This is a genomic window from Rhodococcus sp. H36-A4 (genome assembly GCF_027158005.1).
Lineage (GTDB): Bacteria > Actinomycetota > Actinomycetes > Mycobacteriales > Mycobacteriaceae > Rhodococcoides.
On sequence record NZ_JAPVLQ010000011.1, the window covers coordinates 1 to 57,509 of the forward strand.

56 protein-coding genes, 1 tRNA gene and 1 pseudogene (1 of these 58 running past the window's edge) are annotated in these 57,509 nt (G+C 61.7%); 25 read left to right on the forward strand and 33 right to left on the reverse strand.

Going from position 1 to position 57,509, the window contains the following annotated elements; all coding sequences use genetic code 11:
* Positions 1–72 precede the first annotated feature (72 nt).
* Complete coding sequence (locus O1W68_RS20385) at positions 73–1,509, reverse strand: amino acid permease (RefSeq protein ID WP_269306686.1); 1,437 nt, start codon at positions 1,507–1,509, stop codon at positions 73–75.
* 188 nt (positions 1,510–1,697) lie between these two features.
* On the opposite strand from O1W68_RS20385, the gene O1W68_RS20390 reads away from it, so the two are divergent.
* A complete protein-coding gene (locus tag O1W68_RS20390; RefSeq protein WP_269306688.1) occupies positions 1,698–2,813 on the forward strand; it encodes a C45 family autoproteolytic acyltransferase/hydolase in 1,116 nt (371 codons plus the stop codon).
* Positions 2,814–2,831: 18 nt separating this feature from the next.
* Here the strand turns inward: O1W68_RS20390 and O1W68_RS20395 are convergent, their stop codons facing one another.
* Entirely contained in the window at positions 2,832–3,782 is a 951-nt protein-coding gene (locus tag O1W68_RS20395) for a MurR/RpiR family transcriptional regulator (protein ID WP_269306689.1), read from the reverse strand.
* A gap of 239 nt (positions 3,783–4,021) precedes the next feature.
* Here O1W68_RS20395 and O1W68_RS20400 point away from each other — a divergent pair, with 239 nt between their 5' ends.
* The 3 genes from O1W68_RS20400 to O1W68_RS20410 are packed head-to-tail and all read left to right on the forward strand — an operon-like array spanning position 4,022 to position 7,747.
* Positions 4,022–4,795: an enoyl-CoA hydratase/isomerase family protein gene (locus tag O1W68_RS20400; protein ID WP_269306690.1), complete on the forward strand. Its 774-nt coding sequence runs from the start codon at positions 4,022–4,024 to the stop codon at positions 4,793–4,795.
* Between the two features lie 7 nt (positions 4,796–4,802).
* The gene (locus O1W68_RS20405; protein WP_269306691.1) at positions 4,803–6,950 is read left to right on the forward strand and encodes an acetate--CoA ligase family protein; all 2,148 of its coding nucleotides are present in this window, start codon (positions 4,803–4,805) and stop codon (positions 6,948–6,950) included.
* 11 nt (positions 6,951–6,961) lie between these two features.
* Complete coding sequence (locus tag O1W68_RS20410) at positions 6,962–7,747, forward strand: crotonase/enoyl-CoA hydratase family protein (RefSeq protein WP_442972425.1); 786 nt, start codon at positions 6,962–6,964, stop codon at positions 7,745–7,747.
* 248 nt (positions 7,748–7,995) lie between these two features.
* On the opposite strand, the gene O1W68_RS20415 is transcribed toward O1W68_RS20410, so the two are convergent.
* From O1W68_RS20415 to O1W68_RS20445, 7 genes are all read right to left on the reverse strand, one after another.
* On the reverse strand, positions 7,996–9,255 hold the full coding sequence (locus O1W68_RS20415; protein WP_269306694.1) for a TIGR01777 family oxidoreductase: 1,260 nt from the start codon (positions 9,253–9,255) through the stop codon (positions 7,996–7,998).
* Between the two features lie 239 nt (positions 9,256–9,494).
* Positions 9,495–9,851, reverse strand: coding sequence for an Ltp family lipoprotein (locus O1W68_RS20420; RefSeq protein WP_269306696.1), 357 nt, complete (start codon positions 9,849–9,851; stop codon positions 9,495–9,497).
* A gap of 589 nt (positions 9,852–10,440) precedes the next feature.
* Positions 10,441–10,860, reverse strand: coding sequence for a hypothetical protein (locus O1W68_RS20425; RefSeq protein WP_269306698.1), 420 nt, complete (start codon positions 10,858–10,860; stop codon positions 10,441–10,443).
* A 102-nt stretch (positions 10,861–10,962) separates the two neighbouring features.
* On the reverse strand, positions 10,963–13,146 hold the full coding sequence (locus O1W68_RS20430) for a heavy metal translocating P-type ATPase (RefSeq protein ID WP_269306700.1): 2,184 nt from the start codon (positions 13,144–13,146) through the stop codon (positions 10,963–10,965).
* The gene (locus O1W68_RS20435; protein WP_269306702.1) at positions 13,146–13,820 is read right to left on the reverse strand and encodes a DsbA family protein; all 675 of its coding nucleotides are present in this window, start codon (positions 13,818–13,820) and stop codon (positions 13,146–13,148) included. Before O1W68_RS20435 ends, O1W68_RS20430 begins: the two co-directional genes overlap by 1 nt.
* A 9-nt stretch (positions 13,821–13,829) precedes the next feature.
* Positions 13,830–14,159: an ArsR/SmtB family transcription factor gene (locus tag O1W68_RS20440; RefSeq protein WP_269306704.1), complete on the reverse strand. Its 330-nt coding sequence runs from the start codon at positions 14,157–14,159 to the stop codon at positions 13,830–13,832.
* Positions 14,160–14,465: 306 nt separating this feature from the next.
* On the reverse strand, positions 14,466–15,011 hold the full coding sequence (locus O1W68_RS20445) for a hypothetical protein (RefSeq protein ID WP_269306706.1): 546 nt from the start codon (positions 15,009–15,011) through the stop codon (positions 14,466–14,468).
* Positions 15,012–15,068: 57 nt separating this feature from the next.
* Between O1W68_RS20445 and O1W68_RS20450 the strand changes: the two genes are divergently transcribed.
* Entirely contained in the window at positions 15,069–15,209 is a 141-nt protein-coding gene (locus O1W68_RS20450; protein WP_269306707.1) for a hypothetical protein, read from the forward strand.
* Positions 15,210–15,268: 59 nt separating this feature from the next.
* On the opposite strand, the gene O1W68_RS20455 is transcribed toward O1W68_RS20450, so the two are convergent.
* Positions 15,269–15,718: a hypothetical protein gene (locus O1W68_RS20455; RefSeq protein WP_269306708.1), complete on the reverse strand. Its 450-nt coding sequence runs from the start codon at positions 15,716–15,718 to the stop codon at positions 15,269–15,271.
* Between the two features lie 287 nt (positions 15,719–16,005).
* On the opposite strand from O1W68_RS20455, the gene O1W68_RS20460 reads away from it, so the two are divergent.
* Entirely contained in the window at positions 16,006–16,509 is a 504-nt protein-coding gene (locus O1W68_RS20460) for a nucleoside deaminase (protein WP_269306710.1), read from the forward strand.
* A 46-nt stretch (positions 16,510–16,555) separates the two neighbouring features.
* Here the strand turns inward: O1W68_RS20460 and O1W68_RS20465 are convergent, their stop codons facing one another.
* Positions 16,556–18,145, reverse strand: coding sequence for a D-alanyl-D-alanine carboxypeptidase/D-alanyl-D-alanine-endopeptidase (locus tag O1W68_RS20465; protein WP_269306712.1), 1,590 nt, complete (start codon positions 18,143–18,145; stop codon positions 16,556–16,558).
* A 126-nt stretch (positions 18,146–18,271) separates the two neighbouring features.
* Between O1W68_RS20465 and O1W68_RS20470 the strand changes: the two genes are divergently transcribed.
* The 3 genes from O1W68_RS20470 to O1W68_RS20480 all read left to right on the forward strand — a co-directional run bounded on the left by O1W68_RS20470 (position 18,272) and on the right by O1W68_RS20480 (position 21,711).
* On the forward strand, positions 18,272–19,612 hold the full coding sequence (locus O1W68_RS20470; RefSeq protein WP_269306713.1) for a serine hydrolase domain-containing protein: 1,341 nt from the start codon (positions 18,272–18,274) through the stop codon (positions 19,610–19,612).
* A 55-nt stretch (positions 19,613–19,667) separates the two neighbouring features.
* On the forward strand, positions 19,668–20,309 hold the full coding sequence (locus O1W68_RS20475) for a PadR family transcriptional regulator (RefSeq protein WP_269306714.1): 642 nt from the start codon (positions 19,668–19,670) through the stop codon (positions 20,307–20,309).
* A 112-nt stretch (positions 20,310–20,421) separates the two neighbouring features.
* Entirely contained in the window at positions 20,422–21,711 is a 1,290-nt protein-coding gene (locus tag O1W68_RS20480; protein WP_442972424.1) for a lipase family protein, read from the forward strand.
* Positions 21,712–21,746: 35 nt separating this feature from the next.
* On the opposite strand, the gene O1W68_RS20485 is transcribed toward O1W68_RS20480, so the two are convergent.
* Positions 21,747–23,345: an amidohydrolase gene (locus O1W68_RS20485; RefSeq protein ID WP_269306715.1), complete on the reverse strand. Its 1,599-nt coding sequence runs from the start codon at positions 23,343–23,345 to the stop codon at positions 21,747–21,749.
* Positions 23,342–24,310: a DMT family transporter gene (locus O1W68_RS20490; protein ID WP_269306717.1), complete on the reverse strand. Its 969-nt coding sequence runs from the start codon at positions 24,308–24,310 to the stop codon at positions 23,342–23,344. Before O1W68_RS20490 ends, O1W68_RS20485 begins: the two co-directional genes overlap by 4 nt.
* A 54-nt stretch (positions 24,311–24,364) precedes the next feature.
* Between O1W68_RS20490 and O1W68_RS20495 the strand changes: the two genes are divergently transcribed.
* Positions 24,365–24,949 carry a TetR/AcrR family transcriptional regulator gene (locus O1W68_RS20495; RefSeq protein WP_269306719.1) on the forward strand — a complete coding sequence of 195 codons (585 nt, stop codon included), beginning with the start codon at positions 24,365–24,367 and terminating at the stop codon, positions 24,947–24,949.
* Between the two features lie 337 nt (positions 24,950–25,286).
* Positions 25,287–25,718 (forward strand): VOC family protein, encoded by a 432-nt coding sequence (locus tag O1W68_RS20500; protein ID WP_269306785.1) that lies wholly within the window; start codon positions 25,287–25,289, stop codon positions 25,716–25,718.
* A gap of 29 nt (positions 25,719–25,747) precedes the next feature.
* Here the strand turns inward: O1W68_RS20500 and O1W68_RS20505 are convergent, their stop codons facing one another.
* Positions 25,748–26,905: a hypothetical protein gene (locus O1W68_RS20505; RefSeq protein WP_269306721.1), complete on the reverse strand. Its 1,158-nt coding sequence runs from the start codon at positions 26,903–26,905 to the stop codon at positions 25,748–25,750.
* Positions 26,906–27,023: 118 nt separating this feature from the next.
* On the opposite strand from O1W68_RS20505, the gene O1W68_RS20510 reads away from it, so the two are divergent.
* The 5 genes from O1W68_RS20510 to O1W68_RS20530 all read left to right on the forward strand — a co-directional run bounded on the left by O1W68_RS20510 (position 27,024) and on the right by O1W68_RS20530 (position 30,669).
* Positions 27,024–27,680, forward strand: coding sequence for a class I SAM-dependent methyltransferase (locus O1W68_RS20510; RefSeq protein WP_269306723.1), 657 nt, complete (start codon positions 27,024–27,026; stop codon positions 27,678–27,680).
* 3 nt (positions 27,681–27,683) lie between these two features.
* On the forward strand, positions 27,684–28,169 hold the full coding sequence (locus O1W68_RS20515; RefSeq protein WP_269306725.1) for a hypothetical protein: 486 nt from the start codon (positions 27,684–27,686) through the stop codon (positions 28,167–28,169).
* A 217-nt stretch (positions 28,170–28,386) separates the two neighbouring features.
* Positions 28,387–28,578 (forward strand): type II toxin-antitoxin system RelE/ParE family toxin, encoded by a 192-nt coding sequence (locus O1W68_RS20520; RefSeq protein ID WP_269306786.1) that lies wholly within the window; start codon positions 28,387–28,389, stop codon positions 28,576–28,578.
* A 41-nt stretch (positions 28,579–28,619) separates the two neighbouring features.
* Positions 28,620–28,904: a HigA family addiction module antitoxin gene (locus tag O1W68_RS20525; protein ID WP_269306727.1), complete on the forward strand. Its 285-nt coding sequence runs from the start codon at positions 28,620–28,622 to the stop codon at positions 28,902–28,904.
* A 940-nt stretch (positions 28,905–29,844) separates the two neighbouring features.
* Positions 29,845–30,669 carry a potassium channel family protein gene (locus O1W68_RS20530; RefSeq protein ID WP_269306729.1) on the forward strand — a complete coding sequence of 275 codons (825 nt, stop codon included), beginning with the start codon at positions 29,845–29,847 and terminating at the stop codon, positions 30,667–30,669.
* Here the strand turns inward: O1W68_RS20530 and O1W68_RS20535 are convergent.
* Complete coding sequence (locus O1W68_RS20535) at positions 30,564–32,579, reverse strand: TerD family protein (protein ID WP_269306731.1); 2,016 nt, start codon at positions 32,577–32,579, stop codon at positions 30,564–30,566. The two genes, O1W68_RS20530 and O1W68_RS20535, sit on opposite strands and share 106 nt — an antisense overlap.
* A 273-nt stretch (positions 32,580–32,852) precedes the next feature.
* Between O1W68_RS20535 and O1W68_RS20540 the strand changes: the two genes are divergently transcribed.
* Entirely contained in the window at positions 32,853–33,251 is a 399-nt protein-coding gene (locus O1W68_RS20540; protein WP_269306733.1) for a hypothetical protein, read from the forward strand.
* 582 nt (positions 33,252–33,833) lie between these two features.
* Entirely contained in the window at positions 33,834–34,472 is a 639-nt protein-coding gene (locus tag O1W68_RS20545) for a hypothetical protein (protein WP_269306734.1), read from the forward strand.
* Positions 34,473–34,635: 163 nt separating this feature from the next.
* Here the strand turns inward: O1W68_RS20545 and O1W68_RS20550 are convergent, their stop codons facing one another.
* Together O1W68_RS20550 and O1W68_RS20555 are read right to left on the reverse strand one after the other, a co-directional pair.
* Positions 34,636–35,421 carry a class I SAM-dependent methyltransferase gene (locus O1W68_RS20550; protein WP_269306735.1) on the reverse strand — a complete coding sequence of 262 codons (786 nt, stop codon included), beginning with the start codon at positions 35,419–35,421 and terminating at the stop codon, positions 34,636–34,638.
* 643 nt (positions 35,422–36,064) lie between these two features.
* Positions 36,065–36,223, reverse strand: a pseudogene (locus O1W68_RS20555) (integrase); the annotation flags it as partial.
* Between the two features lie 636 nt (positions 36,224–36,859).
* On the opposite strand from O1W68_RS20555, the gene O1W68_RS20560 reads away from it, so the two are divergent.
* Positions 36,860–37,378 (forward strand): hypothetical protein, encoded by a 519-nt coding sequence (locus tag O1W68_RS20560; protein ID WP_269306737.1) that lies wholly within the window; start codon positions 36,860–36,862, stop codon positions 37,376–37,378.
* Positions 37,379–37,385: 7 nt separating this feature from the next.
* Here O1W68_RS20560 and O1W68_RS20565 read toward each other — a convergent pair whose 3' ends face one another.
* Both O1W68_RS20565 and O1W68_RS20570 read right to left on the reverse strand, forming a co-directional pair.
* Positions 37,386–37,619, reverse strand: coding sequence for a hypothetical protein (locus O1W68_RS20565; RefSeq protein WP_269306739.1), 234 nt, complete (start codon positions 37,617–37,619; stop codon positions 37,386–37,388).
* Positions 37,620–37,997: 378 nt separating this feature from the next.
* Positions 37,998–38,246, reverse strand: coding sequence for a hypothetical protein (locus tag O1W68_RS20570; protein ID WP_269306740.1), 249 nt, complete (start codon positions 38,244–38,246; stop codon positions 37,998–38,000).
* A 538-nt stretch (positions 38,247–38,784) separates the two neighbouring features.
* Here O1W68_RS20570 and O1W68_RS20580 point away from each other — a divergent pair.
* Positions 38,785–39,411, forward strand: coding sequence for a DNA/RNA non-specific endonuclease (locus O1W68_RS20580; protein ID WP_269306742.1), 627 nt, complete (start codon positions 38,785–38,787; stop codon positions 39,409–39,411).
* A 35-nt stretch (positions 39,412–39,446) separates the two neighbouring features.
* Here O1W68_RS20580 and O1W68_RS20585 read toward each other — a convergent pair whose 3' ends face one another.
* Together O1W68_RS20585 and O1W68_RS20590 are read right to left on the reverse strand one after the other, a co-directional pair.
* Positions 39,447–40,331, reverse strand: coding sequence for a zeta toxin family protein (locus O1W68_RS20585; protein ID WP_269306744.1), 885 nt, complete (start codon positions 40,329–40,331; stop codon positions 39,447–39,449).
* Complete coding sequence (locus tag O1W68_RS20590; RefSeq protein WP_269306746.1) at positions 40,321–40,770, reverse strand: hypothetical protein; 450 nt, start codon at positions 40,768–40,770, stop codon at positions 40,321–40,323. Before O1W68_RS20590 ends, O1W68_RS20585 begins: the two co-directional genes overlap by 11 nt.
* A 322-nt stretch (positions 40,771–41,092) precedes the next feature.
* On the opposite strand from O1W68_RS20590, the gene O1W68_RS20595 reads away from it, so the two are divergent.
* From O1W68_RS20595 to O1W68_RS20610, 4 genes are all read left to right on the forward strand, one after another.
* Positions 41,093–41,977 (forward strand): TolB family protein, encoded by an 885-nt coding sequence (locus tag O1W68_RS20595; protein WP_269306748.1) that lies wholly within the window; start codon positions 41,093–41,095, stop codon positions 41,975–41,977.
* Positions 41,978–42,700: 723 nt separating this feature from the next.
* On the forward strand, positions 42,701–43,882 hold the full coding sequence (locus O1W68_RS20600; protein ID WP_269306750.1) for a DUF6745 domain-containing protein: 1,182 nt from the start codon (positions 42,701–42,703) through the stop codon (positions 43,880–43,882).
* 26 nt (positions 43,883–43,908) lie between these two features.
* Positions 43,909–44,364, forward strand: a complete 456-nt coding sequence (locus tag O1W68_RS20605) for a hypothetical protein (protein ID WP_269306788.1) — start codon at positions 43,909–43,911, stop codon at positions 44,362–44,364.
* Positions 44,365–44,487: 123 nt separating this feature from the next.
* Positions 44,488–44,814 carry a transposase gene (locus O1W68_RS20610; RefSeq protein ID WP_269306752.1) on the forward strand — a complete coding sequence of 109 codons (327 nt, stop codon included), beginning with the start codon at positions 44,488–44,490 and terminating at the stop codon, positions 44,812–44,814.
* On the opposite strand, the gene O1W68_RS20615 is transcribed toward O1W68_RS20610, so the two are convergent.
* Positions 44,774–45,835 carry an IS110 family transposase gene (locus tag O1W68_RS20615; RefSeq protein ID WP_269306754.1) on the reverse strand — a complete coding sequence of 354 codons (1,062 nt, stop codon included), beginning with the start codon at positions 45,833–45,835 and terminating at the stop codon, positions 44,774–44,776. The genes O1W68_RS20610 and O1W68_RS20615 overlap by 41 nt on opposite strands.
* A 268-nt stretch (positions 45,836–46,103) precedes the next feature.
* On the opposite strand from O1W68_RS20615, the gene O1W68_RS20620 reads away from it, so the two are divergent.
* The gene (locus O1W68_RS20620) at positions 46,104–46,967 is read left to right on the forward strand and encodes an IS3 family transposase (RefSeq protein WP_269306757.1); all 864 of its coding nucleotides are present in this window, start codon (positions 46,104–46,106) and stop codon (positions 46,965–46,967) included.
* A 344-nt stretch (positions 46,968–47,311) separates the two neighbouring features.
* On the opposite strand, the gene O1W68_RS20625 is transcribed toward O1W68_RS20620, so the two are convergent.
* The 11 genes from O1W68_RS20625 to O1W68_RS20675 all read right to left on the reverse strand — a co-directional run.
* The gene (locus tag O1W68_RS20625; protein WP_269306759.1) at positions 47,312–47,947 is read right to left on the reverse strand and encodes a DUF1109 domain-containing protein; all 636 of its coding nucleotides are present in this window, start codon (positions 47,945–47,947) and stop codon (positions 47,312–47,314) included.
* A gap of 373 nt (positions 47,948–48,320) precedes the next feature.
* Positions 48,321–48,394: transfer RNA gene (locus tag O1W68_RS20630), tRNA-Pro, on the reverse strand.
* An 85-nt stretch (positions 48,395–48,479) separates the two neighbouring features.
* Positions 48,480–49,922, reverse strand: coding sequence for a ribosome biogenesis GTPase Der (gene der, locus O1W68_RS20635; RefSeq protein WP_269306760.1), 1,443 nt, complete (start codon positions 49,920–49,922; stop codon positions 48,480–48,482).
* Positions 49,919–50,602: a (d)CMP kinase gene (cmk, locus tag O1W68_RS20640; RefSeq protein WP_269306789.1), complete on the reverse strand. Its 684-nt coding sequence runs from the start codon at positions 50,600–50,602 to the stop codon at positions 49,919–49,921. The genes der and cmk overlap by 4 nt, the downstream gene beginning before the upstream one ends.
* Positions 50,602–51,864 carry a pseudouridine synthase gene (locus O1W68_RS20645; protein WP_269306762.1) on the reverse strand — a complete coding sequence of 421 codons (1,263 nt, stop codon included), beginning with the start codon at positions 51,862–51,864 and terminating at the stop codon, positions 50,602–50,604. The genes cmk and O1W68_RS20645 overlap by 1 nt, the downstream gene beginning before the upstream one ends.
* Positions 51,865–51,877: 13 nt before the next feature.
* Positions 51,878–52,570 (reverse strand): SMC-Scp complex subunit ScpB, encoded by a 693-nt coding sequence (gene scpB, locus O1W68_RS20650; RefSeq protein WP_269306764.1) that lies wholly within the window; start codon positions 52,568–52,570, stop codon positions 51,878–51,880.
* Positions 52,563–53,408 carry a segregation and condensation protein A gene (locus tag O1W68_RS20655; protein WP_442972426.1) on the reverse strand — a complete coding sequence of 282 codons (846 nt, stop codon included), beginning with the start codon at positions 53,406–53,408 and terminating at the stop codon, positions 52,563–52,565. Before O1W68_RS20655 ends, scpB begins: the two co-directional genes overlap by 8 nt.
* Positions 53,405–54,493, reverse strand: a complete 1,089-nt coding sequence (locus O1W68_RS20660) for a ParA family protein (RefSeq protein WP_269306766.1) — start codon at positions 54,491–54,493, stop codon at positions 53,405–53,407. The genes O1W68_RS20655 and O1W68_RS20660 overlap by 4 nt, the downstream gene beginning before the upstream one ends.
* A gap of 100 nt (positions 54,494–54,593) precedes the next feature.
* A complete protein-coding gene (xerD, locus tag O1W68_RS20665; protein WP_269306767.1) occupies positions 54,594–55,493 on the reverse strand; it encodes a site-specific tyrosine recombinase XerD in 900 nt (299 codons plus the stop codon).
* A gap of 20 nt (positions 55,494–55,513) precedes the next feature.
* Complete coding sequence (locus O1W68_RS20670; RefSeq protein WP_269306768.1) at positions 55,514–56,152, reverse strand: NUDIX domain-containing protein; 639 nt, start codon at positions 56,150–56,152, stop codon at positions 55,514–55,516.
* Positions 56,149–57,509, reverse strand: the 3' portion of a protein-coding gene (locus O1W68_RS20675) for a CTP synthase (RefSeq protein ID WP_269306770.1). 379 nt of this gene lie beyond the right edge of the window; only the last 1,361 of its 1,740 coding nucleotides appear in the window; its start codon lies beyond the right edge, outside the window; it ends in the stop codon at positions 56,149–56,151. Before O1W68_RS20675 ends, O1W68_RS20670 begins: the two co-directional genes overlap by 4 nt.

Sequence of the window (57,509 nt, forward strand, 5' to 3'; positions counted from 1 at the left end):
GCTTGCGCACGATGTCTTCCGCGGAGTTCCGCTTCCGTCCAGCCATGTTCTCCATAGTCCTATCCGCCCAGCTCATGGGCAACAAGACTCTAAAACATGATGGCCCCGTTCGCCGGGGACACGCCAGTAGCGCTGTCTGATAACGCCGATGGTGACAGCTATCGCGGTGACTACGGTTGTAAGCACCAGAGACTCTCGGCTCGAAGGATTGTTGGCCATGCCGCCGATGACGGCGATCAGCACGATAAGTACGAGAATGTCGAGCGCTGGGAACAGCCACATTTTGAACTTCAGCTGCGCACGCTCTTCTGCCGACATACGCATACGGCTGCGGATGTGGGTTGCGGTGATGCAGACGTAGACGACTACCGCTATTCCGCCGGCGGAGTTCAGCAAGAATTCGTATACCGAAGCGGTGGGCAGGAAGTAGTTGGCAACGACGGTCAGCAGGCCCACGCTCGACGCCGCGAATACCGCGTAGCCAGGCACGCCCGACTTTGTGGTTCGCGAGAGGATCTTCGGCGCCTCGCCGCGTGCGGCAAGTGAGAACAACATGCGGGACGACGCGTAGATGCCCGCGTTCAGGCAGGACAGCACGGCGATCAACACAATGATGTTCATCGCCGTCCCGGCGTAGGGGATGTTGAGGTTGCTCAGCACAGCCGAGTACGGGGACTCTGCGACCTGGGTGGAATTCCATGGCAGAAGAGTGACGATGATGATGATCGAGCCGACGTAGAAGAGAAGGATGCGCCAGACCACCGAGTTGATGCCGGTACGGACAGCCCGCACGGGATCCTCTGCCTCACCTGCGGCGATAGTGACGACCTCGGTGCCGAAGAACGAGAAGAACACCACGAGTGATGCTGTAAGGACCGCGGACCAGCCGCTCGGCGCGAAGCCCCCCTGTCCAGTGAGGTTAGACATGCCCGGCGCGTCGACGCCGGGGAACATGCCGAGAATCGCTGCGATTCCAAGCAGCAGGAATACGACGATGGCCGCAACCTTGATCATGGCGAACCAGAACTCGAAGGTGCCGAAGTTCTCCACCCGGGTGAAGTTGACGGCGATCAGCGCCGCCATGAACACGAATGCTGCCAACCACGTTGGTATCGAAGGGAACATCTGGTGCGTGATGGCTGCTCCGACGACGGCCTCGAACCCGATGGTGATGCACCACTGGTACGCGTAGAGCCAGCCGACGGACAATCCCGCCCACGAGCCGAGTTCGCGGCTCGCATAGCTGGAGAATGAGCCGCTCTCCGGCCTGTTCACGGACATCTCGCCGAGCATCCGCATGACGAGAACGATGACGATGCCCACCGCCGCGTAAGCCACGAGTGTTGCAGGGCCGGCGATCTGAATGGCGGAGCCGGAGCCGACAAAGAGTCCGGCGCCGATCACGCCTCCGATGGCGATCATCGTCATTTGCCGTTCGCGCAGTGCACCGCGCAACTTGTGGGTGCCCTCCGTGGATTGCACCGGGTACTTCACCGATCGTTTGGACATGTGCTCTTCTCCTGCGAGTCAACGTTGATTGTGCGCCAGTTCGGCATCATGTGGCGCGGACCACATCGTCCGCATGCAACTAGAGTTGCACAGTTGACTTCATTTGCATATACATCAAGCAAATCTTGTTGTAGGTTGATTTTTGTGTGGCGGATCACCGCCCGGCAACTGGCGTGAGGAGCAGCACCATGACATCGGTGAACATTCGCGAGCAGTCGGTGGCAGGTTTGCGCTGGCTTGTCGTCTCGGGCGAACGAGAGGCTGCATTCCGCGCTCTCGGCGAGCACACCCGCGAGAACATCGTCGCCGTCCAGAACTCGATGCCAGAGCGCGAAGACCTGCGCAGATTCACCACTACCGGCGGTGGTCGGCACACGCTGGCGGCCGTGGTCGAAGCCACCGCCCGCGAATATCCTGAGCAGCTCGCCGAGCTTCGCGCGCTGGCCGAGGGTGCCGGCGTCGACTATCAGTCGATCCTGTTGGCCAACCTACGCGGGGACGTCGGCGTGGACGACGGCACCGGCTGCACCGACATGGCGTGGCACCGGAAGTCCTCTTTCGTGGCCCACAACGAGGACGGCGCGCCGGCATTGCTCGGTCACTTCATGCTGCTCACACTGGAGATCGACGGGCAGCAGCCAGTCACCGCGCAGTGGTACCCAGGCTTCAGCCCAGCGAACGCGTTTGTCGCCAATGCTGCCGGCCTGATTTGGGGGATCAACCACATCCAGGTCGCGGGTCCGATCTACGCGCCCGGCCGGCATTTCATCGCGCGTGCTCTACAGCAGTGCACCTCTTTCGAAGGGGCCATCGACTACCTGCGCACACACCCGAGCGCGGGTGGGTTCGCATACACGATCGGCGAGTCCGGCACTGGGCGATCCGCGACAGTCGAGACCGTCGCCGGTCGAGTCGCCGTACGATCGGCCACCGAGGAATCACCGCTGCAGTGGCATACCAACCATGTCCGGTTCCTCCCCTGCCCGCCGGACATGCCGACCGCCTCGGGCGATGGCGCGGCCACCGGCAAACTCGGTCAATACAGCGAGTCCATGGCCCGCGGCAAGGTTCTCGAAGGACTGTCCACACCCGCGGCCGAACCCGACGCCGCTTGGTTCCAGACGATCCTCTCCTCGGAGCCTGTGCCGTGCGGCGTGCACAGGACTGCCGCCGGCAACGATCCACTGATGACGCTATGCACCACCGTCGCGGACCTCACGAGAGAGCGTTTGCATATCCGAGGCGCGGACGGCGCTACTGCCGAGATCGCCCTACCAGCATTCGCGCGCGGCGAGCTGAGCTGAGGACGGCCGTCAGTGCGACTAGCGCGGTTCCGGCGGCGACGCCTCGGCCGAGTAGACGCCGAAGTCCTGCAGCAACCTCTCTTCCAACAGCAGAGTGTCCCGCACCGAGTGGCCCTTGATTTGCGCGACGCCGTTGGCGAGGGCCTGGGAGAGCGAAGTGAACGCCGTCATCGAACGAAGTACGGACGTGCTCGACGCATCGAGGTAGAACACGTCGTCAGCCCATTTCGCCAACGGTGAACTCGGGTTGTCCGTCATCGCGATCACATGCGCCCCGCATTGGTGCGCCCACTCGGCCGCGCGGACTGTGGCAGTGCTGTAGCGATGGATGGAAACAGCCACGAAGCAATCGCCGGGCCGCACGCGCCGCATCTCGTCGGTCAACCCGCCGAGGCTGGCGGTGATGATTTCGACGTCCTCACGCAACAGTCGCAGCAGATATCCCAAAAGATAGGCAGGGCCGTGGGTCTTGCGCATGCCCATCACATGCACTCGGGCGGCGCCTGCCAGTTGCGCGACGGCCGAATCCCAGGTGGCGTCGTCGATCCGCGCGAACGTGCGCGAGATGTTCGACTGGTCCAACTCCACGGTGCGCTTGATCATCTCTGCTGCCGAGTCGCCCATCTGCTCGAGCCTGTCGAACCGTCGGAGCATTTGTGCTTGCTCCTGGAGCCGCTCGCGGCACAGTTTTGTCAGACCTGGATAGCCCTTGAGCCCCAGCCCGCTCGAGAAGCGTACGACGGTCGCCTCATTCACACCCACCGCCGAGGCGAGCTCGGAGACGGTCATGAAAGCAACGGTCTCCGGGTCTGCCATGACTCGTTCTGCAAGCAGCTTGTGCGAGGGCGAGAGCGTGTCGAACCGCGCACGAATCTGCGTCAGCAGCTCGGGAAAGGTCTCCGGCACAGCCACCTTTACCGCACCGGCCCCAATCCCGTCTACGGATCTTGCTGCGGGTTTGGCAGCCATGGTTTCTGTCCTCTCACCGGGTCCGCGCAGCCGCGCAGCCGTCGCCGACATTTGCATGCCGACGTTACCTGCAGTTCTGGTTGCGATCACTCTATGACCAATCGACACGACGCGACGCGAATTTGCAAGATCTCATTAATTTGCAACTTTACTTGCATAGACTGCGCAGATGGTGTTGCATGTATCACAACGTTGCCGAATACGGCGCCCCCAAGACGACCACAGGAAGAAGACACACCATGACAACGGTGCTGACCTCCCGCCACGGCAGCGTGCTCACACTGTCACTCAATCGCCCCGAGCGGCTCAACGCGGTGAGCGAGGAGCTTTACGGTGACACCATAGATGCCCTCCGCGATGCCGACGCCGACCCCGAAATCCGCTCCGTCGTACTTACTGGCGCAGGCCGGGCGTTCTGTGTCGGCGCGGATCTCAAGGCTCACAAGTCCGGAGGCCGCTCTACCGAGGCGCAGGCCCACTATCTAGACCTAGGGCAGCGCGTCTGCGAGCAGATCCAAAAGATGAGCACCCCGGTTATCGCCGCTGTCAACGGTTACGCACTGGGAGCCGGTGCGGAGATGGCCGTGAGTGCCGACTTTCTCGTCATCGCCGAAGACGCGAAGATGGGTTTTCCGGAGGTCAGCATCGGCACCTTCGTCGGCGGTGGCGTCACCAACCGCCTGCCCCGCCTCGTGGGATTACGTCGCGCCACCGAGATGCTCATCCTGGGCGAACGGTTCACCGGTGTGCAAGCCCTCGAGTGGGGTTTGGCCTACAAGTCGGTGCCCGCAGAGTCGTTGCTCGACGAGGCACATGTCCTCGCCGCCGCTCTCGCCGGCAAGGCGCCCCTGTCGTTGGCCCGCATGAAGGCCGCGCTGCTTCGCAACGACGACCTCGAAACCGTGCTTCGTACCGAGCCCCAGGAGCTGCTCGCCCTCATGAGCACCAGCGACTGGGCTGAGGGAGTCGCGTCGTTCGCCGAGAAGCGCGACCCAGTCTTTCAAGGAAAGTGATCTCGCCATGACTGCGTCAACCACCACCCGGACCCAGCTCGAGCGGACCTTCGACCCCCGCTCCATCGCGATCATCGGCGCGTCCACCAACGCGTCCAAGCGCGGCTACCAAGCTGTAAGAGCATTGCAGGAGGCTGGGTACGAATTCCCCGTGTTTCCGGTGAACCCCACGGCCTCGGAGATCCTGGGCCTAACTGTGACGCCCGCCATCGGCGAACTGCCCCACGGCATCGACGTCGCGCTGATCGCACTGCCCGGCAAGGCTGTGCCCGACGCTCTGCGCGACTGCGCCGCGGTGGGCATCGCCGGAGCCGTCGTGCTCGCCAACGGATTCAAGGAGATCGGCGAGCAAGGGGCTGAACTCGAGCGGCAACTGACAGAGGCCATCGCCGAGACCGGTATCCGAGTAATCGGTCCCAATACCTCTGGCATGTTCAACGTCACAACCGGAGCAAACCTCGTCGGCCTGGCCGGCGTCCCCAAGGGCCCGATCAGCATCGTCACACAGAGCGGTAACATGCTGCTCTCGCTGGTCAACGACAACAAGGTGCTGCGCGGGCCTGGCTTTCACACCTACATTGGCCTCGGCAACCAGGCCGATGTGCGCTATGACGAGTGTGTCACCGAACTCGTCCGCCATGAGCGCACCGGAGCCGTCGCGATTCACAGCGAGGGCCTGCAGGATGGGCGTGCATTCCTCGTCGCCGCTGCCGCCGCGACGGTCCACAAGCCCGTTGTGTTGCTGCGCGGTGGGCGCTCGGAGATCGGCCAGCGCACTGCGCTATCGCACACGGGCTCCATCGCCGGGTCCGACGCCGTCGCCACTGCTGTCCTCGGACAGGCCGGCGTGGAGTTGGTCGACCGATCCGACGAGTTGGCGGTGGTGGCCGGTGCACTCGCCACTACGCTCCCTATCTCCCACGGACGCAAGGTCGCGATCCTGTCCGACGGTGGCGGCCATGCAACCCTGGCCGCCGATGCGCTCACCAAGGCCGGCGTCGAACTTGCAGAGCTCTCCGAGCAAACGCAGTCCGTGCTACGCAGTCTGCTCGGTATACCCGCCGCAGTGCACAATCCGGTAGATGTCGCCGGCGCCACCGATGCCAACCCAGGGCTGTTCGCCGACTGCGTCGAGTCGCTGATGGACGACGCCAATGTGGGCTTGGTGCTGATCGTCGGCCTCTACGGCGGTTACCACCTGCGCTTCGACGAGCGCCTTCGTACTCAGGAGGATGCCACCGCGTTGACACTCCTGCATCTGTCCACCCAGAAGAGGGTGCCGCTGATGGTGCAGAGTTGCTACGCCGGCGATGCCGTCGACAACCACACCGCGCTGCGAGACGGGGGCGTGCCGGTCGTGTCATCGATCGACCACGCGGTCCGGATCGTGGCCGCGCTCGATCGTCGTGGTCACCGGGTGGAGACCGCGTCGGCCCGCTCCTCGTTGGCACTGCCCGCGCCTATCGTTATCGCCGGTGCCACCTCCGGGATCATGGATGAGCCAACAGCACGCCGCCTCGCTGAGGCCGCGGGTATCGACGTAGGCCGATGGAGTCTGGCGGCCGATCCCGATGAAGTGGAGACGGCCGTGCGCGAATACGACGCGCCGTGCGCCCTGAAGATCGTCTCCCCCCAGATAATCCACAAGTCCGATGTCGGCGGCGTGCGCCTGGGTGTCACTGCTCTGGACGCAGTTCAGCAGGCGCAGTCGATGATCGACACTGTCCTGACCAACGTGCCGAACGCCCAGATCACCGGCATCGTGGTCAGCCCCATGGCCAAGTCGGGGGTCGAACTCCTCGTAGGTGCCACTAGGGACCCCATCTTCGGGCCTGTAGTAGCCTTCGGCAGCGGCGGCGTCATGGTCGAGGCGCTCAAAGATGTCACGTTCCGCGCTGCGCCGTTCACCGAGCTGGAGGCAGCGGAGATGATCGACGAGACAATCGCGGCCCGCATGCTCGACGGCTACCGGCACCTGCCCGTCGTCGACCGCGCCGAGCTCGCCCGATTCCTGGTCAAAGTGGGCGACATCGTCGCGGCGCACCCGCAGATCAGCGAACTCGACCTCAACCCCGTAATAGCGAACGAAGACGGTATCACGCCCGTTGATGTTCGAATCGTTCTGTCCGACAACACGTCAGGAGCAAAGCTGTGAACAGCCCCCTAATGGTCGAGCGCAACGGCGACATCGTCACGTGGACCCTCAACAGCCCGGATACCCGCAACGCAATCTCCGACGAGGCCATGATCCTGGCGCTCGAAAATGCCATCGACGCTGTGAACGCCGACGAGAGCGTGCGGGTTGCGATCCTCACCGGAGCTGGGTCCGCGTTCTCCTCGGGCGGCAACGTCAAGCACATGCGCGACAAGGTCGGCATGTTCGGCGGCACCCCCGCCGAATTGCGCCAGGGCTACCGCCACGGCATCCAGCGCATCCCGCGCGCGTTCGCGAATTGCGAGGTCCCGGTGGTGGCCGCGGTCAACGGCCCCGCGATCGGTGCAGGCTGCGACCTTGCGGTGATGTGCGATCTGCGCATCGCGTCCACTGCCGCCCGCTTCGCGGAGAGCTTCGTCAAAGTGGGCATCATCCCCGGCGATGGCGGCGCATGGCTGTTACCCCGGGCGATCGGGATGGCCAGAGCCAGCGAGATGGCACTGACCGGCGACGCGATCGACGCCGCGAGAGCCCTGGACTGGGGCTTGGTTTCCCAGGTGGTGGAACCGGACGAACTCTTGGGCGCCGCTCACGCCCTGGCTGAACGAGTTGCTGCTAATCCGCCGCAGGTGGTCCGCATGACCAAGCGACTGCTGCGCGAAGGGCAGCACCAGAGCCTCGAGTCCCTACTGGAACTCTCCGCCGCAATGCAGGCGGTTGCGCACCACACCGCCGACCACCAGGAGGCCGTGGCAGCGATGCTCGAGAAGCGCGCCCCCGACTTCACCGGCCGGTAGGGCAAGTTCGCAGCTCCTTGAAGTCCTTCTGCAATTCGAAGAACTGAATGCGATCTCGCCTGGCCGTATGTGGGCCGAAAATGCACCCATTTGGCAGCGCGAAGCACGGTACCGAATGTCATTTCCGCTCGAATCAGATGCTCATGTCACCGTCGGGTTCGAGCTCTTCCTGCTGACGAATTGCCAGCAACCGGAACGGTGACCAACGCGAAGATTGCCACTCGACCACGCTGTGGGCGCCCAACCTGTCACCCGAGTGCGACGGGAAGAAGTCCCCGAGGAGTGTTCCGTGCGATCTCTTCGAGAGAGCACGCCAGTTCCGGATACTCGAAGCAAAACCCCGACTCCGTCAACACACCTGGATCCACCCAGCGGCTTTTCAACACCAGTTCCGCCTCTGTGCGGATCACGCGCGCACCGAACTGAAGCAACCACGCGGGCGTCGGTGCGCCATGACTGCGTCCCAATGCAACTCGCACTTTCTTCATCAACTCGTCGTTGGTCACTGGGAACGGCGTAGCAACATTGACCGGCCCCGAAATGTCTTTGTGGGCATAGAGATGATCGATGGCGCGCGCGACATCGACGATGTGTACCCAGCTCAACATCTGGCGGCCATCTCTCATCCGGTCACCGAGTCCCACTCTGGCTAAGTTGATCACCGGATTGATGGCCCCTCCACCTGCACCCAAGACGATCGACAGCCGGAGCGCGACGCGGCGCACTGTTGCATCGGCGTCGAACATCTCACGCTCCCAGGACCGGGCCACCTCGACCGAGAACCCTGCACCGATCTCACCTGTCCGTTCATCCATCGCTCGGTCACGCGCATCGCGATAGATCGTGCCGGTGCTCGCGTTGACCCACAGTGCCGGAACCTGCTGCACGTCCGCCATCGCACGACCCAACTGGGCAGTCGTCTGTATGCGCGAGGACAGAATGTCGTCGGCATTGCTCTTGCTGTATCGGCAACTCACCGAACGTCCAGCGAGATTGACCACCAGATCGGCACCGTCGAGGACCTCCACCAGTCCGCGCGCCACCGGAAGCCGTGCCAAACGCACGGACTTCGCGACCACTGGAACTAGACCGCCGACCAACGCGCGTGTTCGTGTTTGGTCGTCGGAGGAGTCGGTGACCCAGTGCAAGGGGACACCCAGGTATGCCATCCACAAAAGGGCCGGAAGGTTGTCACTCAACGAGCTTGGAACCTTCTGCTTCGACACCGTCAGTGTCGTGCGCATCAAATCGATGGCCATGGATCTCGCGTCCGAAGATTGTTCGGAGAACGGGCTCGAATTCGACTTACGTGGCAGCGCCGACTGGAGGAAGGAACCGCCGAATGCGTGGTACGGCCCCATTACGTCCAGTCCCGAATGCAATACGTCAGCCAGGTTCTCCGCCAAAGCGCCGCCTTCGACAAGTGCGGGGAGTGCACGGTCGCGGTGTTCGCGCTGCACCTTCAGATACAGCTCGTGAACAACTTGAACACGTTCAAGACGGATCACGGATCGGTGTCTGGGGACATCATTCAGTCCAGCAACCGACGTCGCGTCGAAACGCCCAACGCCTCTCATAGATCTGTCCCAGAGCAAAGAGCATGTCGCAGAACGTCCGCTCGAACTGTTCTGCCGTCCGTCAGATTCGGAGATGTGCGGTATCCCGGTCAATCGAACCCAGGTATCCAGTCGAGACTCGGCGAAAGGATCTCCGTCGCAACCTGTCCCCCACCCCACCACCCCGGAGGCTAGAGCCCTGTCTGATCCACTCCGCACTGAGCCTGGTCAGGGGTGAACCCTTCGTATATCAACTGATCGACGAGGCTTTGACGCGAGAAGGCGGTGTAGTCGAGGTAGTCCGGAGCGGAGAGCGCGGCCTGTTCGTTCCAATCAGCCGCCACATTGTCCACAGCGAAGGTCGCATCCTCAGTCGAGTAATCCTCATACGTCAGTTGATCGATCAGACCCTGTCGTGAAAACGACGAATAGTCCAGATACCTGTTGGCCGCACGCACAGCATTGTGCTGTCCGCCGGTCATCCCCGTCTGCCCGCTGGCCGGCTCGGTCGTCTTCGGTACACCAGGCGCGAGAGGTGCTGGCACCACAGGTTCGACGGTTTACACCGGCACGATAGGAGCCGCGGGCGGAAGAACAGTCGTGGTCGTGGCTTTCGGAATGACCGGAGCCGTTTCGACCGCACTCGATTGTGTCGTGGTGGCTGCCTGCCCGCTTGCTACGTCATCCGATGACTTGTCCGCTGAATTGAGCACACCGATAACGACGAGAGCACCACGCCGGCAGCCACGACCCATGGCCACTTCTTTCGGTTGGATCCACCGGAGGCCGGATCAGCAGGAATACCTGACAAGTGTTCGGAAGCAGTCGGTTTCATCGGATCTGGCTGAAGAGCGGTCGTCCACTGTTGGGTGGTCGCCCGTTACTGCTTGTCATTCAAATCCGCTGAGTTTGCGTCAGCGTATGTTTCCCCCACGGCTGCACTGTCACATCAGAATTCTTCGAGACCATCAGCACAGACAATCTTCTGCTTCGTCCCATTGGGTCGCAGAATGGCCTGCTCCGAACTCCAGCGGAATCAAAGACTCAACCGATTGGCCCTGAACTGCTGAAATGCAGAAGTCGGTCCAAAAATTCAACCGTCCGACTGACCCCACACCGATTCTCGTCCCACGGCTTCTATGGAACAAAGAAGCTTGCGAGTCCCGGAGTGATCGTCCCAAGGGTGGATACGACGGTCAAAACAATGTGCCCAGACCCACTCAGTAACGTCGCCTCGGCCGGAAATCCGTATAGTCCGTCCGAGGTTCGCGCCGAGCCAGACGCTCCTGTCGACATATTCAACCAATGCACCTCGGACGAGAGCAAGCAACCCCACCTGCCTTCTTTGCCACCGGTGATCGTCACCGTGCCAGGCTGCTCGCCGAGCACCGCCACACAGCGCACAGCGGGAGCGTCGAAGCTGCCGTTAGGATTTCCGAACGGTGCCGGGTCGACTTGGAACGGAACGGTCACTGCCGCGGACGCAGTGCCAACCGTCGCCAGCGTCGAGCCGAGAACGACGGATGCGCAGACGAGCAGCGTACGAACAACTTTCATCACAGCAACCTCCAGTGCAGGCCCGAACAACCGTCGGGCCTATCCTCCACCCGGCTCACGATCACGGCAAGGGCACACCTCGTCGTCGCCATGTCACGAGTGTCAGATACCCGCAGGCCGACGCCGAGGCATCGGCCGTGCGGAGGAAGAAGGTTCGCAGCAGCTACACCCGTCGCCGCAACTCTTGGTGTCGTTCGGCGTTGCACCGGCCAGCAGATTCGGTGTCAGCGGCACACGGGTACCGGCGAACGATGGACCATCCGGCACATCACCGCGAGACGGAATCGGTCCACAGCACGCATCACCCAGAGCTACAGGTGGTGGGACCGTGAGGTGATGCTTCGCGTCGGCCGAGCCGGTAACCGACGCGCCGTCGATGCCCTTGACTCGTGCTGCGCGCACAGCATTGGCGATCACGAGCACCTCCGCGGCCTCGTGAATGAACACCACCGTCGCGAGTCCCAGCACACCTGTTGCTGCGAGCGGAATCAGCACACCGATAATTGCGATCGACAATCCGATGTTCTGCAGCATGATTCGACGCGCCCGCCTGGCCTGAACGAGCAATTGCGGCAGGTGGCGGAGGTCTTGTCCCATCAAAGCGACATCAGCGGTCTCGATCGCCACATCGGTGCCCATGGCGCCCATTGCGATTCCCACATCCGCCGTCGCCAGTGCTGGGGCGTCGTTCACTCCATCACCGACCATCGCGATCTTGCGGCCACCGGCGAGACTTCTGATCAAGTCGGCTTTGTCTTCGGGAAGTAGTTCCGCATGAACGGTAGTAATTCCGGCAGAGGCAGCGAGAGCGTGCGCCGTCAGGGTGTTGTCACCGGTGAGCATGATGGTCTCGATGCCGAGACCGTTCAACTGGGTGATCGTTTCGGCGGCTTCGGGGCGTAATTCGTCGCGGACGGCGATCGCGGCGATCACCGATCCTGCCCTTTCCACCAAAACGACAGTGGCGCCGGCGGCCTGCATCCGCTCGACGTCGGCGGCGAAGACGGTGCTGGTGAACCAGCTGGGCTTGCCGAGCCGAACCTCGACAGTGTCGATGGTGCCGGTCAGTCCGTGGCCGGGGACCGCTGTGACATCGTCGGCGGGCGCGACCGCGGGCGCCGCATGGACAATCGCGCTCGCCAGGGGGTGTTCGGAACGCGATTCCAGGGCAGCAGCAACACCGAGCACGTCATCGTGGTCGACGCCGTCGACGGTGACGATCTCGACGACTTGCGGCCGCCCAGCAGTGAGTGTGCCCGTCTTGTCGAGTGCGACGACTCTGATGCGCCCGAGATCCTCGACGGCGGCGCCGCCCTTGATCAACGCACCCCCGCGAGTTGCGGCACCGATCGCCGCGACCACCGAGAGGGGCACCGATATAGCCAGCGCGCAGGGTGACGCAGCGACAAGGACGACCAGTGCTCGCTCGAGCCACAGCATCGGATTACCTAGGAGCGCACCGAATCCGGCGATCGCAGCAGCGAGGACCATGATCGCGGGAACCAGAGGCCGCGCGATACGGTCCGCGAGCCGCTGTCCTGCTCCTCTGCGCTCTTGCGCTTGTTCTACGATCCGCACGATCCGTGTCAGCGAACTGTCCGAGGGGTGCGAGGTGACCTCGACCTCGATTGCGCCACCGCCGTTGATTGCGCCGGCGTGCACCTCATCTCCGACCGATGCTTCGATCGGAACCGATTCGCCGGTGATCGCCGAGACATCGAGGCTTGTCCCACCCCGGATGATCGTGCCGTCGGTCGCGGCTCGCTCGCCGGGTCGTAGCACCATCGTCTCGCCCACGAGTACGTCATCCGGGGTCACCGTCGATTCGCAGCCGGCGCGAATGACGGTGACAGTCGGTGGGACGAGAGCGAGCAAGGATCGCAGACCACGCTGGGTCTTGGCGACGGCATGATGTTCGAGACCTTCGGCGATGGAGAACAGAATCCCGAGCATCGCCGCCTCGTGAATCTGGCCGAGGGCGATCGCGCCGACGAGAGCGATCGTCATCAGCGTGCCGACACCGATGCGTCGATGCCGCAGGTTGCGCAGAGTGGACGGCACGAATGTCGTCGCAGCGACCAGCGCGGCGAGCAGGGCGCCCGCACTCCCTACCGTGTCGGCACCCGACCGACCGATCAACCACGACATCACAAGCAGTACGACTGCAACGCAAGCTATTTGCAGTTCACGGATCTTCCAGATCCGCTGCGACCCAGTCTCGGTACCGGCGGTGGTCGCCATATCGTCATCAGCACCCGACGGCGCAGGGCAACATGCGTCGGCCATCAGGAATCTTGTCCTTCCAGTCGGGCGTCGATCCACGTAGACAGTTCGTCGTAGGTCGGCATCGGCGGCAGCAGAGCACCGTCGAGGAACAGCGTCGGCGTCCCCTGTACACCAGCCGCCAACCCGGCTGCGAAGTCCTGCTCGACTCGGTCAGCGACGGCGGGGTCGCCGAGGTCACGCAAGAACACACTCATGTCCATCCCGAGATCGCGCGCGAACCCCACGAACACGTCCTGTTGCGAGACCGCCGACTCACCCCACTGCAGTTGGGTGTCGAACATGCGGTGATACATCTCCGTAAATTGTCCCTGCCGAGATGCCGCCTCCACCGTTCGCGCTGCGAGGACGGAATTGGTGTGGCTGGGAAGCGGGAAGTACCGCACGCCCAGATTGATTCGGCCGGCATAATCCGACCTGATTCGTTCCATTGTCGGATACAACGCTTTGCACGATTCACACTCGAAATCGAGGAACTCGATCAGCGTGACCGCATCGTCGTCCGTGCTCGAGGTGAGCAGATGCGCCTGATCGGCGAGCAGGGACGAGCCAGCATCCGCAGTCGCTGCGGCCCTGTTCTCTTTGCGCACCGTAGTGAAATAGACCGACAACCCGATCACCACCGCGAATGCGGTCACCACACTGATCGCCCACTGCACCTTTGCTGATGTCGACATAACCGAGCCTCAGCAGCAATCGTCGGTCGCCGACGCCGCACAACACGTCGGATCGACAGCAAGAACGACCGCGAGCAGATCATCCAAGGCCCGGCCGATGTTGCTATCGGCAAGCTCGTAGCGGGCACGCCGACCATCAGGAACCGCGACCACGAGGCCGCAACCACGAAGACATGCAAGGTGATTCGACAGCTTCTGACGTGTCACACCCAATGAGTCGGCTAGTTCCGCCGGATACCGCGGCCCATCTTTGAGCGCGAGCAGCACCTGGGTGCGAGTCTCATCCGACAGTGCGTGACCAAAACGCGACAACACGGAAACTCGGGTCAACAAATCCATACGATGACAGTACATCATTTTCTGTATTCATCAATAGCTGAACCTGCGCGGTTATCGACGGCAGCCTGTTGCTGGGCTGGGACGAAGCTGATGATTACGCCGTATTTCTCGACTCCGGTGAGGCCGCTTCGTTCCGGTTCTGCTCGCTGGTCCACCAAACAGACGGCTTCGTCTGTTCGAAGGCTCTAAAACGCGGCGCTCGATTTCCTCGACATCACTACCGGGCTACGGACTGCCGATGTCGTCGACAAACTCGACAGACCCCGCAACGAGTACCGGCTGGCCCTACGCGACTGAACTGCTCTCTCAAAGCTTGTCCAAACTCCAATGCCATCGGTGCCTCAGCGCCATGTCCCGGATCAGCATCAGCACGTTCAGGCTCAATCCCCAGCCGATCATGCACAACAGCACGCCCACGCCGGACTGACCGGTGATGTCCGTACTCGCCTCGACGCAGAACGCCGTCGAGAACCCGGCCGTAGTACCCAGAGCTGCGACGTACCCTCCGGTCACCTTCCAGCGCGACAAATGTGCGGCGAGGAAGCACAACAGCACTACCGTCGCACCACAGGCGACGACTTGCCACGTCGGGAACTGATTCGGCGCGGGTAGTCCGGGCCCTCGGAACTCACCTCTCTGCTCGGCAGACCAGCTCAGCCAACCCGCGCACGAGGCGAATCCGAAGACGAACGCGAGGAGTCCGGTGGCCCACAACCCCAGACGGCCGGTGCCCATACTTTCGTTCCGCTTCGAGGACCTACTCCATAGGAAAAGTGCACCGAACATCGAAGGCACGCCAACGAAGATGAAGGCGATCCATAGAAACTGGGACCACGAAAAATCGTTTGTCATGTTTGTTCCCAACGCTCGTCAGTGTGACACCACAGCGTCGGTTCGTCATCGATCTCGATGACATTGCGATCCAACCAGAATGTGGCGTCAGGATCCCACCCACCGAGCAACGTCGATCGTTCGTTGTCGGACAACAAGATTGCGATACTGGGTGTAGTCGAACAAGCAGGATCAGCCATCAGCAAGGGCGTCGACTGAATCGTCTACTCATGCTGTGGAGTGTAGGACATCGGAATCCTCTGCCAGTGCTGGACAAACTACCAATGCCAGGCACTGCCGCCGACGTTCTCGATAGTCCGTTGCAGCACTTCGATGGTTGTTATGAAGTCTGCTTCGCTGATGCCCTTTATCCGTTCTTCTTGGAGCCTGCGCTGGACATCCGATCCAACCCGAAACTGTTCGGCACCGTGCTCGGTCTGCTCGATAACCGAACCGGACAGATGAACGAAACCTTTCGCGACAGACGATTCGATTGCCTCGATGATGGCTTCCGGCGTGTCGTTGTGGCCGAGCTTCTCGATAATCTCTTCCCGGTCGACACCGGCGGGAGACAACGAAAGCTGGTGAAGAAGCCACCATTCGGGTTGCGAGAGCCCTACCTCGTGTAGTGCGCTGCGGGTACGAGCGCGAACTGCCTCGCCGGCTCGCACGGTCCAGAATCCGATGGGCTGACGGTTCGGTGGTTGCATGGGCATCGGTGGTGTCATGAATCCGACGATAGGACCCAATCCGGGGTTGGGGGCAACTCGGCACGGTAAGTCGTACTGTGCGCGATACCGCCCAAGCACTTTCATCGAATGCGTGTTGAGAGGATCCGCGGGATGGCCAGGCATCTCGGCCTGGTTGCCGGAGACTCAGGGCGTTGGTCAATCGTGGTAACGACAGCCTGCATCCCGCTGCAGCCGGGTACGAAAAGACGGCTATTTCAATAGACATGAGCGAGCTGAGGCGCTCTCGCTGCTGATCTCGGATCCTGACAGGGCACACTCGGGATATGACGTTTCCCGATTCCGGCGATTTGGCCCATATCCATCGATGCGTCGAGCTCGCTCGCGAGGCGCTGGAAGCAGGCGATAAACCGTTCGGCTCCGTGCTCGTCGACGCCGAGGGCCGGGTGCTGTTCGAGGATCGCAACCGAGTAAGTGGCGGTGACTCCACTCGCCATCCCGAATTCACCATCGTGGAATGGGCCGTAAAGAACTTGAGTAGTGAAGATCGTGCACGGACAACGGTCTACACATCGGGCGAACACTGCCCGATGTGCTCTGCCGCTCACGCCTGGGTAGGTCTCGGCGACATCGTCATTGCGGTGACGAGTGCCCAACTCGCCGCATGGCAGCAGGAATGGAACGTCGATCCCGGACCGGTCGCACCGTTGCCCATCAGCCAGGTGGCACCATCGGTCACGGTCCGAGGACCCGTCGAGGACGTCCGCGAAGAGATGCGGTCGCTTCATCGACGAAATGCTGGTCTGTCGGGCGAATCAGTTTCGAGCTGAACGGGCCGGACACAAGAACCCCGGCCTTCCGGCCTTCCGGCCGACGTTACGGGCTGTTCAGTTGCGCCTGTTGCAGTGCAGCCGCAACCATTCCGACATCACCGCCCACTTGGAAAACCCCGCGCGGCAGATCCGGGAAGACCGCACCCATGACCCCGACAACGAACAGCAGACGCCGTCCGTCACCGACATCGAGGTATCCGGAGAGCGCTTGTAGATTGACGACCAACCTACCGCTCACCGGTTCGACGTCCGCCGACGTGCCGGTCTTTCCGACCACCGCACCCTTTGCGGCGCTGTCGACGCCCACACCCACCAGCGAACCGCGCTCGCCGAGTATAGGTTGGCCGGCCCAGAAGGTATCCGCCCAAGACTGATCGCTGACCCACTTCAGCCAGGTGACGATCGCCTGCGGAGTCGCGGACGACGGATCTCCGCCCTGGCCGTCCATGATCACCAGATCGGCCGCCGGAACGCCTGCCTCGTCGGCGAGTGCGCGCACTGTCGGCAGTCCATCTTTGCAGTTGCTGGATCCCGACTCGACCGCCAACAGGCACAAGAACGTGTTGGCGCCGGTGTTGTAACTCGTCGCAAGAATCATCGAGCCGGATTGCCTGAGTGGCGCGGACTCGAGACTCGCTATCCGCAGTGCGTCCTGATAACTGTCACTGGCGGGTAGGGACGCAACATTGTTCACTCTCGACGTGGACGAGACTGCTACCCCGTTTCGCTGCAGGGCCTCGACGAACAATTGGCGGGCCCAACTCTCCGCATCCGTAATGCGGAAGACCGTGAGCGACGTCTTTCCAGCAGGAACCGAACCTCGGACACGAATGAGGTTGGAGTCGACTGCATCCGCCTCGACTGTCAGGGTGGAATCACTGTCCGCGTCGCCGGTCGTCACCTGAGAATCGAGGGCAAAAAGACCGTTGCCGGGGAGCATTTCGATGGTGGCAGACGTACCAGGCGATCCCGGACTGGCTTGGATGTCGACGAGATTGTCGTTGACGAATATCGACGGCACCAGACCCTCGACCGTGGAGTACGTGTCCCACAGTCGGGTATCGACGACAACGTCGCCGTCGATGCGGTCGACCCCGGCAGACGCGACCTGGCGAGCAAGATCGTTCAGTCCAGCCAGCGGATCACCGGGCGCCAGGACCGCTCCTGGCAGCGCATCTGCATAGACGTGATCGATCCCATCGGTGGCGAAATTGAACTCGCCCTCTGCCGCGCCCCGCCCTCCCAGCGCCAGGTCACCCGAACCCACGAGTACCAAGTCGCCTGCGAGCGTTCCTCCCGATGGAGCGACCGTGGCATAGACCGGCGTGGTGATGGTGCGGTCCACACCCAGATCCTCGTAGACGGTACCGACAACGAAGTGTTTGGTCTGCGATGCAAGCAGCATGCGCTTGTCCGCCTCGCTGCTGTAGATCACCTCGTCCGTTTCGGGGTCCACGACGAGGTAAGGCCACCGAGCAGTCGTGTAGGGCGCGGATTCCATGATCTCGACGGCCTCCGAGGGCAGTGCTCCTGCAGTCTCGTCGTTGTCCGAAGTGGTCGCGTCGTTCGCGCAGGCCACCAAGAGCAGCATGCATGCCGCGGTAACCGCGAGGCGTTTTCCGGCAGTCATCATGCACCTGACTTTCGCTCGAACTCTTGGCTTAAAAACTTAGCCGAATAATACTGCAATGTGCAGCATGCAAGATGCATAATCGAAGGAGGAGCCTTCAACACCCCTTCGCCTACCCAGGAGCTCACGATGCCTCCATCGATGACCCTCTCTCCCAGACGTCGGCACGCTGCAGTTGCCGCGATGCTCACGGTGATCACATTCACCGCCTCGTGCTCGTCGGACACGAGTCCTCCGACTACCGACTCGGCAGCTACCGCGTCGTCGGCTACGAGCACGCAGTCCGGCGATAGCGCGTTGGTGCCGTTCGACACCGCCGCGATGGATGCAGTCGTCGACGAAACTGCACAGGAATTACGCGAAATCGGTATGGTCGTCCTCATCGAGACCCCCGATGGAAATTATATAAACACCTGGGGTGCAACAGAACTGGGCGGAACCGAGACACCGACGCTCGATACCAGCATCCGTATCGGATCCAACACCAAGACGTGGACGGGTACCGCCATTCTGCAGATGGTCCAAGAAGGAAAGTTGTCGGTCGACGACCCGGTGAGCAAGTACCGACCCGACGTGCCGAATGGGGAGAACATCACCATCGGACAAATGCTCGACATGCGCAGCGGACTCTACAACTACACCGAAACAGTGGAGCTCAATCAGGCCTTGGACGACGATCCTGGACGGGTATTTACTCCGGAGGAACTGGTCGCACTCGGAATTTCCAATCCGCCGTACTTTCCACCTGGTGAGGGGTGGCATTACTCCAACACCAACACGGTGCTCCTGGGCTTGATCGCCGAACAACTCGACGGAAAGCCGATCGATCAGATTTTCCAGGATCGGTTCTTCTCGAAACTCAACATGAACGGGACGTCGTTTCCCTCGAATACCGATACCGCAATCCCCGTTCCGTTCGCGCGGGGATACTCCTACAGCGGCAACATCGAGACTCTCGGTGAGGGCAAGGATTCGCTGTCGCCGGAGAGACTGGCCGAGATCGAGTCCGGGTCCGTATCACCGCGCGATACGACTGGCGACAATCCTTCATGGACTTGGTCGGCGGGACAGGGGATCTCGACGGTCAACGATCTCGCGACGTGGGTACAGGCGATGGTGAAGGGTGATCTTCTCGACGAAAAGACACAGAAGCTGCGCATGGATAGCGTCGCTTCCACGGACCCTGAATCACCGAAAGCCGCCAGTTACGGGTACGGCATCGCACAGATGGGCCCTCTCTTCGGCCACACCGGTGAGCTGCCCGGCTACAACTCGTTCATGGGATACGACCCCGTCAACGACGTGACGATGGTCATCTGGGGGAATCTTGCTCCGACGGCAGAAGGCAAAGCCCCTGCCGCTCGACTAGCGGAGAAACTGATCGGCTATGTCTACGCGACGACCGGTGGGAACGACAACGAAAATACCGCCGATGACATCGGCGAGGTAGGTGAGACGGAAGGCAACTGAGTCAGTAACTAGGCTCGGTGCTTTGCATCGGTAAGCACCCGGAGGGAATATCAGAGTGGCTCGTGAGGATTTGAATACGACGTCGTATGTGATCCTCGGATTGCTGGTGTCGCGAGATTGGTCGGCCTATGAGATCGCAGAACACTTCGGCAAGGGCATCGGCGAACTGTGGCCGCGCGCGGACAGGCAGCGCTACAACGCCCCCAAGAAGTTGCTGAATCTCGGTCTGGTTACTGCTACCAACCAGGCGGTCGGTGCTCGAAACAGGACTGTCTACTCGATTACAACGGAAGGACGCGATGCATTGGCGTCGTGGCTGTCGACAGAATCGCGTCCTTCCGCCTTCGAGTTCGAGGGCATGATCCGCGTGCTGGTGGCGGAACAGGGAAACATCGACGATCTGAGGAACAACCTCGTGATCATGCGCGATCAAGCGGCCCACAGCCGCAGCCTGTTCGGAATGAACGCCGTCCTGATCAGAGAGACTGACGGTGGATCCTTCCCGGAGCGCGAACACCTCATGGCGCTCGCCAACAACTTCATGATGGGGCACTTCAGCCACATCGTCGAGTGGGCCGAGTGGGCCCTCGGTGAAATCGCAGACTGGCCCGACACCATCTCCCCCGCTACGAGCCACCACCAGCGCAGCCGCGCAATTCTCGCGGAGTCGGCCGTTTTCGCTCCCCCCCACCGGTAAATTTTCTACTCCGAAGCAATAAGCACTCGCATGCGAGAGGAGGACCTGCGGAAGAACCAACGAGCCGGCACGTCCGGACGCAGATCCGACCTACAGAGGGGTAACAAATCCCATGATTCGCCGCAGAATCGAAGCGATCAGCAGTCTTGCCGTCCTGACAGCCGTGGCGCTCGCGGTGATGAGTTCTGCGACCGGATTGGCTGCCGCCGAACCAGCCTCACCGGCAGCGGTTCAGCCATTGCCCTCGGTCGATCCGTTCTACGACTGGACCGACTCACTCGACAATTCGGCACCTGGTGCTGTCCTACGTACCCGGCCCGCGGCATATGGCGCGCCTGGAATTGCTACACCGATCACCTCTACGCAGGTGCTCTACCGGACGACCGATCAACAGGGCAGCCCAGTGACGACAGTCGCGACGGTTCTGCGGCCACTCGTCCCAGGACCGACCGAACTGATCTCGTTCCACACCGCTTACGACGGTCTCGGCACCGAATGCGACCCGTCGTACACCCTCAGCGGACACGGCGACAGCCGTACCGCGACGATCGAGCAGACCGTCATCGCCGGGTACATGGCCGCCGGGTACACCGTCGTCGTCCCCGACTATGAGGGCGAGGATCTCGAGTGGACCATCGGACGCCAGTCGGGCTATGCGGCACTCGACGGGATCCGCGCCACGGAATCGGTTCTCGCACTGCCTGCGTCGACGCCGGTCGGGCTCATCGGTTACTCGGGTGGATCGGTGCCCACACAGTGGGGCGCCGAGATGGCCCCCCAATACTCACCCGAGCTGAACATCGTCGGTGCTGCAGCAGGCGGCCTGCCGGTCGATTTCGCGCGAAATTTGCCCTACGTCAGTGGGTCCAAGGATTGGGCCGGCGTGATCCCCGCCCTGATCGTCGCCTACCAACGGGCCTACGGCATCGATACCGACGCATTTCTCTCGGACAAGGGCAAGAACATCGTCGACGCCGTCCAATCGAACTGCATCGGCGGTTTCGCCTCCAGCTACCCCGGGCTGACCGACGCCGAAATGCTCGCAGCGCCGTACACGTCCCTCCTTCAGGTGCCCGCGGCAGTCGAGGTCGTCAACGACAACATCATGGGAAGTACTGGAACACCAACCGTCCCAATCCTTCTCGGGGTCGGCGATTCCGACGGCATCGGCGATACGGTAATGGTCACCGGTGATGTGGAAGGGCTCGCCCACGAGTACTGCAACCGTGGAGTCGCAGTCACCTACGCCCAATACACCGGCTTGGACCACACCAAAGCCTTCGTACCGTTCCAGGCCCAAGCAGCCCAGTTTCTCACTGAACGCTTCGCCGGCGCCGCACCGACGAATAATTGCGCAGTGATCGGACCAGGAAACGATCTGACTCCAACACCCATTCCCTGAGTATTCGATCGACACAGGATCACTGTGCAATGGGTCTACACATCCTCGAAGACCGTCTCACCGCCGACAACGGTGCGGAGAACCTTCAGTGCCGACAGATCGACTGGGCCTTCCTCCAATGGATCGCCGTCGAGCACGACAAAATCTGCCAACAGACCAACGGCTATCCGGCCCTTGTCAGCGGCTTCGCCGGTAATTTGCGCAGCAGCACTTGTGTAGCCGGACAACGCAACGTCGGCGCTCACCCGTTGCTCGGCGCCCAGTACGTGACCCTCACGGGTCACCCGATGTACGGCGGTATTCATGGTGAAGAGTGGATCGACCGGGGTCACCGGGCAATCACAATGCAAAGCAAAAGGAAGTCCGGCCGCCACTACGGACGCAACCGGGCTGATCCGCTCACCGCGCCGCTGCCCCAGGAACCGATCGCGGTGTCGATCACCCCAGTAGTAAACATGATTGACGAAAATAGAAGCGACAACGCCTAGTTCGACCATTCGTTCGATCTGATCGTCGCGCAAAGTCTGCACGTGTTCGAGGCGATGCATGATATCGGTTTCAGGGTGCGCAGCCTGAGCCGCCGCAATAGCGTCTAGCGCAAAATCGATGGCCTGATCGCCGTTGGTGTGAATTGCAAGCTGACGCCCTGCGGCATGATGTTCGTTCACCAGTGCGACGAGCGAGCCCGACGAAATTGCCATTCCGCCGCAATGGCATCCACCCAAGTCGTGGTAAGGCTCGGTTAATGCTGCGGTATGCAGCTGAATCGAACCATCCGAAATCAGCTTGACCCCTCCCACATTCACCAAGGCGGTCGGTTCGGGAGTTTCGCCCAGCTGATCGTGGACACCGTGCCCGAGGTACAGTCGCGCCCTCAGTCGCAGTTCGCCGGTCTCTTCGAGTTCACGGTAAGTGCTGTACATCTCTTTCGTCACAAACATGTCGTGGAAGCTCGTAATACCCACCGAGGCCATCACTTCCTGAGCGCGCAAGAGAGCGAGACTCGAAGCTTTGGGGTCGACGGCCGGGGTCAGTTTGTACACCAAGGACATTGCCGGCACTTCACACAACTCGCCGGTCGGAACACCGTCAGCCCCACGAACGATGACTCCGCCCTCCGGATCGACCGTCGTAGCGTCGATACCGCACATCTCCAGGGCCACAGAGTTGACATAGACGCCGTGGCCGGACAGGTGACGCACCATGATCGGATGCTGCACCGATGCCCGGTCGAGATCAGCCGTCGTCAATCCCCGGTCTTCGGCCACCAGGCTGTCGTCGAATCCCCACGCCTGGACAAGCTCACCGGCCGGTGTCGTCGCCGCACGCTCACCCAGTGCGGCGATGACCTCCTCGATCGTGGGGCAGGCACCGGTCGTCGCATTGACGTTACTGAGCCACATGCCCCACATGATCGGGTGCAGATGTGTCTCGATGAATCCCGGAACAACCACTGCCCCAGCCAAATCCACCACCGGAATGTCAGGGCCCGCCAAGGCGGTGATCTCGGCGTCGGATCCGACCGCGACAAACCTCCCGCCCTTGGTGAACAGTGCCGTCGGCGCGGTGACAGAAGCACCGTCCATTGTCTTGATAGCACCATTGATATAGATACGGTCGGCCGCGACGGTCATGCTTCGATCTCCATTCGTCTGCCGACATCAGGCGTCGGTAATTTCACTACAGGCTGGCGCGTCGCGACAACCACTCCGGCAAGAATCAGCATCGCACCCACAATCTGCACAATGCTGGGGATTTGAGAAAGCAGGACGGCACCGAACACCAGCGCCGACGCTGATTGCAGCACCAAGCTGGCTGCGATATTTCCCGCCGGCAACCGTTGGCTGGCACTCGCTACCAAAAGCCAGCCCACTACCTGAGATACCAAGGCCAACAAAATGAGCCAACCTTGCGCCGCCAAAGGTGGTGAAATATCAAGAGTTCCGGTGACCACGCCGAACAATCCGGCCGTCACACCGGTGGCCGCAGTGGAGACCAGCATCGGCAGACCAGTCCTACCGGCAGCACGCGTCGCCAAGCCCATCATGAAGATGTATACGGCATAGGCTCCTGCCGCAATGATCGCGAAGGAAGCACCTACCGTCGGATTGGCTCCAGTCAGCGAGGTACTCATTCCCGCAACAAGCGCGACGCCGACAAAGAGCAGCGGCATACTCGTCAGTAGTGCCCTAGTGATGCGCTGACGCAGGACCACGTACCCGAGGATAGCCACGAACACGACCTGCAGGTTCAGCAGAACCGTCGACAGTCCGGCGCCGATCGAGTGGATCGCCTCATGCCAGAGCACCAGGTCGATACCTAGGAACACTCCCGCGACGACGGCTTTGGCCACCCACCGACCGGGAGTTGGTTGTACGTGCGGGCGACGGCGTTGCACGAGTACGACGATCACGAGTGGGATCAAGGCGTAGAGACACCGAAAGAATGCACCGGTCGCGGGCGAGACGCCGGACAGGTCGTACAAGATCGAGGTCATTCCCAGGATGCAAGCGCCCGTGACCACTACCTGCAGATCGCGACGACGTCGAGCATCGCGAGTTGCATCGCGAACGACACCTAGGGATGGAGCATCACTCATGGTGATAAGCTATCACTTTCGTATCGCCGCGTCCCCACGAGGGAAGATGTTCACATGAGAATCCCGGTCACCCGCGAACGCATCATCACCGCCGCCGCCGAACTCGTGGACAGTCACGGGCCCGACGCCCTGGTCCTCAGTCGACTCGCCGACACTCTCGACGTGCGACAGTCAGCTCTCTACAAGCACGTGACCGGCGTCGACGATGTCCAGCATCAACTCAGCCTGCTCGCGCGACAGTTACTGGCAGAGGACCTCCGCGCAGCTGCAGTAGGGCTCGCCAAGGACGACGCCGTCATCGCACTCGCCGACGCGTGGCGTAGCTTCGTCCGCTCACACCCCGGGCTGTACGCCATTACCGACCGCTACCCCACCGCCCCGCACGCCGACCTTGTGGCCGCCGTCGGTGAGGTTGTCGATGTCATCAATCGCGTCATTGCCGGCTACGGCTTGAGCGCGGATGATTCCGAACAAGCAGCATGGTCCCTGCGCAGCGCTCTGCACGGGTTCTGTGTCCTCGAAGCGCAGGAAGGCTATCCGGCCGGCGCGGACCCCGACCGCGTGTACCGACGCCTGGTAGAACTGTTGTGTGCTGGCGTCATCGGCATTCTCACCCCACCGGTGAGCGGTGGAAACTAGCGCTCATCAAGCGATCTGCAACGCCGCTAGTTCGAATGAATCTGTATCGTCAACCCACACACCAACGCCCACAAGGGTTCTCAGACGCCGAAAGGCGATCACGCCTCGATATCAGACTCCCTTATTGCGGCCCGCAATGCTCTCGAAGGTTCGGACTGTTCGTATCGACACTCGGGATCGGGCACATCCATGCAGCTTCTGGCTCGGGCTCAGCGAATCGATCATGTGCGGGCTTGTATTCGGCATTTCCTTGTGACCGATGAGTTTCGATCCGACTACTCGTCTACACGCTGTATCCCGACGAACCGGGTGCCGCAACCAAGGAAGTGTGACCGCTATGCCCGCAAAGATCTCCGTGAGTTTCCCGACCGCAAACCTCGAACGTAGCAAGACTTTCTACACCGCTATCGGCGCGACCATCGATCCGCTCCTCACCGACAGTAGAGTCGCGTGCCTGGTGTGGGACCACGATCTACAGTTCATGCTCCTGACTCGTGAGTTTTTCGCCGAGTTCACCGACAAACCTGTCGCCGATCCAGCCAAGACTGCGCAGGTCCAGATTGCGCTGGCCCTCGACTCGAGGGACGCCGTTGACACTGTCGTCCAGGCGGGTCTGCGCGCCGGAGGTTCCGAACCTCGGCCTGCCCAGGATCACGGTTTCATGTACGACCGCGACCTGGAAGATCCCGACGGCAACAACCTGGCCTTCGTATGCGTGACACTCCCGGCGGTCGAGCAGGACCTGAGCGACACGGTCACCGCAACATAGCCGGTATCCCGACTCGAACCGGGACCGACTTATCCCACCAGTTCGGGGAACGCCTCGCGGAGTGCCGCGTAGAGATCCGGAGTCTGTAATCCATATGCATGCGAAGCGTGGACGATTGTCTCGATCGCAGCCCTGTGCGGATCCGAATCCTGCGCGCTGAACAACGTAGGAATGGTCATGAACCGGGGCTCGCCTCTGCCATCGAACGGAGTCTTCGGCCGACCACTGACGACTGTCGCGCTCGAAGACGTCGTGGCGCCTCCACCCGCGAGGTCCGCGAAAAGCGGCGCGAACGCATCGTTGATCTGCGTGATGTTTGCGAATGGTGCCGGAGGAGTTCGGTTCTCGGCTAATGCGTCGAGCGCCGGCCGCACCCACGGCAGCTCCGCCAGTCCGGCGTGTTCGCATGCTGCGTTCGCGCAGTACACCGCGATTCGGCGCGCAGTCGCGGCGTCGGTAGCGAGGAGTCCGACTACGAGGTCGCGGTCGAACTCGGCGAGCGTCTGGCCGCCATTGAAACCCGCGACCTGCTCGATCGGCTCCGGCCGAGCCAGACGTCGCTGTTCGAGGTCACCTCGCTCCACCATCTCCGTGCTTCCGTCCTCATGAAAGACGGTGATCCAACTCGGCTCCTCGTTGCCGTAGGGAACGGGCTCGGAGATGAGCTCGGCGTTCTCCGGCACGCCGTATCCGGGCATGTTCCACTGAATCGTTGGTCGCGTATCGCTGCCGTCGTCAGGCCAGAGCCGAATTCGCCAAGTATCGCCCGGCGTGGTGTCACCTGGCCATCCGTAATTGACAAATCCGCGGCCTGCCACCTGCACCAGATACTTCCCCTGCGGAACCGTGCAATCGACCGGACTCATGGTGGTCGAGTCGATCTGCAGCACACCCTCGGGTCCCACTTCGAGGCGATCCTCACATATCTGCTGCCACTCATCGTCGTCGCTGGGAGGACGTGCATCGAACACTTCGACAGCAATAGGCATTTCGAAGTTGTTCTGATGCGGGTTCAGCACCACCATCGTGAGGCCGTCACCCGAGTTCGGTTGCGCTGCAAGAGCGTATTCGAGCAGCGGGAACTCGTTTTCCTCGTCGCCCAAGCCTCCACGCAGGTAGAACTGGCCGTGGTCCATCATCAACGTCACATGCTGCGATGTCATCGGCTGCGAAAGCGGTTCGGTCATGACTGCACAGTGCCACGGCGTGGCACTCCCCGCATCCTGAAAGCCGGGCGCACCTGAGGTGGGACTCATTCCCGGCATAATGATCGAACGCGTCCCGACGAGAGGTGCCAGACCCTTCATGAACAGTGCAGACGACCAGCGACTTGCCACAGACTCGATCGAACAAGGAGACCCGACAGGCTGGTTCGACAAGCTCTACCGCGAAGCGGCCGACGGTAACGCCGTCGTTCCATGGCATCGCGAGGAACCCAATCCGCTGATCGTGGAGTGGGCGCAGAGCCGTGCCGGAGGCGGACGCACTGCCCTCGTGGTCGGATGTGGGTACGGGACGGATGCCGAATTCATCGCGTCCCTCGGTTACGAGACAACAGCATTCGATGTCTCCCCCACCGCCATCGACGCTGCGCGAACGCGTTTCCCCCAGTCGGCGGTGAACTACGAGGTGGCCGATGTTCTTGCGATGCCGACGCAGTGGCGGGGCACGTTCGACGTGGTGATCGAATCGATCACGGTTCAGTCGATGCCGCTGTGGGTGCGATCCGACGCCATCGCCGCGATAGGCTCGACCGTGTCGGCCGGCGGGACATTGCTGGTCGTGTCCGGAATCCGCGAGGAAGGTGTCGATGTCGACGGACCTCCGTGGCCGTTGACCAGGACGGAGATCGAATCCTTCTCGTTACACGGTCTTACCACTTCTGAGATCGAACAGGTGACGGCCGAGAACCGTTGGCGAGCAACCTTCGTCAACAATCAGAGCAATAAGGCGGGCAACTAAGTCGTGCGCTCGCTAATGGTTATCGGAACCCTCGTTGCGGCAGCGTCGGTGAGCGGATGCGGCAACGCCATAGACACGGACATCGTCGGTAGGACCGCACTGGCACGCGACGCCGACGGCTCCGTGCTGGTTCTGGTCGACGCATGCCGCGGCAGTGTCGATTCCATCGGAATCTACGCCGGTCGCGACGGACTGGCCGATAGCGAGGTGAATCCGACCCTCGGCGAAATTCGAGCATCGAGCCCCCAATCGGGGCGAATCGAAGTGCCGCTGACTGCACCCGCCGACCCGTGGGCTGCGGATAGTGAAGTCCGACTTTCGGAGGATCCCGATTCACTGTTTATCGTCATCGCATCTCTGAAAGACGAGAACGCCCAAGCGGCCCAGGTATCGGCAACACAGAGCGAGGTTGACTCTCTGCCGCCGGGGCAGGTCCTCACCGCGTCGTCGCGAGTGGTTTCCGAAGCCGAATTCCATGACGCGTGCTGAACTAAGTCTCCCTCCGCACTGCTCGACGGCTCTACACGAGGGACCTGTGCCCATCGATGGACGACCTGGAGACTGTTTTCGTGCAGCCTGTGGCGGACTCGAAAAGTGACTGAGAGCAAATAGTGACAAAGAGAGGCAGTCCTTCGCCAACAAAACCGCCGAACATGTCTAGAACCGCACCCGCACGAAACTCGCTCCCGAACTCCAACGCTCAGCACTGCGCAAACTGCTGATTCTCGACGCCGCGGACGACGTGAACGACCTCCGCGTCCCACCCGGCAACAGACTCGAAAAACTCAGCGGTGACCGCACCGGTCAACACAGCATCGGCATCAACCAGCAATGGCGCATCTGCTCTATCTGGACACCCGCGGGACCCATCAACGTAGAAATCGTCGACCACCACTAGAACGACAAGGAGCAACCACCAGGCCAGACACCGACACCATCATGGAGCCCATCCATCCCGGCGAGATCCTCCTCGAGGACTACCCCAAACCACTCGGCATCACCAAACACAAACTTGCCGTTGCCATCGCCGTACCCCAGAGACGAATCAACGAAATAGTCCACGGAACCAGACGCATCTCCCCCGACACCGCACTACGCCTCGCCCGCTCCTTCAGCACCACCGAACGCTTCTGGCTCAACCTCCAAAACCGGCACGACATCGAGACCCAACGCACCCAACTGACCCACACACTCGAACAGATCATTCCGCTCAAAACTGCGTGACCTTCTCCCTCCGCCTCGGTCTGCATCGGTAACCGCGGTCGGATCTAACTCCGGGACAACGAGATTCAATGTGCGAGATACGGCGAGATCACCGAACCTCGTCAAGCAGTCAGCTGACCGCCGACACCGACAGAAATCGGGACTGTATCGAGTACCGCTTCGAGAGATGAACAAGGCGTACTCCGAGCGTGCGCCTTGCAGATGTTACGACCGGACGCTCACATACTCGACACCACAACCGATCCCGGCTACATCATCCCCTGCTGACCGCGCCGCTTCACTCCTCCAGTGGCGAGAGTCTCGTATAACGCTCCTTCGCCGTGTATCCATCGCCTCACACAGCAGCGCGAGTGGCAACCGCGTCCAACAAAGCTCCAGCCGGCACTTGAACTCGATAGCAATCGACCACGGGTGAGCAATTTCGATGAGCATGTCTTTCGTAAACGCTGTCGAACTTCGGACCCATTTCTGATCGCGGCAAGCTACTGACCCTGACCTCATGAAAGCCATGACTGTTGTTGCGGAGGTCGCATCGACCTTGCCAAAACCCGACTGCAGAATCGCTTCTACCTTCCCTGGCCGAAATCCACGTGTCTACGGCGGCGAGCAGACCAATTCCGAGTCACCCAAAGCGCAAGGGGGGGTCGTCGAATACGGTTACTAGGTCGCGGAGCTGGGTGGCGCTGAGATGGTTCTGTTCGACCTTGGTTTGCATTTGGGTCCACGAGAGCCCTGGCTGAGCAATGACAACGGCGCTGCGAAGTTGCGTCGGACGGGTTGTCAGAAACCATGCGGGGTGGTGTGGAACCAAGCCGAGCAATGCTCGAAGCAGTTGCTCGCCATCACTTCCCGATGATCGGCCCAGTCTCTGAGCTCAAAATACTGCACGCCCCCGGACGTCCAGCCAGGCATCCAGCTTCGCGCGGTACAGTTCCCCCTCATGAACTATGAGCGGTGGGAGCGGTCGACGGAATGGCCGCTTGCTGGAGCAGCTTTGACGTTTCTCGCGATTTACGCGTGGACGGTGCTGACTCAACCAAGTGGACTGAGCGGCAGAATTGCCGAAAACGCCGTCCTCGCGATCTGGGTAATATTCGGTATCGACTACCTCGTTCGACTGACTCTCGCCGAACAACGAAAACGCTGGTTCGCTCTGCATCTTCACGAATTGGCCATCGTTGTCCTGCCCATATTGCGCCCGCTCCGACTCCTACGCCTGCTGACCTTGGTCAGTTTCCTGCAACGGTCAATCGGCGGCGCCCTGCGCGGACGAGTTGTCACGTACGCGATCGCAGGAACATTACTTTTGATCTTTGTCGCATCCCTGGCGATGTACGATGCCGAACGCACAACCCCGGAATCCACCATCAAAACATTCCCCGACGCACTGTGGTGGGCAGCCGCAACGGTGACCACAGTCGGCTACGGCGACTACGCCCCCACCACAGTCACCGGCCGATGCATCGCAGTGGGACTGATGATCGCCGGCATCGCCCTGCTCGGCGTGGTCACCGCCACTCTGGCATCATGGCTGGTGCAGAAGGTCGCCGAACAAGACGACCAGAACCAAGCAGCAACGCATGCCCAGATCGCCGACCTCACTCGGGAGATCGTTGCTCTGCGAGCAGCCCTCAGTGCACCTTCAACTACGAACAATGCTCACGAACGCGGTGCCCTCGAGTCCGTTGCGGCGGCCGACTCGCGATCACCGGCTTCCGGGGCGGACGGCACCCACGGCTTGAGTGGTTGCAGCACTGTGCGGTAGAACTCGTCGACACCGTCGGTGATGCTCCCGATGAACCCCGCCGCCGAACCGGACCGCTTGCTTCCCATCTTCGTCGGCGCCGTCAACGTGAACCGCGTGAGCACACTGACCCGGCCCGCCGTCAAAGACTTCGCATCCCCGCGGACCGTCGCCAGACTCTCACACGAAATCTCCGCCGCATCCGAGAACACCGCCTCCACCAAAGTCTCCGCAGGCGCATCCTTGAGTTGTTTTATCAGCCAAGACGTTCGCTTGAGCGCAGTCCCATCATCGGGTGCGTCGATCGCGGTGCTGCACTGAATCTTGTTGGTCCGCAAATCTGCCTCGACCGTCAAATCACCAGCAGCATCGGGAATGCGCAGCGTCGCCGCCAACGCTCCAGTCGACGCAAGCCGCTCGACTAGGTACTCGTTTCTGGCCTGAGGATCGCCGCTCAACTTACGCGGCAAATGATATTTCACGCTCGCACCCAACTCCGCAGTCATGCGCAGCGCCAGATGCCGCGACAACGACGCCCAAGTGTTGGCCACCGCCAACCCTTTTGCATCACTGGGCCGCAACGTCCCGGCAGCCACCGAATCACGAACCGCCACCCAATGGCGACCCATATCCACGAACTCCGTCGCCCCCGACTTCGGATGCGTCAGGTACCGCACGAACTCGTCGAGAATCCACACCTGCAATGGATCCGTCAGACCGCCATGAGAGAGCAACATTCGAGCTTCGTAAATGACCTCGGACCACGAAATGTGACGCAGTGCAACTTTCGTGAGCTTGGACTTGCTCACCTCCACCGGCAACTCCCCCGTAGACGCGGGAATATCGTTGGACAAACTGAGCACCACCTCGTATTTGTGTCGGCGCGCTACATCGAGATAATTCTCCAACTGTTCCTTCTGCAACCGGCCACTACCGGTCTTCACCTCTAGCAACGCAGTCCACACGTGCCCGGCACGCGAGACCCGAAACACTCCGTCGGGGATGACCTTGCCTTCGCCTTTCACGAACGGCACCTCCAGATAGCCTTCGAACGGCCCCGCCGGTGCCCCCGCTCGCGAGCAGATCGCGCGTGCAAAGGGCCGGACAGCCTGCATCGTCGCAATCAGCGCCGACGTTGCTCGCTTCTCCTGCTCCTCCCCCGACCCCACACCGGAAATCGAGAACAACCGAGCGCTCTGCCATGTCTCCGCGCCCGCAAGAGTGAACTGTGGCATCGCCGCCTTCTTCGCGGTCGGCTTCTTCGTGCGGACCCCGCGTTTGGGCGCATCGACAGTGTTCAACGCGACCTCGACAATTTCGCCGTCAGCTGCGACGGTGCGGGTGGTCGCCTCGACGACCTCGGCGACGACGATGTCCTCGGTAGCCTCTGCGGCTTCGCTATCGTCGACATCGACTCCGAAGTCAGCGGCCAACCCTGCCAAACCTGATTGCCAGCCCTGCCCCACAGCACGAAGCTTCCAGGAACCGTCTCGTCGATAGATTTCACCGAAGACCAACGCTCGCTCGGTATCCGTGTCCGCGGTGATGAACTCTCCGAGAACCGAACCCGACTGATCACGCACCTGCAACGCGAGCTTTCCGAACTCCCCTAACGCCAGATCACTCGAACTGCCAGCGATCACAATCTTCACGACGTCAACCGGCACCGCGGCCAGCTGAATCGAGATCCGCTCCTGTTTACCCTCATCGGTACTACTGCTACCCAAATAGCGAACCGAGGCTTCCGCGGACTCGGACTGGTTGTAAAACACAAAGTCGGCATCCGAGCGGACCTTGTCGTCCACGCCCACCAGCAACGCGGACGCATCGAGGTCGCGATCCGAATCGACCCACGAGACAACGATATCGAGGACGCTCGTCTCCTCTGGTAGCGACACATTCTGACCTTTTGCCAACATCGGTGAACTCACGAACGCACTCCAATCGCAACCGCGGACTCTCAATGAAACAGACTAGCCGGACCGTTAGCAGCGCACAGAAACCAGTGCTCAGTTCATTCAAACGAATGACCGGCCGTGTGCGGAATTCAGCGCACACCAGCCTTGTTGTTCCTGTGCAATGACCAAAGCGGACTCCTCGCTTGCCGGACGAGGACGCCCACGCGATCGAAACACACATTCCCGTAGCCGAAATCGCGGGCTTCTCCTCGCCCTCTGGTGAGCAAGTAGTTGCGGGCTGGCGTCGTGACCAAGCGGAAGTGGTATGACAACCCCACCGTCGACCGATGGGGAACTGTTTATCTATCAGTGGTTTCGGTCGTGCTGGTCGGGCCGCAGATCGTCGGCAACGTCATCGACGAGCCCTCACCGTGGAACATCACATTCGCTGTTCTATTTCTCGTGGCGTTTGCCATCATTGCCACGTCTTTCGTGCGGCAGTGTCGAAGACGCAATCGCGCCTCCTCGCCCGAGGTGACACGGGTCGAACCCAGCAGTGTTCCCACGCGCGAAGTCTGGAAAGCTAAGACCTCGTCGTCGTCACGAATATCCGCGATCAAAAAGCTGCGCGAAAGCTACCCCGGTCTTGGCCTTCGCGAAGCCGCGGATCTTGTAGACGACACAACCGACCCGCCGAACCTGTAAGGGAGTGTTCATACAGGTTTCTGGCCACTTGACCCCGGACGAGTTTTGGTATCACGTCGACGAGACGGATGAGCAAGTACGTCTCGCCGAAGCAACGACCCGACGATTGGGGATGCGTAGTTCGGTCACGAACTCCCAATAAAGGGCATTGCGTGCGCAACGGTGGTCATCAGGCCGCGGACGGAGCCAAGAATTATCAGCAGCACCCGTAAATTCCACTGGAAGCCATGACCCCGTTCACGCTGGATAGTCAAAAACATCAAACGCCCTGGAGTGTGCATTTCGTTCACGCGAACGGCCCCATCCGAGGTCGGGCAGCGTGTCTCAGGAGGTCACGGTCGCGCTATGCCAAGAGGCATCAACCCCAGCAGTTCATGGTTGTGCGGCAACAGTGCGATATTGCCGATGGCTTGGGGCAGTCCCGTCCGCCACATACGCCTGATATACCGTCAGTCGATCATTCTCATCGGGTTGGCGGATTTCTGATCACGGTGCGTCTCTTGCCCTGTTAACTGCACCTTTGGATGGATAGTCTGCAGATCGCGGCTGCTCCAGCCCGACACGACCACAGATCCGGACGTCATGACATCACAGACCGAACCGACACCTGACGACGTGGTGCATGCCGCGCAAGCTCTACACGCGCTCACTGCGATACCCGATATATCGATGCAGTGGTCGAACACTGCGGATCCAACGCAGTGGACTGCACTCCACACCATCGAGCACATCAGCGATGCGTTGCTCTTCTACAGCGGTCAGGTCGCGAGACGAGCGCAGGTCCGATTACCGGTCCTGCGTGACGGACGTGAAGCTCGCGCATCCGAACACCTAGACAACGTGCTCTCGGCTGCACACATACTCGCGGCACTGCTCCGCGACCTTGGAGATCAACGTGCGTTCCACCCCAGCGGAACAGCCGACGCTGCGGGTTGGGCATGCATGGCTGTTACAGAAATACTGGTTCACGGCACCGATGCGGCGCGCGCAGTGGGGATGCTCCTGGATTTTCCCGAAAATGGCTGTGCGAGAACAGTGTCACGTGTGTTTCCGTGGATCGATACGACTTTGGGCAGCCCGCCCGAGTTACTTCTGGCTGTCACTGGCAGAACGGTAGTCGCCGGCGTTCACTCGGATCCAGATTGGTGGTGGCAGTCGGCCCCACTCACAGAATGGAATGGACTTCCAGCGCGGCGCGACGTCAAGCCGGGTTGGAGCTGAGCGCGGTAGCTCGACCACAATCTCAATGTCGATTTGCGCCGAAGATTAGCCAGATGTGACGCCAGTTTAGCGAGGTTAGTGGCGGAGGATCCGCGTCTTACGCTAATCCGTTCAGCTCCGCTGTTCGGGATTTGACCGGACCACCCACACGGGAACGCCCGGTTCAGGGTCGGACGTCGTGCATCGGGGATGATTGACGACGTCCGACATACAGATCAGTGCGATAGGGGATAACGATGCGGCCGAGTGGGCGAACCAGTTCAGCAACGTCGTTCAGTGCTGTTCGCCGTGCTGCTTCTGGGAGATTGGCAACCCAACTCCACGATGCCACCTGGGCGAGGAAAGCATCGTGCCCGAGTGACTGTTCGTGCGTCGCGTTGGTGTGCTGGAGGGTCTCGAACAAGCGAGTGCTCTCGAGTGTCTTCTGCCAAGTGACGCCGGCCGGGTAGTCGCCTGCCGACTCCTTGTGGTGCGAAAGTATGCGCCGGAGGTCCTGCAGCCAGGACGTGGTGTCCACCGTCCATATGGGTGTGTTCCACAGAAGCCCGAGACCTCCCGAGGGTTTGAGGACTCGGGCGATTTCGCTGGTAGCCGTTGCTGTTTCGAACCAGTGGAATGCTTCGCCGACAACGACTACATCGACGTCTGAGTCCGGCAGTGGAATGGACTCAGCGGTCCCGTCGAGCACCGTGATGCCAGGCATAGTTGTCTTGATTCGTTCGCGCATCCCATGCACGGGCTCGACCGCGACGACGCTGCCGACGCGGCTGTGGAACAACCGAGAGAGCTGTCCGGTTCCGGCGGCGAGGTCGAGGACTCGACTGCTGATACTGAGTTCTAGGTCAGTGAAAATTCGGTCGATCGACGCATCGGCGTACGACGGTCGTCCAGTCTCGTAGTCCTCTGCGACCGCGCGGAACCCGGAAGCCGCGCGAGAATCGACGCCCATACGGGGACGATAGCGCAGAGAAGACCGACGATGTCGACTGTTGCGATGGGAAATCCGGTTCACCAGCAGGCAATCCGTTTACGGGCGAAGCACCTACTTTGGTTGGTCTCCCCGGCTCACCCAACTTCTGCCAAAGTGCGATGGCGTGTCCCGTCGATCTTCGCTGCATCTCGACAGAAAGACCGCAATCGCGCCGACCCGCTCCATACCGCTGACATTGAGCGGCATTGCGCCCAGTGAAAGGAACTGACGTTCGGTCTTTCAGTTAGGGTCGGGTCACGCGGGTAGGTTCGGCCGGGTTTGGGTCGGTCGTCAACGACCTGCCTCCGGCCTTTCGTATCGGCAGCTCCACCGAGCTGTGGGGCGGCCAGGCCCCGCCTGGGCCCTGTCGAGGTCAGTCGGTCCGAGTTGACCGTCGTAGTGCGCTGAAGGCTTATTCACCCCGCCTTATCAGGGCCTCGCTCCGCGTCGTCCGCTCTACGTCCCATAGTCAGAACCGGAATCGGAATCGGGCCGCCCGAAAAGTTTGTGTCATGGAAGGTGGTCGCGACTGCCCGATATCCATGCAGGATCCGGCACGTCAGAATCGACGAAGTCGATAAGTTCCTGCAACAGTGCGTCCGCCTGGGTTTCGACGTGGTTTAGTGATTTCGGAGGTCAGCAACGGCGCGCGCGGGTTGCGTGGCCGCTCCCCCGCCGATACGTAATCCCTTCGGATACCGGCGAGGGTGGCGCGGACCATCTCGTGGCCGCACGGGTTGTCATGGCCGGTAGCGCGGTGGCGGTCCGCGATCGCCGCGATGCATCGGAACCGGCTGCCATGCCATCTCGATGGCACCACCTCGTGCTCGCAGAAACGCGTCGCAAGATACAAGATCCAGGGACGAACTCCCCCGAGGCGTCGTTCTCGATAGATATAGGTGCAAAATTGCAGTCCGAGAACTACACCCGCCGTCGTCGGCAGATCATCTGGAGTCGAGCCACCGAGCATTGTCCCCGAAAAGATCCTCTGAGCGACGCAGTCTCAATACGAGGCACAGACTGAAGGTTTCTCACATATGCAGTGACGCCTCCGAATTGAAAAGCACGCAGAATCGGGTTCCACGTCGGTGCCCCGGGAACGCTGTTGCGTTGGCACCGTCCGACAACGAGAAGTTCAACAACCATCTTGTGTAGTCGCCGACCGCTGGCGGCGGAACCGTGGAGTCTTCGATATCGAGTGCGTCCACTGCGACGGTGACGACGCTGAACTTCGAGTCAACGGCGTGGGCTCAGTGAAGTCATGTTGCATATTTCGCGCCCTCGGACGAGACGAAGCCGTTGGGCGCGGAGTTACCTGTGAGCGACCACGTTAGCTCGCACAAGCGTTTAGGTCGACGAGAGACCTGGCGAGACCGATAGCTGCCCTCACGAACGTTATTACCGTATTGTCCTGTTCGTGACTCGATCCTGGACTGTCCGAACCACCGTTGTCGGCGCTGCGCTCGCGGCAGCTCTCCTCGGCGTGTCCGGGGTGGCGTCAGCGCACCACCAGGAGTTCACGCCCTTCCCGTACAATATTTCCCTGGGACGAGAGTTGTCCCTTCCGTGCGCCGGTGAGGTGGGCGGTGACGTCTACACCCCGCACGACAGGCCGGGCATCGCTGTTGTCACGCTGACGTGGCGGACATTCTTCAACGCTGACTGCCCGCTAACGGTGTACGTGAACATGAACAACTTCGATGCACCATGGGTCGACCCGTACAGCGGCGCCAAGCCGACCGGCGGCACCTGGATGGTCCACCTGAACTCTGCCCCCAGATCGGGAACAGTTCCCGCGCATGGCAGCGAGTGGACCAAACAGATCGCGATCGACATCGGTTCAGGCAATGCAGGATTGACCGTAACCACGGACTCCCCGCTCAACACCACACTGTTCGATCCGGCGGGCAACACCGTGCGCTTCACCGTCGCCTGACGGCTCGCTAGAAGATCGGCGTCTCGCCGTTGGCGACGGCTTCGATCCAGTCCACCGTCCTATCAGTCAGTTCGAACTCGCCCTCTTCCGACCCGCTCCCATCCCACGTCGAGCCGTCCGCCACGGTTGTGACCGACAAGATGTCGGCGCGCACACTCGGCTCGACCGGTTCGCCGGCATGATCGAGCAGCCATTCCCGTGAATCCGCGGTCACCTTCGGCCACCATGTCTCGATGTTCATAGCTCAAGTCTGGGCTCGCGTTCGGTCGAGCACATCAGGGAAAACCCTGACTCCTGCGAATCAAGGTCAGAAGTCCGCGCTGCGGGCCACTCGGCGCGTTCGGATCGCACTTTGTCGAAGCTTGGGACAAATGCGAATTCGGTGGCGGCCGCCGATCCATAGGCTGTCACCGTAGGCGTTGATATTACCGCGGTCGAGAGCTGCAATCGCGTTGTAGGAGAGGCATGCGCCGGCCAAATGGAAGAGTACGACGTCGCGGCCTCCGAACAATGCCGCCGTCGACCCGCCGGTCGGCAATGCGGCCGCGATCGCGTGACACTGCGCGGCACGTCGGATCGTTTTATCTGTGCGCGGAGTCCAATGCCAGCCGGAGCGAGGTCACCCGGGCGGGTAGCGGCGAGGTGTCGGCGGTGGCGCACCAGTCGACAACAGCGCCCACTGGTAGCAGTAGTCGCCCAACGCGCCTCCCTGCCTCGACGTCACCTGTGCGACGGTACCGGCCTGAGCCGACAGATCCGGGTCGACGGCGCGGACGTTCCGCCACAAATCCCCCTGGCCCGCACAGGCGACGCCGAAGTCCCTCCTGGCGAAACTGGTGGCCAGGCGACAGTCACCGATGCTGATCAACGCGAAGAGTCACAGGGACAATGCGGTCCTGTGACTCTCCTCGACGCTGCGAGTAGGAACTACTCGGCGAGCTTGGCGATGGACTGCGCCCAGAGGAAGTATTTGTTGCCTCCGAGATCGCCGATGGTCTTGATATTGAACGCGGCCTTGAGGTGTTCGGCGTCGCCGAGGCTCACGCCCTGCAGTGTTTCAACGGGTGCGTCGACGATTTCGGTAAGGGGCTTGTCTTCGTTTGCGTTGCCCGAGCTTGTCAGCGATTGCAGCCATGGGTATACCTCCTAGATCTCGTGTGCAGGCGCTCGGTTTCGGGCGCCGCCATCCGACGGTACGTAATCGACCCCGAGAGCGGGGTGTGTTCATGTGCTCGTCACGATCGCCGGATTCACTGAGGCGGTGCTCTCCCCCGCTGGCTACAACTCCGCATTCCTACCCGCCATCGAACTTGATCCACCATCACGGCCAAATCTGGTTGTGTTGCCGTACACGCACTTCACGGTCCGCGATCGACCCGGAGCGCTGCCTGGCGTCGAGCACAGCGGTGAACATCGGCGGATCCCAGCTGCGCGATGTCGAACGCGGCGACGACTGGCGACTCGATCCGCGGCTGCCGGCCACGCAGCAGGCCGGCCCGCAGCTTTATGCCAGTAGCGATCTCTACCTCGGTCATCTGGTGCGGCGCCGCGACCCAGTCTGGGGCACCGCCGCGGTCGCCGAGCTGGCCAACGACGACACCTTCCACTACACGGTGTGCGGGCCGCAAACCGTGACCTTGAACCAGATGCATCTTCGCCGCCGACGATCCGGTGTACCGGGGCGTCGCAATTTTACGACGGTTCTTCAAAATAGCCGCCTGGGAACAGGAGTCACAGTTGGCGGCGACGGATACATCCTTGACCAGACACCCTCGTTAGGGCCGATCTTCACCCGACCTGCCCGAGCCGACTCCGCTACTCCCCCACTCGGGCCGTACCGGACCTTCCAGGTGCCCATCGAAGACATCGCCGCCATGACCGAACTATCGATGAAACAACTCGTCGCGGCGGATCGGTACATCCTTCAACCGGCCGCACGACTCGAACAGCAACGGTGGAGCGAACTTGCCGCGTACGCCGACATCGTTTCTCTGGCAGAGAGCTTCGGTGTCAGCCGTGACCCCGGCGGGTGAGTCGGCTGCGTTACCGACTTCAGATGGGCGTCGGGTCATGGAGCGCGGCGATCGGCAGCACCGTGGGAGTACACCACGACCCCGTTCTCTTTCACCCACGTCTCGTCAACGCCGCCGAAGTGCTCGACGAGCAACTCGACTGTCGGAATTTCCGCAGCGAGTGCATGATCGAACGCTGTCCGGGCGTTGCGGGCGCATACCGTTACCTCGGTGTCGCCGGTGTAGAGGGCGTCGATGACGAAACCAGGGGTGAAGCGGCCACCGAAAGGATCGCCGCCGTTGATCGCATCGAGGCGGCCGCGCCACCACCGCCTTAACGCTCGCGCACGGGTGATCTCCGCGGGGGCCTCGACGTCGAGGATCGTGAATTTCTCGTAATCCGCAGATGCGAGGTCGTTCAGCAGACGAGGAGCGAGACCGGGCCAACTGAACGTCCCCTCCAGAACAATGTTTTCCCTACGCGCCATACAGATCTCGGTGATCGCGTCGAGAAGGATCGTCGACTCCGAGTGCACCAGGGTCGCGAGTTCCCGCGGCATCACCGGCTGCCCGTCGGGCAACACCTGATCGAAGAGGTCGTCGTAGACGCCGCAGGCGACCGCGTCGCGGAGCAGGTAGTCCTTGACGACGTCGGCGTCGAGGATCCGCCACCCCTGTCCGGCTAGATGGCGGCGGTCGATACTCGACGACTTTCCGGCCCCAGGAGGTCCCGCGGTCGCCAACGCAAGGAACTGACGTCCGACGGCTACATCGGTGTGTTCGGCGAGGAAGGCTTCGACGATGCCGTCGCGGGTTCGGCGCCGCGACACCGGGTCGAAGGAGTGATTCGAGGCTCGGGCACCGTTCTTGTCGAGTACCCCACCGGGTCTGCACCAGGCTTCGAGTTCGAAGGCAACGGCAACGGCAAGGTCAGAGTGCATTCGCCTGCGCACGCCGGTCGGCCGTGGCCGCGAGAAGCACTCGATAATCCTCGTCGACCAGGAGATCCCCAGCGCGTTCGATTTGATCCCACGTCCCCCGCACGTAGCTCTCCCCTGCCAGATCGCCGTCAGCGATGTGCCCGAATGTGTACGGCCACGAGGTCAGTTCGGCCACCATCGCGTCGTGGTCGAGGAGCTTGGCGGCATGCTCGAGCAACACCTCGCGCGGACTACGCTCACGTGCCGCCGGGTTGAGCCGCAACTTCTTGACTATGCGGCTCACCTCGGGCTGCGTGACCGCAAGGCTCTTCGCAATGACCCGTTGAGCGATGCCATTGTCGGTAGCGTGCGCAACCGCGCGCAGGAGCTTGAGTTGCAGGAGTTCTCGTTCTGCAGGTATCGCCCGAAGGTCACGTTCCATGTCGTGAGCAAGTGACATCAGACCTCCTCAAATGCAGTTATACCAAATTGTATCACCGCGCCGTTCGATTGCAGCGCTCTCCAGTCTCGTACGAGACACATACTGGGTTGACCTACGGCGAACGAAGCGCGCCCTGCTCACCCCAGGCCGCAATCCGAACACCTGCACGACAACACGCTGGCCGTGCGCCGGTCGATCATTCGAACGGTACACACTCAACCGTGACCGAATCATTCAATTGAACGATTTCGCCACCGGTAGACAGCAGTTACACGATCTCAGCAACAGCAGCGCCGCGTACCAGGGTGCTGCACATTGGCTGTTCTGAGATGATTGCCCGATGCATCGGATCCGGCTGATCTCCGCGCTCGTTGCGCTGACAATGCTCACGGCAGGATGCGCCGACGACCCTCCGCCCGAGCCGACACCGGTAGTCGTGGCCTTCGACGACGGATGGGGCCAGCTGTTTGTCATGAACATCGACGGCTCCGGCCTGCGCCAGGTCACCCCGACCGTGGGCGAAGACAGCCGGGACCCGAACTACGGGTACGGCGCCGCCCTCTCCCCCGATGGCGAGCAACTCGCGTACGCCCGAGGCCGGTTCATCGAGATCATCGACCTCGAGTCGGGTGAATCGACGTCGGTGTACGAGGGTGGCTACCAACCGGCTTTCTCACCCGACGGATCCAAGATCGCGTTTACCGCAAACGGCAGCATCAACATCATGAACGTCGACGGATCCGACGCACATGTCATCGCGCAAGAAGAGTCGGCCTTCGGAGCGACATTCTCCCCGGATAGCTCACGGGTGGTCTACGTCACCGGCGGATATCTGAACGAAGTACCTGTCAACGGCGGAGAATCGACAGTGCTTCTGCGCGACCAGTTCTGGAACTCCGACCCGGCCTTTTCGCCCGATGGGTCGACGCTCGTCTTCTCCAGTAACCGAGGCGGCAACAACGGCTCCGAGATCTACACAATGCCGTCCGGCGGCGGGGAGATCACACCTCTCACCGATACCTACGCCGTACATCCGAAGTTCACGCCCGACGGCTCGCGCATACTGTACGACCGGGCGGTTACACAGATGGGTGAACTGGTGACCGACATCGCCACCGGCTCCCAGCCTGAGATTGCATCGATGAACCCCGACGGATCCGACCAGAAACGGCTGACTCCACGCTCCCTGAGCGGTCAGATGCCGACCGTGGGTGGCGGACGTTGACCCGCGAGCTACTCTGCACTTTTGGGTTCGCTCGCCTTCGCGACGCGTCCAATCCGCAAGATCGATTACGCCGAGTGGTCTGAGAACCGGGCCAGTCTATGCGCCGAGTTTTTTTGCTACTGGCTATGTCGACCGCCGCGGGCGACAATCGCCCGCGAGAATAGTCCGGCCAAGACGTGATCGATATAGGCCTAGGGTCCGCGGTAGCGGTGACTGGAACGTGCTCGGTGAAGATAGCTAGCACGCAGTGACGACGGCGAGAATGCTGTTCGTGCAGCTGTCGGACTTGGTTGCCTCAGGAACAGACCTCGAACTTGCGCTCGATCGCGACCCGGGCCTCGCTTGACCACCGAATCCGCAGCCGCCGTCGCCGAGAACGCGCCTCAACAGCCGATGATCAGGTCTTTACGTCAGTACGTCACCGTCAGGGCATCCTGACCCCGGCTGCGTCCCCCGCGCCGGCATCGGAGCACTGAGCGCTGAGCACTGAGCACTGAGGAACTGCGATCACTTTTGATCTGCAGGGTTTGCAACAGCCCGCCTGGAATACTCGAGCGCACCACTAGCGGCGACGCATCATGTGTGTCAGGCTGTTCCCATGACTACCGGAAAGGCTGACACAGCCTCCATCGCGTGAGCGCCGTGCAGATCCCCTCGACTTCTTCATCGCACGGGACACTCATCGAAGACCCCCATTCAGAACTCATCCGCAGTGTCGTATCCATGCGCGACACCTATCTCGGTCACGGAATGCGCGCCGGACCATCGGATCGACACTCTGCCGAATCTGCTGTGGCTCAGCTGTATCGACATGCCGACCTCCCCGTTCCTCGCTTCGTATGGGAACCGTCTCCGGCAGCTGCAGCGGCCCGCATCGCCGGGGACGACCTGGCTTCCGCTGTAACCTTTGCCGTCGAAGTCCCCACCTGTGCATCGGCTCGCATCGCAACATTGCTCTCCATTTCACGCTCCCGAATGGACGCATGCATCCGGCTGCCGGTGAGCGAACGGCCACCACCCCGATGGCCGATGACGATCCGGTCTCGGGCGCTCAGAGCAGCCCAAGGTCGCACAACGGCTGCAGTACGAAATCAGCCACCCGAAATGTCGGTCCGCGCGGGCATCGGACTGAACCCGATCATACGATCGACGGTGTGGGACTCGTTGCACACCAGCCTGTTCGACGGCGTCGCACCCGCCATCAGGACACTGATGCCGCCCCTCGTCGGCGAAATCCCGTGGTACGGCCAGCAGGAAGCACACCGTATGGCGTACTACGACATCTACCGCCGCCTCGGCCTGGCAACCTTCCAACCACAGGACAACGAACTGCTCGACGCACTTGTTGCCCTGACCGAATCGACGGGATGGTGGTGGGCGTTCGACGACGTCTGCGTCATGTCCGAACGACCGACCGTGCTGCACTCCGAACCCATTCCCGATCGAGTACACGGCGAAAGACGGCTGCACCACCACGACGAACCGGCGATCCAATTCGCTGACGGCAGTGCGACATACGTCCTGAACGGCACAATTGTGCCGGATTGGGTGGTGCTCGACCCGAGCGTCGAACGCATCACCGTCGAACGCAACGTCGAGATCCGCCGCTCCGCAATCGAACGCATCGGGTGGGACAACTACATCGACGCTGCAGGACTCACCCTGGTCGACAACGCCGACGATCCAGGCAACGACGGCTGCACTCTGCAGCTGTTCGCCGCCCCTGCCGGCTGGGGCGGCGAAGGTCGAGTGCTTCTCGCTGTCAATGGGTCTCGCGAACGCGACGGCCAGCGCAGACGCTACGGCCTGCACGTTCCAGGCGAATTCTTCTCGGCCCTCGACACCGCAGGCTGGACCTACGGCCTCAGCGGAGAAAACTACGCCCAATTGCTCCGCCGAACCTGAACCTACTCTTACACAAGGTGACTGAGATGAATCAGAACATGACCCTGTCCACATTGACAACGATGACCGGCCTCGACGTCTTCGACTATCTCGACAAGGAAATTTCGGTGCCGATCATCGACGGTATGCAAGCGCAAGGCGACCTCATCGTCGTTCCGTATGCGCTGCTCGAAGGCGTCGTCTCCACCGGGGTGTGGACGCGAATCGACGACGTGCCCCTGTCCGGAATCGAGTTGCTGCGCAGCGTAGCGGGCGGAAATCCGCACAGCCTCGTAGCCGATGGCGGCCGATGCACGTGGTCGACACCGGTGAGCGATGCGCGGCGTCTGGCGCTCGGAATTCTCGACAACACGGTGACCGCCTACCTGATCCACCCCGAACACGGAGCCACCGGAATTGCCCCGGGCCGTTACGTCATCGGCAGGCAACGTGAGCGTGGTCGAGGTGGGTACTTCGAGTCGACGCAGTTGGTCGCCGACTGAGTGCGGCTCCGCCGCAGAGGTGTGTCAGTTCGGCTCCGCCGCATGGCGTGTCCCCGGTGAACGACGCCATCTTGTTCTAGAGTCCTGTTGCCCGTGACCTGGGCGGATAGGAAGATGAGAATTATGGCTGGACGGAAGCGGAACTCCGCTGAGGACATCGTGCGCAAGCTGCGCAGAGCCGACGAGCTCACCGCGGCGGGAAAAACGCAGGAGGAGATCGCCGCCGAACTCGAAGTCTCGGCGGCGACGTTGTACAACTGGCGCCGCCAGTACGGCGGCATGGACACCGACGCCGCGAAGGAACTCAAGGACCTTCGTGAGCAGAACGGCCGGCTCAAACGTCTGCTTGCGGATGCGGAGCTCGAGAAGGACGCGTTGAGAGAGGTGGCCAAGGACGCTCCTATAGATGTCAAGCAGTCAGCGCACCGTAATCTGCGCGCAGTGCGCTGAACACCTCACGCGCGAGGTAGCGTTTTTGGCATCGGAGGATCTCGGGCATCGATTTCCCCTCTGCTGTGCGGCGATTGGCGTAGGCGCGTGCCTCGTCGCTGTATTTGAGGCGGACGACGACGGCGGTGTGTAGGGCTTGGTTGGCGCGTCGGTCGCCGCCGCGATGTAGCCGGTGCCGTGTGGTCTTGCCCGACGACGCGGGGATCGGCGCTACTCCGCACAGGTGAGCGAACGACGATTCCGACCGTAGCCGGTCGGGGTTGTCGCCGACGGTGACGAGTAGCGCGGCTGCGGTGTCGGGTCCTAGTCCCAGGATTTCCGAAGTTCGTGGTGCGCTCTGCTTGACGAGTGCTGTGAGGTATTTCTTGAGTTCGTTTGCTTCTCTGCGTAATTCGCGGCACCGCCCGGCGAGCGAGCGGAGTGCGACGATGGTGGCGTTTGTCGGGTCGGTGAGAGCGCCGAGGTCGGGTTCGAGTGCGATGCACGCATCGAGCAGTGCGGTGGTGGTGCGTCCGCGCAGGTGGGTGCGCAGTGTTTCGGGTGCGGTGACGATCATCGATCGGACGGCGTTCATCGATGCGGTGGCGGCTTTGACTGCGCTCGATCTTGCGACGCGCAGTGCTCGGATTGCTTCGATGGGTCCGTCGCCGTGTTTGGGTTCGGAGAGTTGGTTGCGGGCGAGGACGGCGCGGGCTGCTGCTTCTGCGTCGATCGGGTCGCTGTTGCCGACGTTGCGGCGGAGTTTGCGGTTCGGGCGCGGAACTTCCACGACCGCGACGGCGCGGGAGCGGAGATGCCGGGTGAGGCCGGCGCCGTAGGAGGCAGTGCCTTCGATGCCGACGGCGATGGGCGCTCCGTGGCCGAGGATCCATGTGTGTAGCTCGCGGTATCCATCTGTGGTGGTGTCGAATTGGCGACTTTCGATGAGGATTCCGGTGTCGGTGATGACGGCGGCGTGATGGGTGTCGGCGTGGGCGTCGACGCCGCAGTAGATGCGTGGTGGTGTGCGTTTCGGTGTCACGTGGTCCGGCCTTTCCTCGGGCGGTTGGCGCGAGGTTCGGACGGGCCAGTGACGGGCCGAGGTGGGGCGGCAGGCTCCTATGAGGTCACGGACTTCGCGTGCTCCACAGTGTTGTGGTGGCCTGCGGGCGAGGCGGTCGACGGGTCCTTCGAAAGGCACCGGGTGGGCCAGGAAAATTCGGAGTCAGGCCACCTCGTCAGCGGGTTGATCCTATTATTACTGGAAATTTCTAGACCCAGCTGCTAAGCGCCGCGCCGTGGACATGCTCGTGAAGACGTTGCAGCTGTCGAAACGGTTGGCCTGCAAAGCAGTTGGGCTTCCCCGATCCACCTACGCCCGAACTCCGATCGCGCAGACACCCGCGGACCCTGACGCCGACCTGAGGGCGGCGCTCTGCACCTACGCAGGGAAGAACCCGATGCACGGGTTCCGCCGCGCCTGGGCGCATCTGAGGCACGATGCGGGTATCACGGTGAACAAGAAGAAAGTGCACCGGTTGTGGAAAGAGGAGGGTCTGCAGGTTCGGATCTACCATCCCCGCAAGCGTGCAGGCATCAGCTCGACCCCACAGATCGAGGCCGATGCTCCGAAAGTCGTATGGGCACTTGATTTTCAGTTCGACTCCACCGTCGACGGCAAGGCGATCAAGATCGCGTCGATGATCGACGAGCACTCCCGGCTGTCGGTGCTGAACATCGTGGAGCGGTCGATCACGGCTCGGCGGTTGACCGAGGAGTTGGAGAAGGCGTTCGCGTTGTGGGGTGGGCCGCCGCTGGTGTTGCGGATGGACAACGGACCTGAGTTCATATCGCATGTGCTGCAGCAGTTCTGCGGTGACCGCATCGGAATCTCGTACATCCCGCCGGGCACACCGTGGAACAACGGGCACATCGAATCTGGGGGCACCTCCCTGGACGAAGTCCTTGGGGGATCAATAACCGACTACGGAAGGGAATGCCTGAACCGCAACCATTGGATGAGTCTGCTCGAGGCTCGGGTGGTGATCGAGGATTTCAAGGACGACCACAACCACCGGCACCGCCACTCGTCGCTGAACTACCGAACGCCGGCCGAGTACGCTGCGAAATGCACCCACATCCACCAACCGGTGGACGGCTGCGAGATCGACTGACATCAATCAGAAGCGGCTCTAGATCGAAGTGGTCCGACTATCGGGGACCTGCCACAAGCTGGACCCAGGGACGCGCCGGACTCCGGGCTCGTTCGGATCGATGCCTTCTATGAACTCCATATCCGCCTCCACCATCGGCCCGATCACCGTGCAGCCTCAAACCAAGTTATCGCAGGCGAGCTCCACCCGCCTTGGAAGTACGGGACAGTTGAACTGCTGCTGGCTGTGCGAGCAGCTTAGCCATACGACCAGTCTTGATATGCAGGCATACCAGCAAACGTTTGCATATGTGTGCAGCAGCATATTCGTTCTGCACTGCCAGCCGTTGCTACTGCGAATGTTGATCAGTCTCGGTACACCGATTTGTATCGGTACCAAGGGCCATCGAGGTGGGAAATGGAGGAATCGACATTGCCCTGGCCGGCAGGTTCATGATCAGGTGAGTACACCCACCCGCTCGTAAAGCTGAAGAAGATGGTCGAATTGTCGACGAAATAGACTTCTCCCGACGGGCCGCCTCGCGCGCGACTGATATCGAAAGGACCGATCTCGAACTCCTCGCGGGACGTGCCGGGGTTTTCCCTGATGTCGACGGCGATGGCCTCGAACTCGCTCCGCTTGTCGAGGAATGTAGTAGCTGGCCCGCACACCACGAATGCGAAGGCGGCAGAGACGAGGAAGGGCGCAGGGAGTATCCACCAGGACCAACGTCGGTCGCGGCCGAGCACGTAGAGGGTTCGGATCGCCCACACCAGGCCAGTGACGGCCAAAACCACAAGTACCGCTAGATGGGCCAGAAGTGGGTCGGCCCAGATGTGTGCGCCGAACGGCGAAGGCCACCAATTTCGTTTGACGCAGACCCACACCGCAACGGCGGCCGTCACGAAGGTCAGGTGTATTGGGCCGGGTGGCTTCGACCGTGTCTGCTCGCCCGTCAGCTGCTGATACACCCATCTGTCGAGCGATGTCATTCTCGCCATGGAGCTAGCGTATCGGTGGCAACACTACGGTGACCTCCACTGCAGCAGAACTGATGCTCGGCACTGGCGTCGGCACCCGATGTAAATCGCGATTGGGATGTCGGGGGCACTGTCAGGTTAATTGAAACCTAGCAGCGAAGCCTGTTTGGTTTCAATTAACGTGACAGTGCCGTACATCCACGTCCAAGACAAGCGCATCGGCCGCGAGAAATCACCAGAGACGAGGTCTCGGAGCTCGAAGTGACCGGATGTCCACATGGATCCAGGAACGTAGTTACGAAGGAGTTGTGACAACTCGTGAAACTGAGCCCTTTTTCGGCCAAAAAAAGCGGCCCCGGATTTCTCCGGAACCGCCTTTAAACTGCATAATCTGTCGGGCTGACAGGAATTGAACCTGCGACCCCTTGACCCCCAGTCAAGTGCGCTACCAAGCTGCGCCACAGCCCGCCGCGCCCCGTAAGGCGCTTGATGAGAGTACCTCAGCCCCGCCTCTGAGCGGAAATCGCCTGCTCAGGGGCGGGGCCCGGGGGAATCAACGCTTGTGACCCTTGCCTGGCCGTTCGCGCTTTTCGCGGATACGGACCGAGACGCGGACGGGGCTGCCGTCGAAGTTGAACTCTTCACGGAGTCGACGTTCGATGAAGCGTCGGTATCCGGCCTCGAGGAAGCCGGTGGTGAAGAGCACGAACGTCGGTGGACGCGTCGTCGCCTGGGTTGCGAACATGATGCGCGGCATACGGCCCCCACGCATCGGCGGCGGGGTCGCTGCCACAACTTCCTTGAGCCAGTTGTTGAGGCGTCCGGTCGGCACACGCTTGTCCCAGGACTCCAGTGCAGTCTCGAGCGCGGGAACGAGCTTCTGGACTGCGCGGCCCGTCTGAGCCGAAATGTTGACGCGCTGCGCCCACGGCACGCGAGCGAGATCGCGATCGATCTCCTTCTCGAGCATCTGGCGTCGGTCGTCGTCGACGAGGTCCCACTTGTTGAATGCCAACACGAGTGCACGACCAGCGTCGGCGACCATGCTCAGCACTCGGAGGTCTTGCTCGGAGATCACCTCGGAGGCGTCGATGAGCAAAATTGCAACCTCAGCGGCCTCGATGGCCGATTTGGTACGCAGCGATGCGTAGAACTCGGCACCGCTGGCGTGACTGACACGCTTACGCAGACCTGCAGTGTCGACGAATCGCCAAGTCTTGCCGCCCAATTCGACCAACGAGTCGACCGGGTCGACGGTAGTTCCGGCCACCTCGTGGACTACGGAACGCTCGTCACCGGACAGTTTGTTGATGAGTGAGGACTTGCCTACGTTCGGCTTACCGACGAGCGCGACGCGACGCGGTCCCCCACCGGGGATTCCCTCGCGAGGAGTTTCCGGCAACGCGTCGAGAACGCGATCGAGCATGTCTCCGGTGCCGCGGCCGTGAGTAGCCGAAACAGCAAGTGGCTCACCGAGACCCAATGACCAGAGTGCAGCAACTTCGGACTCGGTGCGGCCGTCGTCGACCTTGTTGGCTATCAACAGGACCGGCGTCTTCGAGCGCCGAAGCACCCGGGCGACAGCCTCGTCGGTGGTGGTGGATCCGACACGCGCATCGACGACCAGGAGGATCGCGTCCGCGGTGCTCATCGCCAGTTCTGCTTGGCGGGCAACGGATTGCTGCAGGCCCTTGGCGTCGGGTTCCCAACCGCCGGTATCCTGCACCAGGAAACGCCGTCCAGCCCAGTTCGCCTCGTAGGAGACACGGTCACGCGTCACCCCCGGCACGTCCTCGACCACTGCTTCACGACGGCCGATGATGCGGTTGACGAGAGTGGACTTGCCCACGTTGGGACGTCCGACCACCGCGAGGGTAGGAACGGCGACTTGTACTTCGCCGTCCTCGCCTTCGCTGAGGTCGACCATCTCCCATTCGCCCTCGTCGCTCCAGACGCCGTCGCCGGCTGTTTCGGAGCCGTAGAATTCTTCGGTCACTGCATTGCTCCAGTTCTCTCGCTGACGACCTGGAGCAATGCGGCGACAACGCCGTCCATGTCCAGTTCGCTCGTATCCACGATCACGGAGTCTTCGGCGGGCCGCAAAGGAGATACGGCGCGGGTGGAATCAGCATGATCACGGCGTTGGACGTCGGCGAGGACTGCTTGGTAGTCGTCGCCCCGTCCTTCGGTGGTGTTCTGTTTGTTTCGACGATCGGCGCGAGCCTCGGGCGAGGCTGTCAGAAAAACCTTGACGTGCGCGTCGGTCAGCACGACTGTCCCGATGTCCCTGCCCTCCACGACGATTCGCGGTTGGGCCGAAGAGATTTCACGTTGCATCCGTACGAGAATGTCCCGTACACGTGGAACTGCGGACACAGCCGAGACCGCTTGGGTTACAGCAGCTCCGCGAATCTCGGAGGTGACATCTTCGCCGGCCAACGTCACTGCTTCGACGGCCGGATCGGTTCCGATGTCCAACGGCAGGGTCTCGACGACGTCGGCGACCTTGTCTGCATCGGACGGATCGATACCGGCCCGCAACACCCACACCGTCGCCACGCGGTACATCGCACCGGTGTCGAGGTAGCGAGCGTCGAGCGCAGTGGCCAACTTTCGTGAGACCGTCGACTTCCCGGTTCCCGACGGCCCGTCCATTGCAATGACGAGACTGTCCATCACAGCCCGACCGACTCGTAGAGTTTGCCGATCTCTCCACGGCCGAGGACCCGGAGCGTTCCCGGGCGCTGATCGCCGAGGGCGATGTTGCCGACGTCGGTGCGTACGAGACGGCCGACGGGGTAGCCGACCTTCTCGAACATGCGCCGCACGATGTGCTTGCGACCCTCGTGCAGGGTGACACGTACGAGCGACTTGCCTTCGTTGACGTCGAGGAGCGAGTAGCCGTCGACCTTGACGGGGCCGTCGTCGAGAACGACACCCGAACGCAACTGCTTGCCGACGTCGCGCGGGATAGTTCCATACAGCGTGGCGAGGTACGTCTTCGATACCTCGTACGACGGGTGCATCAGGCGGTGAGCAAGATCACCGTCGTTGGTGAAGAGAAGAAGGCCCTCGGTGTCGGCATCGAGGCGCCCGACATGGAACAGTCGCTGCCCCGCCTGAACGCGTTCGGAGACGATATCGCCGACGCACGGACGTCCCAGATCATCGGACATCGTGCACTGCCATCCACGCGGCTTGTTCATCGCGAGGTGGACGAGTTCTTCCTTGACGACGACTCGGGTGCCGTCGACGCGGACGACAGCGACGTCCGGATCGATGCGGATTCCTTGCTCGGTGACGATGCGTCCGTCGACCTCGACACGGCCGTCGGCGATCAGTTCCTCGGCTGCGCGGCGCGAAGCAACCCCGGCCTGAGCTAGAACCTTCTGCAGACGAACGCCTTCACCGCGGGGCACGTGGCGCCGTTTGGTGTCGGGTTCGATGTACTGATGCTTCGCGGGCTTCGCGTTGCTGATCGTGGTCGTCGGAGTCTGCTTCTTCTGCGGCTTCGGCGGCTTGGGGCGCGAGGGCTTCTTACGAGGCACCGCATCGTTACTGCGATCGTTGATGCCTGTCTCGACAGGCGTGTCCTCGAACGCGGGATCAACGAAAGGCTTGTTCACATACGGTTTGCGCTGTTCAGCAGGCTTACGGGGCCCGGTGGGTCGCCCTGAACCGCGAGGCGAATCCTCTCGACGCCCGCCTGAAGCGCCGCGCGGACCCTCGTCTCGGCGTCCTGAAGCTCCACGAGGAGAATCCTCCCGACGTCCTGAAGCTCCGCGAGGAGAATCCTCTCGGCGTCCCGCACCGCGGGGCGCGTCGCCGGTTCGGCGACCATCCCGAGGGCTTTCCGACCTACCTGCGGCCGGCTTCCGACGGGGATCTTGTCTTTTACTTCTGTCCGGTGTGCCATCACGGCGAGCGGGCTTGTTCACTTCTTGTTACCTATCAGTCGTCCGAGTCGAGCTCGGATACCGGATCGGGTTTCGATCCGCGGTTCTTGGTGGAGCGAAAAACTCTGGGCTCGGTGTCCATGCTGTCGCTGATCTCGTCGATCAGATCCACACCTGGCAGCAACGGTGCCAGAGGCGGCAGGTCCGTCAGCGATGCCAACCCGAGCCGTTCGAGGAACAACTCGGTGGTCGAATACATGGTGCCGTTCGTTTCCGGATCCACTCCAGCTTCCGAAATCAAGCCACGAGCGAGCAATGTGCGCATGACTCCGTCTACATTGACTCCTCGCACAGCACTGACTCGCGAGCGCGTCAAAGGTTGACGATATGCGATAACGGCCAGAGTCTCCAATGCCGCGCGTGTGAGTTTCGACCGAGCGCCGTCGAGAAGTAGCCGTTCGACATACGGCGCGTAGGCAGTGCGGGTGTAGAAACGCCATCCGTCGCCCGCATAGCGGAGATCGATTCCGCTGCCGCGTTCGGTCAGTTTCTCGGCCATCCGCGTCACCGTCTGCTTCACCCGACGTGCTTCGCACCCGACGGCCGACGCCAACTGCTCGTTCGACGCGGGCGAGTCGACTACCAACAGGACGGCTTCGAGTGCGGCCTCGAGCGTCGCGTCGTCCAGCTCTTCGTCGGACTCGATGCCCGTTGACTGTTCACTCTCGGCAAGCTCTTTCTCATCCATAGTCCACCGCTGACACGAGCACTCCGTCGACCTTCTCCGTACCGGTCCAGCTCACCGACAACTCCCCCAGCGGCTCGGGCTGCTCGAATACGATGACCTGTTCACGGAACAGCTCGAGCAACGCAAGGAAACGCGCAATGATTTCGACAGGGTATTCGCAGCCCTCGATGATCTCACCGAACGTCGCCCACTGCCCCGAGCCCTTCCCCTGAAGAAGATTCATCACCCACGCGGCCTGCTCCGGCACCGACACCGCGTGCTGATGAATGTGATCGAGGCCGACCTGCGGAATCGGCTTCGGCCGGAACGCCGTCGCCGCGATATCGGCGAAACGAACCGGGTCGACGCCGAGTAGCACTTCTGGAATCAGGTCCGCGAAACGGTCCTCCACGGACACCGACCGTGGATATCGACGCAGTGCGGCGGCTTCGAGCTCACCGAACAGCATTGCCACCTGCTTGTAGGCGCGATATTGCAGGAGCCGGGCGAACAGCAGGTCACGCACTTCGAGCAAGGCGAGGTCCTCGGCATCTTCGACATCGCCGGACGGCAACAGCCGCGCCGCCTTGAGATCGAGCAACGTGGCTGCGACGACGAGGAATTCCGTCGTCTGATCGAGGTCCATTTCTTTGCCGAGTGACTTGGTGAACGCGATGAAATCGTCCGTGACGGTGTGTAACGCGACTTCGGTGACATCGAGGCGATGCTGACTGATCAGGGTCAACAACAGATCGAACGGTCCTTCGAAGTTGAGCAACCGAACACGAAATCGCGACGGATCCTCCCCACCTGGAACCTCGATCGGAGCTTCGCCGAGGGTGGCGGCAGACACGATCAGGGACCGGACCGGTATATCACCTCTCGGGCTAGAGCCCGATAGGCTTGGGCCCCTGCCGATTTCGGCGCCCACGTGGTGATCGGCTCGCCTGCGACGGACGTCTCGGGGAAACGCACGGTCCTGGTGATCACGGTGTCGTACACGACGTCACCGAACACCTCGACCACCCTTGTCATCACCTCGCGCGAGTGCAGTGTGCGGGCGTCGAACATGGTGACCACGATGCCGGCGAGCTTGAGCCGTGGATTGAGCCGATCGCGAACCTTTTCGACGGTGTCGTTGAGCAGCGCCAATCCGCGCAGGCTGAAGTACTCGCATTCCATGGGAATCAGAACTTCGTCGGCACACGTCAGTGCGTTGACAGTGAGTAATCCGAGGGAGGGCTGGCAGTCGATCAACACGTAGTCGTATCGATCCAGAATCGGGTGGAGTACCCGACCGAGAGTCTGTTCGCGACCGACCTCGGTGACCAACTGAATCTCAGCCGCCGACAGATCGATGTTGCTCGGCAGCAAATCGAGATTCTCGACGCGCGTCCGCATCAGGACGTCGTCGGCGGATACCTTCGGTTCGACGAGGAGGTTGTAGACCGTGAGGTCGAGCTCGTGGTGTGCGACGCCTAGCCCTGCAGACAACGCACCCTGCGGATCCAGATCGACCAGAAGCACTCGACGACCGTAAGCAGCCAGCGAGGCACCCAGATTGATGGTCGACGTCGTCTTTCCGACGCCACCCTTCTGGTTGCACATCGCGATGATCTTCGCCGGACCGTGACTGCTCAGTGGCTGCGGTTCGGGAACCGGTCTGGTCTTGCGACCAGTGGGGCCGAGCGTGTCGACGGGAGGGATGACGTCCTTGCTCTCACGAGCGGACTCGGGCTGCCGGGTATGAAAGAGAGCTCCTTCGCTTGGTGAATGGAGCGGGGTCAGCCCGTCGGGCGTTGCCTCGTAGGACCTGTTCGAAGAGACTGTCGACGGCGAAGCGACCGGAGCCTGCTCGCCCCAGGTCGGTCCAAAACCTGACTCCGCCGCTGGCGGCTGCGGTGTCGACACGTTCCAGCGCTCCCCTGTCCGTTCGTTGATCATGCATTCGCCTCGTGCCTGAAGGCACACAAGATGAAATACGCTCCCAAGAACGTACCGCGTGGCGCTGCGGCAGTATCGCCGGACACGCACAAACATGTCTTCACCTCGCGCGGGGATGAGCTCCTGCCCATACCTCGCGCAGCGTATTCACCGTCACTAGCGTGTAGATCTGGGTTGTGGTGACCGAGGCATGACCGAGTAGCTCCTGCACTACACGGACATCTGCCCCACCGTCGAGCAGATGCGTCGCAAACGAGTGTCTCAGGGTGTGCGGAGAGACCGGCGTAGCGATGCCTGCACGCTCGGCTGCCGTATGTAGTACCTGCCAAGCACTCTGCCGCGACAACCGACCACCGCGAGCATTGAGGAACAACGCAGGAGTCGACTTCGTGGCCAGCGCGGGCCGCCCTCGAACGAGATACGCGTCCACAGCCTCGATAGCGGGGCGGCCGACCGGTACCAGCCGCTGCTTGTCACCTTTGCCGTGAAGCATAACCGATCGCGTATCGGTATCCACATCGTCGACGTCGAGACCCACTGCTTCGGAAATGCGGGCACCGGTCGAGTACAACAATTCGAGGATCGCCTTGTCACGCAAACCACGAGGAGCATCCGCACCCTCGGCGGTGGCCGATTCCAGAATCGCGATCACCTGGTCGAGGGGAAGCGACTTCGGCAGCCGACGACTCGGGGTCGGCGGCTTGACGGCACTGGCTACATCCGAGACCGTGAATCCCTCCGCGGCAGCGAATTTGTGAAACCCGCGGACCGCAATGAGCGTCCGTGCTGCGGAACTTGCAGCCAACGGTGGGAACTCGTCTCCACCTCGCCGCAGATACAAGACGAATTCGGTCACATCCGATTCGAATACCTTGGCCAAATCATCGATGTCGTGGGCAGTGAGAAACGCCTCGTATCGCCGAAGGTCTCGGCGATACGAGGACAGAGTGTTCTTCGCCGACCCACGCTCGACCTCGAGGTGATCGAGATAGGTCGACATCTGTTCACTCAACACGGCGACTACTCGTGCGAATTCTTCCGACGCTCGAAAGTAGTCGGCAGATCCGGCCACGGAGCATCGGCGGGACGCAGGCTTGTCGACGCTACCCGCGAGGCGGCCAGCGCCAGAATGCCCGCCACCGCACTCGCATTCACGAACTCACCGGACAGAGCCCGGCGAACCGCGTCGTCGACCGGCACGTAGGACAGCACGATGTCGGCCTCTTCGTCGTGTGCATCCGGCCGCTCGACTTCGGTCAGGTCCTCGGCGAGAAAGACTCGAACGCACTCGTCGGTGAAGCCTGGGGACGCCAAAACGTCGACGAGTACCGACCAGCGGGCCGCGGAAAGTCCTGTCTCCTCGGCGAGTTCGCGCTTCGCCGCGTCGACGGGTGGCTCACCGGTCTCGTCGAGAAGACCGGCGGGCAATTCCCACAGACGTCGCCCGATCGGATGCCGGTACTGCTCGATCATCGCGATCCGATCCTGACCGTCGAGTGCCACGACGGCTACCGCGCCGTGGTGCTCGACTACTTCACGCTCGGCCTCTCGGCCGTCCGGCATCGCGACCTGATCCAATCGCAAAGCGAGAATCGCGCCCTCGTAGACCGTTGTCGAAGCGAGAGTCCGAAACTCGAACCGGCTGTCCTGCTCGCTCATCCGTTGCTTTCGGCGTTCACTTCCGGCACCGACGCTTCGGACTCGGCGTCGTCACCGTGAATATCGACCGGAAGCCGCTCGGCTGCCTTGTACTTCAACGCTGCGTTGATCAATGCCGCGAAAAGCGGGTGCGGACGCGTCGGCCTGCTCTTGTATTCCGGATGAGCCTGCGTGCCGACGAAGAACGGATGCATCGACGTCGGAAGTTCCACGAACTCGACGAGGTGCCCGTCAGGAGAAGTTCCGCTGAAAACCAGACCGCTCTTGGAAATTTGGTCACGGTAGGTGTTGTTGACCTCGTAGCGGTGACGGTGTCGTTCGGATACCTCGGTCGACCCGTAGGCGCCTGCCACGACCGAACCCTTCGACAAGATCGCCGGATACGCGCCCAGTCGCATAGTTCCACCGAGGTCTGCCTCCCCGGCAACGGCGTCTTCCTGATCGGCCATCGTCGAGATGACAGCGAACTCGATGTCCGGTTCGAACTCCGCCGAGTTGGCGTCGGCCAGTCCGACCGAGCGTGCTGCTTCGATGACCATGCACTGCAAACCTAGACACAGTCCGAGCAGAGGCACCTTGCGGGTACGCGCAAAGCTGACAGCGCCCAGCTTGCCTTCGATGCCGCGAATACCGAATCCACCCGGAATCAGCACTGCGTCGACATCACCGAGTGCAGCTTGCGCGCCTGCAGAAGTCTCGCACTCGTCGGACGGAACCCACTTGATCTCGACCTTCGCACGATGCGCGAAACCGCCCGCACGCAACGCCTCGGTCACCGAGAGGTACGCGTCGGGAAGATCCACGTATTTGCCGACAAGGGCAACGCGCACCGTCTCGCGAGGCTCGTGGACACGTTCGAGAAGACCGCCCCACACCGTCCAGTCGACGTCGCGGAACGGCAACCCGAGCTTGCGCACGACATACGCGTCGAGGCCCTCCTTGTGCAGCACCTTCGGTATGTCGTAGATCGACGGTGCGTCTGGAGTGGAAATGCAGGCCTCGACATCGACGTCACACATCAGTGCGATCTTGTTCTTCAGGCCAGGAGGAACGTCGCGATCACACCGCAGAATCAGTGCATCGGGCTGGATGCCAATGCTGCGCAGTGCTGCAACCGAGTGCTGAGTCGGCTTGGTCTTGAGCTCACCGGAAGGCGCCAAGAACGGCACCAGGGAGACGTGCAAGAAGAAGACGTTTTCGCGACCGACGTCATGACGTACCTGACGCGCCGCTTCGAGGAACGGCTGCGACTCGATGTCTCCGACAGTGCCACCGATCTCGGTGATCACCACGTCCGGCTGATGGCCCTGGAGATCAGGACCGTTCATGGCAAGGATTCGACGCTTGATTTCGTCGG

Coding starts and splice junctions, on each gene's coding strand:
- O1W68_RS20385 (WP_269306686.1), bottom strand. CDS start 1,509: ATGTCCAAACGATCGGTGAAGTACCCGGTGCAATCCACGGAGGGCACC.
- O1W68_RS20390 (WP_269306688.1), top strand. CDS start 1,698: ATGACATCGGTGAACATTCGCGAGCAGTCGGTGGCAGGTTTGCGCTGG.
- O1W68_RS20395 (WP_269306689.1), bottom strand. CDS start 3,782: ATGGCTGCCAAACCCGCAGCAAGATCCGTAGACGGGATTGGGGCCGGT.
- O1W68_RS20400 (WP_269306690.1), top strand. CDS start 4,022: ATGACAACGGTGCTGACCTCCCGCCACGGCAGCGTGCTCACACTGTCA.
- O1W68_RS20405 (WP_269306691.1), top strand. CDS start 4,803: ATGACTGCGTCAACCACCACCCGGACCCAGCTCGAGCGGACCTTCGAC.
- O1W68_RS20410 (WP_442972425.1), top strand. CDS start 6,962: ATGGTCGAGCGCAACGGCGACATCGTCACGTGGACCCTCAACAGCCCG.
- O1W68_RS20425 (WP_269306698.1), bottom strand. CDS start 10,860: ATGAAAGTTGTTCGTACGCTGCTCGTCTGCGCATCCGTCGTTCTCGGC.
- O1W68_RS20430 (WP_269306700.1), bottom strand. CDS start 13,146: ATGGCCGACGCATGTTGCCCTGCGCCGTCGGGTGCTGATGACGATATG.
- O1W68_RS20435 (WP_269306702.1), bottom strand. CDS start 13,820: ATGTCGACATCAGCAAAGGTGCAGTGGGCGATCAGTGTGGTGACCGCA.
- O1W68_RS20440 (WP_269306704.1), bottom strand. CDS start 14,159: ATGGATTTGTTGACCCGAGTTTCCGTGTTGTCGCGTTTTGGTCACGCA.
- O1W68_RS20445 (WP_269306706.1), bottom strand. CDS start 15,011: ATGACAAACGATTTTTCGTGGTCCCAGTTTCTATGGATCGCCTTCATC.
- O1W68_RS20450 (WP_269306707.1), top strand. CDS start 15,069: ATGACATTGCGATCCAACCAGAATGTGGCGTCAGGATCCCACCCACCG.
- O1W68_RS20455 (WP_269306708.1), bottom strand. CDS start 15,718: ATGACACCACCGATGCCCATGCAACCACCGAACCGTCAGCCCATCGGA.
- O1W68_RS20460 (WP_269306710.1), top strand. CDS start 16,006: ATGACGTTTCCCGATTCCGGCGATTTGGCCCATATCCATCGATGCGTC.
- O1W68_RS20465 (WP_269306712.1), bottom strand. CDS start 18,145: ATGATGACTGCCGGAAAACGCCTCGCGGTTACCGCGGCATGCATGCTG.
- O1W68_RS20470 (WP_269306713.1), top strand. CDS start 18,272: ATGCCTCCATCGATGACCCTCTCTCCCAGACGTCGGCACGCTGCAGTT.
- O1W68_RS20480 (WP_442972424.1), top strand. CDS start 20,422: ATGATTCGCCGCAGAATCGAAGCGATCAGCAGTCTTGCCGTCCTGACA.
- O1W68_RS20485 (WP_269306715.1), bottom strand. CDS start 23,345: ATGACCGTCGCGGCCGACCGTATCTATATCAATGGTGCTATCAAGACA.
- O1W68_RS20490 (WP_269306717.1), bottom strand. CDS start 24,310: ATGAGTGATGCTCCATCCCTAGGTGTCGTTCGCGATGCAACTCGCGAT.
- O1W68_RS20495 (WP_269306719.1), top strand. CDS start 24,365: ATGAGAATCCCGGTCACCCGCGAACGCATCATCACCGCCGCCGCCGAA.
- O1W68_RS20500 (WP_269306785.1), top strand. CDS start 25,287: ATGCCCGCAAAGATCTCCGTGAGTTTCCCGACCGCAAACCTCGAACGT.
- O1W68_RS20505 (WP_269306721.1), bottom strand. CDS start 26,905: ATGACCGAACCGCTTTCGCAGCCGATGACATCGCAGCATGTGACGTTG.
- O1W68_RS20510 (WP_269306723.1), top strand. CDS start 27,024: ATGAACAGTGCAGACGACCAGCGACTTGCCACAGACTCGATCGAACAA.
- O1W68_RS20525 (WP_269306727.1), top strand. CDS start 28,620: ATGGAGCCCATCCATCCCGGCGAGATCCTCCTCGAGGACTACCCCAAA.
- O1W68_RS20530 (WP_269306729.1), top strand. CDS start 29,845: ATGAACTATGAGCGGTGGGAGCGGTCGACGGAATGGCCGCTTGCTGGA.
- O1W68_RS20545 (WP_269306734.1), top strand. CDS start 33,834: ATGACATCACAGACCGAACCGACACCTGACGACGTGGTGCATGCCGCG.
- O1W68_RS20550 (WP_269306735.1), bottom strand. CDS start 35,421: ATGGGCGTCGATTCTCGCGCGGCTTCCGGGTTCCGCGCGGTCGCAGAG.
- O1W68_RS20565 (WP_269306739.1), bottom strand. CDS start 37,619: ATGAACATCGAGACATGGTGGCCGAAGGTGACCGCGGATTCACGGGAA.
- O1W68_RS20585 (WP_269306744.1), bottom strand. CDS start 40,331: ATGCACTCTGACCTTGCCGTTGCCGTTGCCTTCGAACTCGAAGCCTGG.
- O1W68_RS20590 (WP_269306746.1), bottom strand. CDS start 40,770: ATGTCACTTGCTCACGACATGGAACGTGACCTTCGGGCGATACCTGCA.
- O1W68_RS20595 (WP_269306748.1), top strand. CDS start 41,093: ATGCATCGGATCCGGCTGATCTCCGCGCTCGTTGCGCTGACAATGCTC.
- O1W68_RS20600 (WP_269306750.1), top strand. CDS start 42,701: ATGCGCGACACCTATCTCGGTCACGGAATGCGCGCCGGACCATCGGAT.
- O1W68_RS20605 (WP_269306788.1), top strand. CDS start 43,909: ATGAATCAGAACATGACCCTGTCCACATTGACAACGATGACCGGCCTC.
- O1W68_RS20610 (WP_269306752.1), top strand. CDS start 44,488: ATGGCTGGACGGAAGCGGAACTCCGCTGAGGACATCGTGCGCAAGCTG.
- O1W68_RS20625 (WP_269306759.1), bottom strand. CDS start 47,947: ATGGCGAGAATGACATCGCTCGACAGATGGGTGTATCAGCAGCTGACG.
- cmk (WP_269306789.1), bottom strand. CDS start 50,602: ATGGACAGTCTCGTCATTGCAATGGACGGGCCGTCGGGAACCGGGAAG.
- scpB (WP_269306764.1), bottom strand. CDS start 52,570: ATGGATGAGAAAGAGCTTGCCGAGAGTGAACAGTCAACGGGCATCGAG.
- O1W68_RS20660 (WP_269306766.1), bottom strand. CDS start 54,493: ATGATCAACGAACGGACAGGGGAGCGCTGGAACGTGTCGACACCGCAG.
- xerD (WP_269306767.1), bottom strand. CDS start 55,493: ATGTCGACCTATCTCGATCACCTCGAGGTCGAGCGTGGGTCGGCGAAG.
- O1W68_RS20670 (WP_269306768.1), bottom strand. CDS start 56,152: ATGAGCGAGCAGGACAGCCGGTTCGAGTTTCGGACTCTCGCTTCGACA.